This window comes from Microcoleus sp. bin48.metabat.b7b8b9.023 (assembly GCF_013299185.1).
Taxonomy (GTDB): Bacteria; Cyanobacteriota; Cyanobacteriia; order Cyanobacteriales; family Microcoleaceae; genus Microcoleus.
Map to the genome: position 1 here is coordinate 1 of NZ_JAAFKG010000054.1, position 52,275 is coordinate 52,275.

Annotated in this window: 47 protein-coding genes and 2 pseudogenes; 23 read left to right on the plus strand and 26 right to left on the minus strand. The window is 45.2% G+C overall.

Annotated features, from left to right (window positions below):
• Window positions 1-151: 151 nt before the first annotated feature.
• The 3 genes from QZW82_RS24930 to QZW82_RS24940 all read right to left on the minus strand — a co-directional run bounded on the left by QZW82_RS24930 (window position 152) and on the right by QZW82_RS24940 (window position 2,047).
• Window positions 152-628 (minus strand): ATP-binding protein, encoded by a 477-nt coding sequence (locus QZW82_RS24930; RefSeq protein ID WP_293154512.1) that lies wholly within the window; start codon window positions 626-628, stop codon window positions 152-154.
• Between the two features lie 11 nt (window positions 629-639).
• A complete protein-coding gene (locus QZW82_RS24935) occupies window positions 640-1,113 on the minus strand; it encodes a TspO/MBR family protein (RefSeq protein WP_293154390.1) in 474 nt (157 codons plus the stop codon).
• Between the two features lie 352 nt (window positions 1,114-1,465).
• Window positions 1,466-2,047: a hypothetical protein gene (locus QZW82_RS24940; protein WP_293154393.1), complete on the minus strand. Its 582-nt coding sequence runs from the start codon at window positions 2,045-2,047 to the stop codon at window positions 1,466-1,468.
• A gap of 353 nt (window positions 2,048-2,400) precedes the next feature.
• Here QZW82_RS24940 and QZW82_RS24945 point away from each other — a divergent pair, with 353 nt between their 5' ends.
• Complete coding sequence (locus QZW82_RS24945) at window positions 2,401-2,715, plus strand: zinc ribbon domain-containing protein (protein WP_293154396.1); 315 nt, start codon at window positions 2,401-2,403, stop codon at window positions 2,713-2,715.
• Between the two features lie 350 nt (window positions 2,716-3,065).
• Here the strand turns inward: QZW82_RS24945 and QZW82_RS24950 are convergent, their stop codons facing one another.
• Complete coding sequence (locus QZW82_RS24950; RefSeq protein WP_293154400.1) at window positions 3,066-3,995, minus strand: DUF1232 domain-containing protein; 930 nt, start codon at window positions 3,993-3,995, stop codon at window positions 3,066-3,068.
• A gap of 36 nt (window positions 3,996-4,031) precedes the next feature.
• Between QZW82_RS24950 and QZW82_RS24955 the strand changes: the two genes are divergently transcribed.
• Window positions 4,032-4,859: an SDR family oxidoreductase gene (locus tag QZW82_RS24955; RefSeq protein WP_293154403.1), complete on the plus strand. Its 828-nt coding sequence runs from the start codon at window positions 4,032-4,034 to the stop codon at window positions 4,857-4,859.
• 112 nt (window positions 4,860-4,971) lie between these two features.
• Here QZW82_RS24955 and QZW82_RS24960 read toward each other — a convergent pair whose 3' ends face one another.
• The 7 genes from QZW82_RS24960 to QZW82_RS24990 form a co-directional block, all read right to left on the minus strand.
• Window positions 4,972-5,394: a hypothetical protein gene (locus QZW82_RS24960; protein ID WP_293154406.1), complete on the minus strand. Its 423-nt coding sequence runs from the start codon at window positions 5,392-5,394 to the stop codon at window positions 4,972-4,974.
• A 131-nt stretch (window positions 5,395-5,525) separates the two neighbouring features.
• Complete coding sequence (locus QZW82_RS24965; protein WP_293154409.1) at window positions 5,526-6,158, minus strand: Uma2 family endonuclease; 633 nt, start codon at window positions 6,156-6,158, stop codon at window positions 5,526-5,528.
• 116 nt (window positions 6,159-6,274) lie between these two features.
• Complete coding sequence (locus QZW82_RS24970) at window positions 6,275-6,703, minus strand: Imm1 family immunity protein (RefSeq protein WP_293154411.1); 429 nt, start codon at window positions 6,701-6,703, stop codon at window positions 6,275-6,277.
• Between the two features lie 98 nt (window positions 6,704-6,801).
• On the minus strand, window positions 6,802-7,746 hold the full coding sequence (locus QZW82_RS24975) for a hypothetical protein (protein WP_293154414.1): 945 nt from the start codon (window positions 7,744-7,746) through the stop codon (window positions 6,802-6,804).
• 215 nt (window positions 7,747-7,961) lie between these two features.
• On the minus strand, window positions 7,962-9,224 hold the full coding sequence (locus tag QZW82_RS24980) for a SufS family cysteine desulfurase (protein WP_293154417.1): 1,263 nt from the start codon (window positions 9,222-9,224) through the stop codon (window positions 7,962-7,964).
• A gap of 472 nt (window positions 9,225-9,696) precedes the next feature.
• Window positions 9,697-11,250, minus strand: coding sequence for a lysine--tRNA ligase (gene lysS, locus QZW82_RS24985; protein ID WP_293154420.1), 1,554 nt, complete (start codon window positions 11,248-11,250; stop codon window positions 9,697-9,699).
• A gap of 374 nt (window positions 11,251-11,624) precedes the next feature.
• Complete coding sequence (locus QZW82_RS24990) at window positions 11,625-11,825, minus strand: hypothetical protein (RefSeq protein ID WP_293154423.1); 201 nt, start codon at window positions 11,823-11,825, stop codon at window positions 11,625-11,627.
• A 27-nt stretch (window positions 11,826-11,852) separates the two neighbouring features.
• Here QZW82_RS24990 and tkt point away from each other — a divergent pair, with 27 nt between their 5' ends.
• The 6 genes from tkt (at window position 11,853) to QZW82_RS25020 (ending at window position 22,587) form a co-directional block, all read left to right on the plus strand.
• On the plus strand, window positions 11,853-13,868 hold the full coding sequence (tkt, locus tag QZW82_RS24995) for a transketolase (protein ID WP_293154426.1): 2,016 nt from the start codon (window positions 11,853-11,855) through the stop codon (window positions 13,866-13,868).
• Window positions 13,869-14,435: 567 nt separating this feature from the next.
• Complete coding sequence (locus QZW82_RS25000) at window positions 14,436-15,140, plus strand: transposase DNA-binding-containing protein (RefSeq protein ID WP_293154514.1); 705 nt, start codon at window positions 14,436-14,438, stop codon at window positions 15,138-15,140.
• A gap of 726 nt (window positions 15,141-15,866) precedes the next feature.
• A complete protein-coding gene (locus tag QZW82_RS25005) occupies window positions 15,867-19,322 on the plus strand; it encodes a PAS domain S-box protein (RefSeq protein WP_293154429.1) in 3,456 nt (1,151 codons plus the stop codon).
• Between the two features lie 1,100 nt (window positions 19,323-20,422).
• Entirely contained in the window at window positions 20,423-20,809 is a 387-nt protein-coding gene (locus QZW82_RS25010) for a response regulator (RefSeq protein ID WP_293154432.1), read from the plus strand.
• 946 nt (window positions 20,810-21,755) lie between these two features.
• On the plus strand, window positions 21,756-22,157 hold the full coding sequence (locus QZW82_RS25015) for a DUF1830 domain-containing protein (RefSeq protein ID WP_293154435.1): 402 nt from the start codon (window positions 21,756-21,758) through the stop codon (window positions 22,155-22,157).
• Window positions 22,158-22,233: 76 nt separating this feature from the next.
• Window positions 22,234-22,587, plus strand: a complete 354-nt coding sequence (locus tag QZW82_RS25020) for a hypothetical protein (RefSeq protein WP_293154438.1) — start codon at window positions 22,234-22,236, stop codon at window positions 22,585-22,587.
• 86 nt (window positions 22,588-22,673) lie between these two features.
• Here QZW82_RS25020 and QZW82_RS25025 read toward each other — a convergent pair whose 3' ends face one another.
• On the minus strand, window positions 22,674-23,027 hold the full coding sequence (locus tag QZW82_RS25025; protein ID WP_293154441.1) for a DUF6464 family protein: 354 nt from the start codon (window positions 23,025-23,027) through the stop codon (window positions 22,674-22,676).
• A 201-nt stretch (window positions 23,028-23,228) separates the two neighbouring features.
• Window positions 23,229-23,960 (minus strand): sucrose-phosphate phosphatase, encoded by a 732-nt coding sequence (locus QZW82_RS25030; RefSeq protein WP_293154444.1) that lies wholly within the window; start codon window positions 23,958-23,960, stop codon window positions 23,229-23,231.
• A gap of 380 nt (window positions 23,961-24,340) precedes the next feature.
• Here QZW82_RS25030 and QZW82_RS25035 point away from each other — a divergent pair, with 380 nt between their 5' ends.
• On the plus strand, window positions 24,341-24,688 hold the full coding sequence (locus QZW82_RS25035) for a hypothetical protein (RefSeq protein WP_293154447.1): 348 nt from the start codon (window positions 24,341-24,343) through the stop codon (window positions 24,686-24,688).
• A gap of 463 nt (window positions 24,689-25,151) precedes the next feature.
• Here QZW82_RS25035 and QZW82_RS25040 read toward each other — a convergent pair whose 3' ends face one another.
• Window positions 25,152-28,496, minus strand: a complete 3,345-nt coding sequence (locus QZW82_RS25040) for a PAS domain S-box protein (protein WP_293154450.1) — start codon at window positions 28,494-28,496, stop codon at window positions 25,152-25,154.
• 612 nt (window positions 28,497-29,108) lie between these two features.
• The gene (locus QZW82_RS25045; protein ID WP_293154453.1) at window positions 29,109-29,768 is read right to left on the minus strand and encodes an HAD family hydrolase; all 660 of its coding nucleotides are present in this window, start codon (window positions 29,766-29,768) and stop codon (window positions 29,109-29,111) included.
• A 333-nt stretch (window positions 29,769-30,101) separates the two neighbouring features.
• On the opposite strand from QZW82_RS25045, the gene QZW82_RS25050 reads away from it, so the two are divergent.
• From QZW82_RS25050 to QZW82_RS25075, 6 genes are all read left to right on the plus strand, one after another.
• On the plus strand, window positions 30,102-30,854 hold the full coding sequence (locus QZW82_RS25050; protein ID WP_293154456.1) for a Uma2 family endonuclease: 753 nt from the start codon (window positions 30,102-30,104) through the stop codon (window positions 30,852-30,854).
• Window positions 30,855-31,354: 500 nt separating this feature from the next.
• The gene (locus QZW82_RS25055; RefSeq protein WP_293154459.1) at window positions 31,355-33,163 is read left to right on the plus strand and encodes an aspartate kinase; all 1,809 of its coding nucleotides are present in this window, start codon (window positions 31,355-31,357) and stop codon (window positions 33,161-33,163) included.
• A 162-nt stretch (window positions 33,164-33,325) separates the two neighbouring features.
• A complete protein-coding gene (locus QZW82_RS25060; RefSeq protein ID WP_293154461.1) occupies window positions 33,326-33,745 on the plus strand; it encodes a hypothetical protein in 420 nt (139 codons plus the stop codon).
• Window positions 33,742-34,005, plus strand: a complete 264-nt coding sequence (locus QZW82_RS25065) for a hypothetical protein (RefSeq protein ID WP_293154463.1) — start codon at window positions 33,742-33,744, stop codon at window positions 34,003-34,005. Before QZW82_RS25060 ends, QZW82_RS25065 begins: the two co-directional genes overlap by 4 nt.
• Window positions 34,006-34,028: 23 nt before the next feature.
• Window positions 34,029-34,154, plus strand: a complete 126-nt coding sequence (locus QZW82_RS25070) for a hypothetical protein (protein WP_293154466.1) — start codon at window positions 34,029-34,031, stop codon at window positions 34,152-34,154.
• On the plus strand, window positions 34,151-34,561 hold the full coding sequence (locus QZW82_RS25075) for a hypothetical protein (RefSeq protein WP_293154468.1): 411 nt from the start codon (window positions 34,151-34,153) through the stop codon (window positions 34,559-34,561). Before QZW82_RS25070 ends, QZW82_RS25075 begins: the two co-directional genes overlap by 4 nt.
• On the opposite strand, the gene dcm is transcribed toward QZW82_RS25075, so the two are convergent.
• Together dcm and QZW82_RS25085 are read right to left on the minus strand one after the other, a co-directional pair.
• Window positions 34,548-35,633 carry a DNA (cytosine-5-)-methyltransferase gene (gene dcm / locus QZW82_RS25080; RefSeq protein WP_293154471.1) on the minus strand — a complete coding sequence of 362 codons (1,086 nt, stop codon included), beginning with the start codon at window positions 35,631-35,633 and terminating at the stop codon, window positions 34,548-34,550. The two genes, QZW82_RS25075 and dcm, sit on opposite strands and share 14 nt — an antisense overlap.
• A 101-nt stretch (window positions 35,634-35,734) precedes the next feature.
• Window positions 35,735-35,872 (minus strand): hypothetical protein, encoded by a 138-nt coding sequence (locus QZW82_RS25085; protein ID WP_293154474.1) that lies wholly within the window; start codon window positions 35,870-35,872, stop codon window positions 35,735-35,737.
• Between the two features lie 138 nt (window positions 35,873-36,010).
• On the opposite strand from QZW82_RS25085, the gene QZW82_RS25090 reads away from it, so the two are divergent.
• On the plus strand, window positions 36,011-36,394 hold the full coding sequence (locus QZW82_RS25090) for a DUF4346 domain-containing protein (RefSeq protein WP_293154477.1): 384 nt from the start codon (window positions 36,011-36,013) through the stop codon (window positions 36,392-36,394).
• A gap of 30 nt (window positions 36,395-36,424) precedes the next feature.
• Here the strand turns inward: QZW82_RS25090 and QZW82_RS25095 are convergent, their stop codons facing one another.
• Window positions 36,425-37,144, minus strand: coding sequence for a TPM domain-containing protein (locus QZW82_RS25095; protein WP_293154480.1), 720 nt, complete (start codon window positions 37,142-37,144; stop codon window positions 36,425-36,427).
• A gap of 519 nt (window positions 37,145-37,663) precedes the next feature.
• Here QZW82_RS25095 and QZW82_RS25100 point away from each other — a divergent pair.
• Entirely contained in the window at window positions 37,664-37,894 is a 231-nt protein-coding gene (locus tag QZW82_RS25100) for a hypothetical protein (RefSeq protein ID WP_293154483.1), read from the plus strand.
• 253 nt (window positions 37,895-38,147) lie between these two features.
• Here QZW82_RS25100 and QZW82_RS25105 read toward each other — a convergent pair.
• The 3 genes and pseudogenes from QZW82_RS25105 to QZW82_RS25115 all read right to left on the minus strand — a co-directional run.
• Window positions 38,148-38,408 (minus strand): annotated as a pseudogene (locus tag QZW82_RS25105) (NAD(P)H-dependent oxidoreductase); the annotation flags it as partial.
• An 81-nt stretch (window positions 38,409-38,489) separates the two neighbouring features.
• Window positions 38,490-39,566 (minus strand): RNA-guided endonuclease TnpB family protein, encoded by a 1,077-nt coding sequence (locus tag QZW82_RS25110; RefSeq protein WP_293154486.1) that lies wholly within the window; start codon window positions 39,564-39,566, stop codon window positions 38,490-38,492.
• A gap of 155 nt (window positions 39,567-39,721) precedes the next feature.
• Window positions 39,722-40,009: pseudogene (locus QZW82_RS25115) on the minus strand (NAD(P)H-dependent oxidoreductase); the annotation flags it as partial.
• A gap of 467 nt (window positions 40,010-40,476) precedes the next feature.
• Here QZW82_RS25115 and ftsH point away from each other — a divergent pair.
• Window positions 40,477-42,420 (plus strand): ATP-dependent zinc metalloprotease FtsH, encoded by a 1,944-nt coding sequence (ftsH, locus tag QZW82_RS25120; RefSeq protein ID WP_293154489.1) that lies wholly within the window; start codon window positions 40,477-40,479, stop codon window positions 42,418-42,420.
• A 565-nt stretch (window positions 42,421-42,985) separates the two neighbouring features.
• Here the strand turns inward: ftsH and QZW82_RS25125 are convergent.
• The gene (locus tag QZW82_RS25125) at window positions 42,986-43,594 is read right to left on the minus strand and encodes a M23 family metallopeptidase (RefSeq protein ID WP_293154516.1); all 609 of its coding nucleotides are present in this window, start codon (window positions 43,592-43,594) and stop codon (window positions 42,986-42,988) included.
• Window positions 43,595-43,893: 299 nt separating this feature from the next.
• Between QZW82_RS25125 and QZW82_RS25130 the strand changes: the two genes are divergently transcribed.
• Both QZW82_RS25130 and QZW82_RS25135 read left to right on the plus strand, forming a co-directional pair.
• Window positions 43,894-44,277 (plus strand): hypothetical protein, encoded by a 384-nt coding sequence (locus tag QZW82_RS25130; protein ID WP_293154492.1) that lies wholly within the window; start codon window positions 43,894-43,896, stop codon window positions 44,275-44,277.
• Window positions 44,278-44,446: 169 nt separating this feature from the next.
• Window positions 44,447-44,812, plus strand: a complete 366-nt coding sequence (locus QZW82_RS25135) for a DUF4087 domain-containing protein (protein ID WP_293154495.1) — start codon at window positions 44,447-44,449, stop codon at window positions 44,810-44,812.
• A 113-nt stretch (window positions 44,813-44,925) separates the two neighbouring features.
• On the opposite strand, the gene QZW82_RS25140 is transcribed toward QZW82_RS25135, so the two are convergent.
• Entirely contained in the window at window positions 44,926-45,756 is an 831-nt protein-coding gene (locus QZW82_RS25140) for a phytanoyl-CoA dioxygenase family protein (RefSeq protein ID WP_293154498.1), read from the minus strand.
• A gap of 226 nt (window positions 45,757-45,982) precedes the next feature.
• On the opposite strand from QZW82_RS25140, the gene QZW82_RS25145 reads away from it, so the two are divergent.
• Window positions 45,983-47,428, plus strand: a complete 1,446-nt coding sequence (locus QZW82_RS25145) for an ATP-dependent DNA helicase RecQ (protein ID WP_293154519.1) — start codon at window positions 45,983-45,985, stop codon at window positions 47,426-47,428.
• A gap of 210 nt (window positions 47,429-47,638) precedes the next feature.
• Entirely contained in the window at window positions 47,639-48,604 is a 966-nt protein-coding gene (locus tag QZW82_RS25150) for an RluA family pseudouridine synthase (RefSeq protein WP_293154501.1), read from the plus strand.
• A gap of 365 nt (window positions 48,605-48,969) precedes the next feature.
• Here QZW82_RS25150 and QZW82_RS25155 read toward each other — a convergent pair whose 3' ends face one another.
• Together QZW82_RS25155 and QZW82_RS25160 are read right to left on the minus strand one after the other, a co-directional pair.
• A complete protein-coding gene (locus QZW82_RS25155; protein WP_293154504.1) occupies window positions 48,970-49,725 on the minus strand; it encodes a phycobilisome rod-core linker polypeptide in 756 nt (251 codons plus the stop codon).
• Window positions 49,726-50,045: 320 nt separating this feature from the next.
• The gene (locus QZW82_RS25160) at window positions 50,046-50,642 is read right to left on the minus strand and encodes a phycobiliprotein lyase (protein ID WP_293154507.1); all 597 of its coding nucleotides are present in this window, start codon (window positions 50,640-50,642) and stop codon (window positions 50,046-50,048) included.
• Window positions 50,643-50,876: 234 nt separating this feature from the next.
• Between QZW82_RS25160 and QZW82_RS25165 the strand changes: the two genes are divergently transcribed.
• Window positions 50,877-51,047, plus strand: coding sequence for an NblA/ycf18 family protein (locus QZW82_RS25165; protein ID WP_293154509.1), 171 nt, complete (start codon window positions 50,877-50,879; stop codon window positions 51,045-51,047).
• A 256-nt stretch (window positions 51,048-51,303) separates the two neighbouring features.
• On the opposite strand, the gene pstB is transcribed toward QZW82_RS25165, so the two are convergent.
• The gene (pstB, locus tag QZW82_RS25170; protein ID WP_293154522.1) at window positions 51,304-52,098 is read right to left on the minus strand and encodes a phosphate ABC transporter ATP-binding protein PstB; all 795 of its coding nucleotides are present in this window, start codon (window positions 52,096-52,098) and stop codon (window positions 51,304-51,306) included.
• Between the last annotated feature and the right edge of the window lie 177 nt (window positions 52,099-52,275).

The following is a 52,275-nucleotide window of genomic DNA, read 5'->3' on the forward strand; positions in this document are numbered from 1 at the left end:
GATTTAAGATTGAAATATGACTGTAAAACAACCAATACAAAAAAAATATTGAAGGCGGTTGAAACCGCTACCGACTTCCTCCTCATGTCTAAAAGCCAGAGGCTTCCGTCTCGTTTCTCGGTGAAAGTATTCTAGCTCCCGCATTTTTTTTTCAAATATCTGATTGTCCATCAATCACTTCCTCTGCGGGCCAGGTTTTTACTTCAAATGCCAAGTTGTCTGCCATGCGGACGAAAAATAGGCGATCGAACCCTTCGTCGTAACTGGGCAATACCATTTTTTTGATAGTAGCATAAATTGCTATGTCTGGAACTTGAGATTTGCCCGATCGCTCTTGATTTCGAGCTAAACAGTCGCTGACTGTTGATTCAAAGTAGTAACCGATGATTTGGGCATTATAGATACGAGCGATATCAATCAGCGGTATGCGATCGAGAACGGCGGGATTGGTGTTGTCAACCGCTACTGAATGCCCTGCTTCCAGTGCATTTTCAATTAACTGAATTTGTCGGCGCGATTTATTTCTATTATTTCGCATTAAATCTTTGCTGACTAAAACGTGCGTTGCAGCTAAATAGTCGCGAAAAAAAGTGCTTTTGCCCGATGCTTGCAATCCAATTAAAATCACTAATTCCAAAGCTAAACATCCGCTGGATTGAGGTGCATCATCGCCCAAGTCGTGTAAGTGCCGATCGGACTCCAGAGTATATAAGGCAGCAATAACCAGGTTGCTGATTCAGAAACTGGCAACACGCTTAAAGCTAGCAGCACACTTAAAATTGCGCCAGTTCCGCCGATTATCGTGCCGACTTTTAGACTCCTAACTTTGCACATAACCGAGGTGTAAGACATAGTTACTATTTCTAAAAGCAGGTACAAACCCATTCTCAACCAAGTCTCCAGAGTTCCCGGTGCTTTTTCCCAAACAATCACTGCTGACCAAGCTCCACAAATAAAAATTACTGTCCAAATTATGGGAATTGCTGCTTCAATTTTTAGCCATCTCGGACGCTGCAATCGGTTGAACCACTGGATGTCACTGGGGGTGATTCTGTTAATCGCCAAAGCTACTATCAAGACGACTGCTCCAATTACCATCCACGATCTAATCATTTCTCTACCTTAAGTTAGATTAACTGTTTCGATTAAAGCTATATTTTAGTTAAGTCCGGGTCAAACCACATCTCTCTTCAGTCTTAAATTGATAATTGCAAGGTAAATTAGGCTGTTCAACAGTTGACAGTTGACAGTTGGAGAGCGACCTCTACCTATAAGTCCTAGGAATGAAACAGTGAATAATTTTGTTTTATTTCCCCCTCTAAGGAAGAGGCTTTAAACCCATTCTTCTTGGTTAAAAACAGCAAGTTTATGGCCTTCACAATCCCGGAAACACAACCTAATTATGTAGGGTGCGCGGCGCGCACCTTACCGCGAAAAGTAGCGCTTAGCTTTGCAAATCAATCAGTTAGCCGAGCCGGTGATGGTGTTCTAATTCTAAACTAGAGTCATCATCTTTTTTGGGAACCAGAAGCGTATTTTCGCTGCTCGGTTGCAACACAGCTTTAATCACTTGGAGAAAACGGTTGGGTTTTTTAGTTTGACCGTTGAGAGTGCGACGGTCTTTAACTTTTTGAGAAAGGTGTCGCATTACAGATAAATCGAGTTCATCGATGAAATGATCTGCTATACGTTCTCCCATTAAATCAATAGCTTCCGAATACTGATCGGTGAGCATTTCTATGGCATCGTATGCTTCGTCAGCAACTTGACTTGCTACTGTTTTATTTTGGTCGCCTGATGTCTGAGAATGGCTGCGGCGCCGGTCTAAAAGACTTTGATACTCAGCAACACTCATTCCCAAATTGTAGAGGTGATGATGAGCGTGATCCATCAAATCTACTTCACTGGGATAGAAGAAGCCGCGAGTGCTGTTGATGCCGTGCAGTTTTGCCCAACGCCGCAGAATAATCTCATCTTGCAGTTGGTATCGCTCCAACATTTGAGCTGTACTTAGCTCTACTTCTGGCGTAACCTTGAAATCGCTCATCGGTAAATCCTCGCTGGTGATATAGATAAATAAACTTGAAACTTGGAATCAGTAGTTTGGACGCAGTCTGAAAATTACGATAAATCCTTTGACGGCATTCAGAGAAGTCTTGGGGGCATTTGCTAGCCGTCGATCGAGTCAGAGGATTTCAGGGTAGCGTACTATTGGGCTTGGTCTCGATCGCATTTGGGAGCAACTGCACAGGGTTAATAATATAACTGATTGCTGTTTCCACAACCATTAAAAATAGTAAACTTTGCTTTTTTGGCTTGAATTGTGAGTGATTTTGAGTTATAATACTCACAGTAACCGTGCAATTAGTAATTTTAGTAGTTGCAAGCGAGATTCTTAATATGCCTGTATACGATTATTTTTGTCCCACAAACAACCAGCAGTTAGAAGTGTCGCACAGCATGAACCTGGAAGTTTCGACTTGGGCCCAGCTATGCGAGTTAGCCAAGTGCGAACCTGGGGAGACTCCTGGAGATGCTCCGGTACGCCGAATGCTGAGCGCTCCGAGGTTGATGAAGCCGACATCCGACACCGATTATAAAAATTCGGGTTTCAGCAAGTATGTAAAGCGGGATGAAGGGGTTTATGAAAATGTCACGGCTAAAGATGGTGAAAGCCGTATTGTCAATCGAGAAGGTAAGCCACTGAAAGACTGAGAATTTACAATCATTAAGTTCGTAGTAAGGACTTCAGTCCTTCTTAAAAGTTCGTAGTAAGGACTTCAGTCCTTCTTAAAAGTTCGTAGTAAGGACTTCAGTCCTTCTTAAAAGTTCGTAGTAAGGACTTCAGTCCTTCTTAAAAGTTCGTAGTAAGGACTTCAGTCCTTCTTAAAAGTTCGTAGTAAGGACTTCAGTCCTTCTTAAAAGTTCGTAGTAAGGACTTCAGTCCTTCTTAAAAGTTCGTAGTAAGGACTTCAGTCCTTCTTAAAAGTTCGTAGTAAGGACTTCAGTCCTTCTTGATTTTTAAATTGAGCAGGACTAAAGTCCTTACTACAAACCAGATAAGATTATTTACCAAACCAATCACTCATTTTCTGCTGCGCTTGTGCTTTAGTCTCAGCATTAATGTACACTGAAACAGTAGCAATCGCAGTCAGCAACACCCCCAAATCGTCTGTAAATCCGACACCGACTAATATATCTGGAATCGCATCAACTGGAGATATAAAATAGGTCAAAGCTCCCACAACAACGGTTTTAGCCCAAGCAGGTACGTTGGGATTTTGAGCAGTGTAATAAAGAGTCAAAGCTTTTTCAACTACTTCTCGGCCAGCACTTAAAGCAAACTTTTTAAGTTTTGCCCAAAAACTTTCATCGGAATAACCTGGTTGCGGATTGGTGAGGTTTATTGTGGTTCTTTTAGGGTCGATTAAATCGAGAGGAATGCCCTTATTTTTGAGCTGGGAAATAGCAGTATTAAATGATGCTGATGCTTGATTGTTGGTGGGCGCAGCCTCCTGTATTTGTTTCATGTCTGCGATGAATTCTTGCATGGCTTGAATTTGCAAATCGGAAACTGCGAGCATTTTTTTCGCGGATTGAATCGCCTCGCTTTCTGTGGGATGCAGGGTATTATTTACCAAAGCAATGCCGATCAAAAAATACATGACTCCCAAGCGCAGGGGTTCTTTTGACTGACTGAGTATTGGCAAACAGTCGCCCAGAGATGGTGGAGTTGCCGTGTAGGATTGGATTTGAGCCTTGGCTGAATCCGAAAACTTGTCTAAATTTATGGTTTTAAACAACAAATTTAGTTCGTCAATATCAACGGAACCGTCGGCGGCTGCGATCGCAAATAAAGAACCGTAAAAAGCTAAAAGTTCGGTTTCAGAAGATGTAGCAAAAATATCTTGTTGGGACATGATGCAACTGGGATCGATCGCGAGTATCTCGATCGTACCACAAACCTGACCTCGAATCTTCGCAAAAACCGGCAATAATCTTAGAAGCTAGGACAAAATGGAGAATTTTTGATGAAAGTTGCGATCGTCGGCTGCGGTTATGTGGGTACTGCGACAGCGCGACATTTACGCGGTAAATCTGATTGTACTGTGACGGCGACAACTACGACGGCGAGCCGAGTTAGTGAATTGGAGGGTGTCGCCCAGCGGGTAGTTGTGCTTAAGGGAAATGATGCAGGTGCGATCGCGAGTTTGCTGCAAGACCAAGATGCTGTTATGCTGTGCGTCGGTGCTCGAAATGCTGATGCTTACCGGGAAAGTTACTTAGAGACAGCGACAACTTTGGTATCAGTTTTGCAGCAGACACCGACAGTCAAGCAGGTAATTTATACGGGTACTTATTCAGTCTACGGCGACTGTCAAGGTAAAGTGGTAGATGAAGAATCGCCCGTCGCGCCCGCCAATCCCAACGGTGAAATTCTCGCCGAAACTGAACGAGTTTTATTAGCAGCATCAAATCCAAACCTGCAAGTTTGCATTCTCCGTTTGGGTGGCATTTACGGGCCCGGGCGAGAATTAGTTAAAATCTTTGGACGTTGGGCTGGGACAACTCGTCCGGGCGCCGGGGAAGATGCGACAAATTGGGTGCATCGAGATGATATTGTTGGGGGATTGACCTTTGCATTAGACAATAGATTGCAGGGGATATATAATTTAGTCGGGGATGTGTCGCTATCTAGTAGCGAATTAGTCGATCGCATTTTTGAAACTCACAATCTACCGAAAGCTACTTGGGATAAATCTGTGAGCAGCGTGCGCCCTTATAATGCGAGGGTATCGAATCAAAAAATTAAGGCGGCTGGTTATCAATTCATCCATCCTGAAATTACAGAGTTTTAAATATAGTAGTTTTCAGAAAGATGAGGTACGTTGTTGGGCTTCAGCCCTAAGAGTTTCAGTGGTTATGTAACCTGTCAGTCATACCTCATCTTTTTGAGAGAGGCTATACAAATCATTTTGTATTTGCTGTCATCGTTTTTGCCACAGATATAAGCTGATCCTGAGTTAAATCATCCCCTGGATTGGCAACTGGGCCCCAGTTTGTATAGCGAGTGGATCTGCCTGCACGTATTGCCACAAAAGCTCGAATAGATTCCAAGTTACCGCGAGTCATTTCAAAATAAGTGTAGGTAGCTCCCCAGCACAGAAATTGATTGGTAATTCCTCCGATTCTTCCCTTGCCTAAATCCATAATTTTTACCAAAGAAACAGAGATATTTCTTTGACAAGCTTTGTCATAATAAGAATAAGCTATCGGAGCCTTCTCATTGTATTTATAGTTAGTTGCAAATATTGTTAGCTCAGAGGGAGTCATAGCGAAACAAGGATTTGCTGCGAACAGAAAAACAATTGTAGTAGTTAGTAATTTTTTCATGATTTGATACCAGAACCGGGTTTCTGACCCCCTTTCTCTTTTAGTCGGCGTAGGCCGACTTTGTTTGTGTAGACGCGGTTTCAACCGCCTCCTTCATCAAGGGGATACTCGGATTTAGTATGAAACCTTTTCTATACTTTCTCCTTAACCCAAGTCCTAAAAGATTTCAGCAAAGCCATTTCCCCCATCGTTTGAGTGCGAGTGAAAAAAACAGCCATTTCCGCTGCTGATACAAAGGGAAAAGCAATACTAAAGTCGCGCTCAATATATTTGGTTTCAACCAACTGATAAAATTTCAAAACTCGCCCGTTATACAGCCAGAGTTCCGGGACTCCAAGTGCTGAGTAAAGTGCCAACTTATCAACTGAACTGCTGGTAATATCTATTTCAATTGCTAAGTCGGGCGGTGGGGCAGTTTCTAAATCCAGTTCTTGCCTACCTCTAACTGCTGGTTCATTTGGGATATAATAACAGTTATCTGGTTCTATGCCTTTTTTGGCATTTTTGAGTTTGAGAGTAGTTGAGCCAGCACTTTTAATTTCAATGTCGAGTTCTTCTGCTAAAGCAATGATGAAATTACCGAAATTGCTCTTGTAGTTCTCATGTTCAAATAATGGCGCCATAATTTCCAGTCTCCCTTCATCGTAAGCTATGCGATAACCTCGCTTATCGCCTATTTCTTTGAGCAGCGTTTCAAAGGTTGACCAGCTAATATTTTCTAGCAGGGTTCTCTGTTCGGCTAAACTTGAAGTGGTAGCAATCATCTCAAAATCTCCTTGAGCTGAGAAAACTCTAGTTTTATTGTAGCACGGGCAAAGCTAATATCAAAAATGGCGTTCTTTTTTGAACCGCAGGTGCAGGCGGATAAACGCGGGTTGTGTTAAATCTTATTTGATGACACCGCTAATTCTTTCTCTTCTTCCCAAGACAGCGATTTTTGAAGTTCTCCTGATGCTGTAAATGTTTGGGCTGCCAACAGTGCAGTCTCTAAATTCACACACATTTTGGCGGAATAATTGCCTTCTTGTCCGCCGACAACTAGCTTTTCTATTGCATCTGGTTTTGATGGCTCTACTAAATTATAGAAGCTAACGTTATCAAAAGTTATGTTAACAATATATTTACCGAATTCACCACCACCAATGCTCATATAAGACTCGTCATCTGCACCCAAGGTAACTAAAGTTTTAGTTTTCCCATTCAACTCGCGAATGGCTTGTTCTATTTGACTCCAAGTAGGACTTTCTATTAAGTCACCTTCATCCTGGTTGCCAACCCAATTTTCTGCTGATAGGTTTAATACAAACATTATTGCCTCCTTCTATTTGGCGGTGCGCTCGCTATTTTTTATTACCGCAGATAAAGGCGGATGAAACACGGATAAACGCGGATAAAAAAAGGCTATCGCTAGATTAAATAGTGATCCCGATAGCGTTCCTGTGCCATTTGTCGTGCTTCAAATTCATTCCATTGCTGGATAGGTTGTAAAGTTTCTACAGTTGTCAATTCCTCGGGAATTGGTGTCCCTATTATTTGATGGATTACTTCGGCTATTACCCGACAACAGCTTTGTGGCCAACAGACTACTTGCTCCTCAGCAAATCTAATGACTATCCATCCTTTTTCTAAAAAAAGTTGATGGCGCTGATTTTCTTGGACAAGGACTTCGTAATTTTTAGGCTCACCAGTTTCATCGTGATAAGGTTTATCAATTGTTATATCAATACGTAAATTTGTTAATTTATCAAAATAAGAAATTTCTATGCAGTAAGGTTGATAGGAGTGGGATTTTGGGATAATTAAATTGTTATAAACTTTATCTTTAAATAATTGCTGTAAGTTCTTATAAAATTTACTTTCAAGCCACTGACACTTTGTACTAACAATTCTACCTTCAGGAGGGACGGTTTTTATGATAATGTCTTTAATTATCTGATACCGATAGTGTTTTATTTTTTCCGGTTTTTGGGATTCTGCTATCTGCCGTTTATGCTGAATTTCACGCTTTTGCCATTCTGCTAACAGACGTTGATAATCCCGCATTTCTTGCTCGTAGTTATTAAGCGTTCGTAAGTAATACATTTGTTGTTGCCAAAAGTTCAAGGCAGTCACCAAAATTTCACCTACAGAAATATAGAAAGTGATGATAATATTTCTACTGGCAATAAGACAAATAGTTGTAAAAGGAATAATTAATGGAAGGGCTTTATAAAAAAACAAAAGTACATCAATTGGTTGGGGCTTATAAGTGGGAGGGAAAGGTTTTGGTTCACTAAATTTCCATGTGAATGGAACTGCATCAAGAGCTTGAATAACAGGGTCGGGTAAGAGGATAATAGGATATTGATTCATGTTTTTTAGTGGTTATTAAGCTGTTCTACATCTAAATTGTATTTTTTGTGCGGGCTTTCTGGCCCACCCCACAAGGAATTTATCAAATTTTGACTGTGCAGTTTAAATGCAGAACAGCTTATTAAACTATAATACTCAACTATTTTCACGATAGATTCCGATCGGCAAAGGCAAACGATGTTCTAACAAGGTGGGCAAATGCCCACCCCACCAAATTACCCCATCATCTCACCAAAAAAGTCGATCGTCTCTTTCAGCGCTTTGACAAACACATCAATCTCCTCAGAGGTATTGTAAAAATACACGCTCGCCCGCGCCGTAGATGAAACGTTCAAATAGCGGTGCAAAGCTTGCGTGCAGTGATGTCCGGAACGAATCGCGACCCCCTCCTGATCCAACATCGTAGACAAGTCTTGAGGGTGAATTTCTCCGGCGGTAAATGATGCTAGCGCTGCCCTACCTTCACCGTTGCTGTCTGGTTGCGGCCCGTAGATTTTGATCTCGGGAATTTGCCGCAACTGTTGGAAGAGATAACCTGTCAAGTCGGCTTCGCAAGCGTGAATCTGCTCCATGCCTATGTTATTAAGATAGTCGATCGCAGCACCAAGGGCGATCGCCTCACCGATTGCCGGAGTACCAGCTTCAAACTTGTGCGGCAAATCAGCATAGGTGGAATATTCGAGAAACACATCAGCAATCATCTCGCCGCCGCCGAAAAACGGAGGCATTTCTCTGAGCAAGTCCAGTTTACCGTACAGAAAACCGATACCAGTCGGAGCGCACATTTTGTGACCGGAAGCAACCAGCCAATCGCAATCGATTGCTTGCACGTCTACTATCATGTGCGGTACGCTTTGGCAAGCATCAATTAAAACTTTGGCGCCGAAACTGTGGGCGATTTTGCAGATTTCTTTAACTGGATTGATGCAGCCTAAAGTATTGGAAACGTGAACCACAGACACCAACTTAGTTTTGTGGGAAACCAGCGTTTTAAACTGTTCCAAATCAAACTCGTAAGTTTCGGTTAATTCAACAAACTTCAACACCGCACCGGTTTTTTGAGCAATCATTTGCCAGGGAACAAGATTGCTGTGGTGTTCCATCACCGACAGAATAATTTCATCTCCCGCTTGCAGATTGCTTAAACCCCAAGAATAAGCAACTAAGTTAATTGCTTCCGTGGCGTTGCGAGTGTAAACAATTTCTTGCCGCGATGCTGCATTGATAAATGCTGCAACTTTATCTCTCGCACCTTCGTAAGCATCAGTCGCTTTGGCGCTGAGAGTGTGGGCGCCGCGGTGGACGTTGGCATTGTATTGTTCGTAGTAATCGCGCCAAGCGTTGAGTACAGCTAGGGGTTTTTGGGAAGTCGCTGCGTTGTCTAAATAAATTAGCGGTTTACCGTTGACTTTTTGGGTCAAAATTGGAAAGTCGGCGCGAACTTTTGAGGCTAGAGTTTTTTCTTGAATAAGTGTCATATTTTCTGAGTTAACAATGAGAAGTTATTTGTTTGCAAGATTAGGGCGCAATTCCATTTTAAACGATTAAATAGGTATGTTGTTGGGCTTTAGCCCTCTTTATAGATACGTCCAAAGAGGGCTAAAGCCCAACAACGTACCTTGATTAATTATAGCATTTGCGGCCCAGACGCGAACCGACCTTTGAGCGATGCTTTTGGTAGTTTCCATTTTTTCCAGACAATAAAACCAACCTAGGGGTTGTCAGGTTAATTGATTGGACGCGGCTTTGATGAGGAAAGCAGTGCATTTAGCTTTTGGGATTTTGAAAATCCCAAAAGCCTTTCGAGTCTAATTATAGCTTTTCTCTAAAAGATGAGGTATGACTGACAGCTTATATAACCACTAAGAGGGCTGAAGCCCAACAACGTACCTTACCTATTTGAGAAGGGCTATAACCTTGATTAATCGAGACACTACCTACAGGATTTTACTAATCTTTCACCGGCCGCATTGTCGGGAACATTACGGCATCTCGGATGCTTTGAGTGTTAGTTAAAAGCATGACCAATCTGTCTACGCCGATGCCCATTCCCGCGCAATTCGGCATTCCCAAAGATAGCGCTTGGATGAAGTCTTCATCCATGGGATGCGCTTCGTCGTCGCCTGCATTTTTCTGCGCTAGCTGTTCTTCAAAGCGCTTTCTTTGCTCCTTCGGATCGTTTAATTCCGAGAAGCCATTCGAGTATTCTGTGCCATTAATAAACAGCTCAAAACGTTCGACAAATCCCGGTTTGCTGCGGTGTCCTTTGGCTAAGGGACTGACTTCGACGGGATAGTCGATGATGAATGTCGGTTGAATTAGTTTGGGAACAACTAATTTGTCAAAAACTGCGTACAAGACGTAGCCTAAACTTTGTTGTTCTAACTTGGACAGATGTAATTCTAGCTTGCTGGCATTTGCGATCGCACTTTCGAGATCCAAACTGTCAAAATCCAGCCCAAACTCGTCTCTGACAGCTTCCACCATCGTTTTCACTTGCCAGTGTTTGCCGCTAAAACCGGGATATTTGTCGCTGTAGTCGAATTTGCGCTCTAAACTGATGCTTTCTCCCTGATTTTCAATTTCCAAGACATCCCCGAAAACAGCCGCCGCCGCAAAACACATCACATCTTCGACAACTGTTAAAATGTCGAACACATCTGCATAAGCTTGGTAAACTTCTAAGGAGGTAAACTCGGGATTGTGAGTGCTATCAATACCCTCATTTCTAAAGGCTTTCCCGAGTTCAAATACTCGCTCAAAACCGCCGCAAATAGCTCTTTTTAAGAACAGTTCCGGTGCCACTCGCAAATATAAATCCACTTCCAAAGCATTGTGGTGCGTCATGAACGGCTTAGCAGCAGCACCGCCGTAAATAGCTTGCAGTGTCGGTGTTTCTATTTCGTAAAAATTGGCTTTCCAGAGATAGGAACGGATGCTTTGAACGATGCGGCTGCGCTGCATGAAACGGTTGAGCGCATCTTGGTTGCTAGCCAAATCCATTTCGCGGTGGCGGCGGCAAACTTCGGGGTCGTTAATGCCGTAATAAGAGTCGGGAAATTGAATGGTAGCTTTTGATAACAGCGTGAATTCCCGCACTAAAATAGAAAGTTCTCCCCGGGGCGTGCGGCAGGCGATGCCTTGGACACCGACAAAATCGCCGATATCAAGCAATTTTTTAATTTGTTCAAAGCTCAAACCGACTTCACCGGTGACGATTGCTTTCTCGATTTTGAGTTGAATTTTGTCTGTGGCGTCTTTTAAATCGATGAAACCAATTTTGCCGCTGTCTCGCTTGGAAATAATCCGGCCTGCTAATCGCAGGGAAATTTCTTCGGGATCGCTTTCTCCATTGGCGAGTTCTTTTCCCGGCTGACTAAATATTTCGCGAACTTGTTGGGCTGTGTGCGATCGCGCGTAGGATTGGCTAGGATACGGTTCTATGCCTTGCGATCGCAGTTCGTCTACTTTTTGACTGCGGACTTCGGCTTCACTCAGAGTCATTACTTATTGCCTGGTTAAAATTACCAATATCTTACATCTTGCACTATTCTCGTGCTGGTGCTCCGGGCGGGCTCGCCTGCCAACCCCACCAGAAAATTCACTTCTTAAGGGACAAGCATCTTGCCTGTTCCTGACCAAGCTGCAAAATGTGAGAAACACTAGACTTTATCATAACCGCGCAACAGGGATGAATTTTTCAAACAACTTAAGATACACTTGCGATCGTCAGGCGTGCCTTAACTGTTGACTAACATCTGCGATCGCAACCGCCACATCCGGCGCAGACTTAAATAATGTCACAAATAAAAACTCAACTCCTTACAGATAAACGGTTTGATTCCCACACATAACTGCCAACTGCCAACTGTCAACTGTCAACTGTCAACTGTCAACTGCCAACTGCCAACTGTCAACTGCCAAAGCGGGCGAAACCTTAAAAAATTAAGTTGTCTGTCGATCGCAAGTGGTGAGATGATATGTAGTGCAGCCTCACGGCAGTTCCACAGAAACTGAACAGCAGGGACGCGGGCGATCGAACTCGACTCATCGCACCTCTGCCACAAGCGACCACACACACTCTCTTACATATAAAAACCAGAATTATGGCTGTTGCAACTCAATCACTCGAAGAACTCTGCATCAACTCTATCCGCTTTCTCGCCATCGATGCGGTAGAAAAAGCAAAATCAGGACACCCCGGACTGCCGATGGGCGCTGCTCCTATGGCCTTCGTGCTGTGGGATCGGTTTATGCGGTTCAACCCCAAAAACCCCAAGTGGTTCAATCGCGATCGCTTCGTCCTCTCGGCCGGCCACGGCTGTATGCTACAGTACGCCCTCATGCACTTGACCGGCTACGATAGCGTCAGCCTCGACGACATCAAGCAATTCCGTCAGTGGGAATCCAAAACCCCCGGACACCCAGAAAACTTTGTCACCGAAGGCGTAGAAGTTACTACAGGCCCTCTGGGACAAGGCATTGCTAACGCCGTCGGTTTGGCAATGGCAGAAGCTCACCTCGCTGCTAAGTTTAACAAGCCCGGTAACACCATTGTTGACCACTACACCTACGTCATCATGGGTGATGGCTGCCACATGGAAGGCATTTCCGGCGAAGCTTGTTCCTTGGCTGGACACCTCGGACTCGGCAAATTAATTGCCTTGTACGATGACAATCACATTTCCATTGAAGGCGACACCGCCTTGGCTTTTACTGAAGATGTCGGCAAGCGTTTTGAAGCTTACAACTGGCACGTTATTACAGTAGACAATACTGCTCTAGACAATGATACTAATTTAGAAGCAGTTCACAAAGCTATTGAAGAAGCCAAAAAAGTCACGGACAAACCGTCCATGATTAAAGTTCGCACAATCATTGGTTACGGTTCTCCCAACAAGCGCAATTCTTACAGTTCTCACGGTGCTGCTTTGGGTACCGATGAAGTGAAAGCAACTCGCGATTTCTTGAAATGGGAATACGCACCATTTGAAATTCCTGCTGATGCTTTGTCACACTTCCGCAAAGCAGTAGAACGTGGAGCTTCTGCTGAGCAAGAATGGAATGAAGCTTTTGCAGCTTATAAAGCAGCATATCCTGCTGAAGCAGCGGAATATGAGCGCACCGTTGCTGGCCAACTTCCCGAAGGTTGGGATAAAGTTCTCCCGACTTACAAGCCGGAAGATAAGGCAGATTCCAGCCGGAATCATTCTGGAAAATGTTTGAATGCTTTGGCTGCTGTCCTACCTGAATTGATCGGTGGTTCCGCTGACTTGGCATCTTCTAACATGACTTTGCTCAAGGGTGAAAAAGATTTCCAAAAAGGTCAATACGAAGGACGGAACCTGCGCTTTGGTGTGCGGGAACACGCCATGGGCGCGATCGCCAATGGTATGCTCCTCCACGGTGGTTTGATTCCTTACTGCGCCACATTCTTGGTATTTGCCGACTATATGCGCGGCGCAATTCGCCTCTCCGCACTCTCGGAAGCCGGAGTCATCTATGTCATGACTCACGACTCCGTAGCCTTGGGCGAAGACGGCCCCACTCACCAACCAGTCGAAACCATCGCTTCCCTGCGCGCCATCCCCAATTTATTGGTGATGCGCCCTGCGGATGGAAACGAAACATCCGGTGCTTACAAAGTGGCAGTTGAAAGCCCCAAACGCCCCACTTTGATGGCTTTGTCTCGTCAAAACTTGCCCAATTTGGCCGGAAGCTCCATCGAAGGAACAGCCAAAGGCGCTTACATTTTGTCCGACGACGGTGGCACTCCCGACATCATTTTGATCGGCACCGGTGGCGAAACATACCTCTGCGTTGATGCCGCTGAAAAATTGCGCGCCGCAGGTAATAAAGTCCGCGTCGTTTCGATGCCTTGCTGGGAATTGTTCGACTTGCAAGATGCCACTTACCGCGAATCTGTACTACCAAAAGCTGTTACCAAACGGTTAGCAGTTGAAGCAGCTTCTAGCTTCGGCTGGGGACGTTATTTGGGTTCCGAAGGCGACAGCATCAGCATCGATACTTTCGGCGCTTCTGCACCAGGCCCCGTTGCTCTAGAAAAGTTTGGCTACACCGTTGATAATGTCGTAGCTAAGGCTAAGGCGCTGTTAGGCTAAGCTGTTAGGCTAAGCTGTTAGGCTAAGCTGTTAGGCTAAGCTGTTGGGCTAAGCTGTTAGGCTAAGCTGTTAGGCTAAGCTGTTAGGCTAATAAATAGCAGCAGCATAATTTTGGGTGGGGCGGGCTTCTGGCTCGCCCCTTTTTTTATTAGGTAAAGAAAGTTCGGCAACGAGCAATGTACGGGATGTAACGGATTGATAGAATAAGGCTTGAGTTATCGTCGCGAGAGAAGAAAGAAGAAGGAGAAGATAAAACTTCAACCCGCTCCCGGCGCGTGAGTGTTTGTTTGGCGTGCGAATTCCATTCACCCAGTCTTCTGTATATTTCAGAAATTTGAGATAAGTTATAAGTGATTGGGTTAAATTTCCATTCCCCATTACCCATTAGTGTCAACTTAACGTTAAATATACTGCCGATCTACTATTTGACCATTAGGCCTAGATCCCCCCTAACCCCCCCTTAAGAAGCTATGCTTTATAAACATCTTTCTTAACAATAAAGTTGACAAAAATCAACATCTGTGCTGTTAAACGAACGGGCGATCGCCCAGGAATGAGGTTAAAATGATCAATCAATGGGTAAGACAAGAATTAGAAAAAACTGAATTGGGAGACGCAAGAAGGACAAATAGATTCATGAAAATTGTTTCTAATTTGAGCAATAAGCCAGAATCTAGCGTCCCAGAAGCTAGTGGAACGTGGGCAGAAACTAAGACTACTTACGATTTCTGGGATTCACCATATATCAAACCAGCTCAGCTTAGGAAAGGACACATAGATGCGACGCTTTCAAGAATTAAAAATTATCAAATTATCTTAGCAATACAGGATACAACGGAATTAAATTATACTACGCATGAAGCAGTCAAAGGAGTCGGATATCTTGATAATAAATATGCTCATGGATTGAAAGTACATTCAAAGGAGGCAGCAACAACAGAGGGGCTACCATTAGGCATTATCGACCAAATTGTAGCGTGGCGTTTACTTTATATTACTTATCTAGCTCGTAGCGAGACTAATGTCAGTTGTGAAATTATGTTATTACCTCCGGAATGGCAGGCTCTTTATGCCAAAAATCATCACAAAAGTTATCCTCATTCTTACCCGCCAACTTTAGGAGAAGCGGTTGGTTGGATTGCTAAATTGGGAGGTTTTTTGGGAAGAAAACATGATGGTTTTCCGGGAGTTAAGACCTTGTGGCGTGGATTGAGAAGATTGGATGATATTATGATGGGTTGGCTGCTATTTAATCAACTTAAAACAACTTGAATTGGTATTTTGCCAGGGTGAAAATAGCTGTGATGACAAATTGTGTTGATGACGTAAGTGATAATTTTGGCAAACCGCCACCAATGGCAGAAAAACCTTAGATTGCTATTTGTCCAAAATGCGATCTCGGGGTTTTTCCCGAGAGCACTTGAGCGAACTTATTGAAAGAGGGAGACATCAATGAACATTCTTTGCACCAGAATTCGTATTCGATCAGAATTTATCTCCCCAATAGCTCTTACACCAGTAGTTACTTTTGTCAACTTTCTTGTTAAGAAAGATGTTTATAAAGCATAGGACTGTCAGGGGGATAAGAGTCTTCTCTTTCGTCAACCCCTCTACTCCCCCATCCTCGGGGGATGCGAGGGGGTTCAGGCCTCAACGGTAAACGATAGATACAAAAGTTTTTAGGCGATTGTTGACACCTAATTATGCAGCGGGCGTCCGAAACGCCGTTCAACAGTTGACAGTTGACAGTTGACAGTTGACAGAAGGAGAGCGACCTCTACGCTTCAGTCAGAGGATTGGAGTAATGAATAGTCTGATTTTAATTTCTCCCTCAAAGGCGGGCGGGCTTTCAACCAATTCTTTCTGGTAAGCTTTCGCCAAAACTTGGAATTAATTATTAAATTCTAGGATTCGGACGCGGTGGCGTCGAGGGATGTTTGCCCGGTCATTTCAGAACACAGGCTAATTTAGATAAATGTTCACAATCAAAAGAAAGTAATGGTATTAACGTCAGAGACAGGCGATCGCGATGACAGCGACTGCGAATTAATTTACGCTCCGGCTTCGATTCAACCTCACGGCATCCTGTTGGTGGTGGAATCTACTGTTTTGAAGATTTTGCAAGTTAGCAATAATACTTTTAAGGCGATCGGCATTTACCCGCAAGAACTTTTGGGCAAGTTTTTACATGGATTTGTCGAGACTGAGGAAATTAAGGCGATTCAAAAAGCTTTATGTGAAAACAGCAATCAAACTAACGATATCAGCTTATCATTCAAAATTCAAAACCGCAAGTCTTTTTTTCATGGGACGCTGTATCAATTAAGTTCGGTATTAATTTTTGAACTAGAGCAGGTTGTTTCCCCAAAAGCGAGCAATTATTTCAATTCTTATCATTTAGTCCAAAAGCCGATCGACAAAATCCACAACACGCCAAACCTGCAATTGCTGTGTCAGACAGTGGTAGAAGAGGTGCGGAGGATGATTGGGTTCGATCGGGCGATCGTCTATCAATTTGATGCCACAGGTGCGGGAAAAGTCGTCGCCGAAGATAAAGCAGAAAATTTGGCTTCTTTATTGGGAATGCACTATCCGGCTGCCGATATTCCCCCGCAGGCTAGAAAGCAGTTCACCATGAATTTAATTCGGTTTATTCCCGATCTTCACTATCAGGCTGTAGAACTAATTCCTGAGTGCAATCCGCTGACGGGGCGCCCCCTGGATCTGGCATTTTCTTTGTTGAGAACAGTTTCGCCTTGCCACGTTCAATATCTCAAGAATATGAACATTGGCGCTAGCATGACCGTGACATTAATCAAAGATCGAAAACTCTGGGGATTGATCGCCTGTCACCACCGAACACCAAAGTATATCAACTACGAAACCAGAACGGCTTGCGAACTGGTAGCAAAGTTTGTGAATCTAGAACTCAGCTACAAACAAGATAGCGAAGACTGGGACTATGCAATTAATTTAAAAGAAATTTGCCATAAATTTCTCAGGGAAATTTCTCAAGAAAACTCCTTTGTAGAAGGTTTACTTAAATCCCCAGATGAATTGCTGGCCTTAGTGGGCGCTACCGGTGGGGTTGTGTGTGCCAAGGAAAATTTGATCGCAATCGGAAAAACCCCGAAACTGGGAGAAATCGAAAACTTAATTGATTGGATAAAAACCAAAATAAATAAAAATGATGTTTTTTATACAGATTGTCTATCAAAACTGTATCCGCCTGCCGAAAAATTGAAAGAAGTCGCTGGCGGTTTGCTGGTGCTTGCCATGTCTGAGATTGAAAATTATTACATTTTGTGGTTCCGTCCCGAAGCAATTCAAACTGTCAACTGGGCAGGCAAACCAGATTGGCCAATTGAATTTAAACCAGATGGCACCCCATTGATGTCTCCTCGCACTTCCTTTGAGTTGTGGCAAGAAACTGTGAGGTCAAAATCTTTGCCTTGGCAGCCTTGCGAAATCGAAATTGCCCGAGAACTGCGAGTTGCTATTGCTAGCATTGAGTTGCGGAAAATCAACCAGCAGCTCAACTTAGCTTTGTCGGCTACCAAAATCGGATTTTGGGACTGGGACATACAGAAAAATCGCATGGTTTGGTCGAGGGAACATGAAGAGTTGTTTGGATTGGCGCCTGGAACTTTTGGCGGAACAGATCAAAGTTTTGCAGCTTGCATTCACCCGGAAGATTTAAAAGCTTTGGAGAATGCTAGGAATCAGGCCCTCGCGGAGCGATCGGATTTTTGTCACGAACACCGCGTGATTTGGCCCGACGGCAGCATTCACTGGATGGAGGGGAAAGGTAAGTTTTTTTATAGCGAAACGGGCGAAGCTGTGCGGATGGTGGGCACAGTTACAGAAATTAGCGATCGCAAAGCTAAAGAATTACAGTTGCGTTTGTTGGAATCAGTCATCACCACGACTAACGACGCGGTGTTAATTACCGAAGCTGAACCGATTGACGAACCGGGCCCGCGAATTCTGTATGTCAACCCAGCTTTCACGCGGATGACTGGCTATACGCTAGAAGAAGTTGTGGGCAAAACGCCGCGCATCTTGCAAGGAGCAAAAACAAATAGGGCAAGTCTCGATCGCATTCGGAGAGCTTTGAAAACCTGGCAGCCGGTGCGGGTTGACTTGATCAATTACCGCAAGGACGGGACGCAATTTTGGGTAGAATTGAGCATTGTGCCGATCGCAGATGAAACTGGTTGGTTTACCCATTGGGTGGCAGTGCAGCGCGACATTAGCGATCGCAAACAAGCTGAAGCCGCCCTCCAACAGCTCAACGAACTCTTAGAAATGCGAGTTTTGCAGCGCACCAGAGAACTAGAAATTTCTCAAACAGAACTGCGGGAAAGCGAAGCTTTATTTCGTTCTCTGAGCGAGAGTTCTCCTGTCGGCATCTTCAAAATAGATGCTGAGGGGAAATGTACCTATACAAATCCGCGCTGTCAAGCAATTGCTGGCTTCACAGCCGCAGAAGCTTTAGGAGACGGCTGGATGCGGTTTGTTCACCCCGAAGATATCAAACTAATTCAGTCTAAGTGGTCGGAATTGCGATCGCCAGATGAAGAATTTTCCTGCGAATTCCGCCACATCCAGCCAGACGGAACCATCCGGTTTGGTCGGGTAAAAACAGCTCCGATTTTTGCCGACCGATGTCAACTAATAGGTCACGTCGGCACAGTCACAGATATCACAGAAAGTCTGGCAATTGAAAAAATGAAAAATGAGTTTATTTCCATTGTCAGCCACGAACTGCGAACGCCGCTGACCTCAATTCGCGGTTCTTTAGGTTTGCTGGCGGCTGGGGTGCTCAAAGATCGACCGGAAACTGCCAAACAGATGTTAGAAATTGCGTCAAGCGATACCGAACGGTTAGTGCGTTTGGTCAACGATATTCTCGATTTAGAGCGACTCGATTCGAGCCAAGTTACCATTGTTAAGCAGTGGTGCGATGCACAGGTTTTGATGCGGAAGTCTGCGGAAGCTGTGATGTCTGTGGCTGCTGAAAATAAGATTGATTTGTCGATTTTGCCTTCGTCGGCACAAATTTGGGCTGACCCGGACAGGATTGTGCAACTGCTGGTAAATTTGTTGAGCAATGCGATTAAATTTTCGGCTCCGGGGTGTACAGTAACTGTCAGGGTTGAAGATTTGGGCGATTCCCTACGGGATAGCTACGCTTCACGGGTTTTATTTGAAGTCAAAGATCGAGGGAGGGGGATTCCTGCTGATAAATTAGAAACTATCTTTGGACGGTTTCAACAGGTCGATGGTTCTGACTCCCGCCAAAAAGGAGGTACGGGTTTGGGTTTGGCTATCTGTCGCAGCATCGTGCAGCAGCACGGCGGCAGAATTTGGGCCGAAAGTGTTGTCTCTGAAGGTACGAGTTTCTATTTCACAGTGCCTGCACCGTTGGAAGGCGAAGGGGGGAAAGGTTAGATTGCTGTCATAAGAAAAAGCGATTGCTAAGAGGGTGTTTGACAAGTCCTTGCGTTGGTATCAAAACACCCGATCCCCCTAGCCCCCTCCCGGGGGAACCAGAATCCGGCTCAAAGTCCCCCTTCTTAAGGGGGATGCGAGGGGGATCGGGTGTTAATTGTGACAACCTTTGACTTTTCAAACATCCTCTAAGGTTCCTCGCAACGCGAAATCGGTTTTGACATTGCTTGGTTCTTGGTAATGTACAGCCAGTGTATGAGCTTGGGAGGGTTAATTGGTGTCAATTTAAAGTTTTATTTATCAAGGATATTATGTTTGAAGATTAGGTCTCGATCGCCCGCAGTTCAACCGCCCTACTCCCGCAACGATTCGGCTAGGCGTTACTCACATTTTTTGTAACAATTTTGAAAGCCTTGTTATCTAAGGGTTTCAAGCTGATTTAATTCCACAAACCTTGAAAATAAGACGCTTGTCTTTCTTGAAAAAAACTTGAGTTGATTGAGAAATGGTCGATCGAGGAATGGGGTTTGATAGCTTAGCGAGCGATCGCTCTCGCCTTTGTTAAGAAAGATGTGAGTAACGCATAGCTTAAAAAGAGGGGACAAGATTGTTCTCTTTCGTTCCCCTTCTTAAGGGGGATGCCATAGGGTTCTTGCTTCGCTGATAAACGAGATATACAAAGGGTTTTATCCAGGTTGTTGACACAAATGGGGAGAGGTATATTTCAATACACTTGGGATCGGAGAGCCGGGAAGTCAAAACTATGAAAAATAGATACGCTCGATTGATTTCATAAAAGATCGCGTTCACGTATAGCGTTCGTATCTTCGGACAACTCCTAACCCAAGTCTATTGAGATATATTTAGATTTTTAAATTTTTGGTTTAAGTAGGTGCATCTCGTGTCGGTAAGGTAACTACTCAATAACCGCTGGTAATTTTAGAGAATCTAAATGATATCCAACGATTTCACTCTCGTTTGGGCGTGACTTTCTGCTAATTTACCAGCGGTTCCGCAGGCTTTTTCAGCGGTTATTGAGCAGTTACTGCGTAAGTCCTGTTTCGGTTGACCACAATTTATTTAAAATAAGGGTTTTAATTATGTCAGCAAAGCAGATTCTGGTAATCGATGACGAACAAAACCTCTGTAGCGTGATTCAGGCTTGTCTAGAACATTTAGGTGGCTGGAGAGTGCTGATTTCGCCCGAGGCCAGCAAAGGATTGGTTTTAGCTGAAACTCAAGTCCCTGATGCTATTCTACTCGATGTAATGATGCCCGATATGGACGGAGTTACTTTGTTTGGTTTGCTGCAAAAAAATGCGACTACTCGAGAGATTCCGGTGATTTTTCTGACGGCTAAGGTGCAGGCAATGGATTTGAACGAGTTTGCTGATTTGGGGGTAGCAGGGGTGATTGCCAAGCCTTTCGATCCTTTGAGTTTGGCGCAGCAAGTTGCCGGAATTCTGGGTTGGGAAACGTTGCTTTAAGCTGGGGAAAAATGCAAGACAAGACTCGGCGGTTTCAACGGCACGCCAAACAAACGAAGTGTCCTCGGCCGACAAATTAATTAAGACTCTTGCTAAAATATCGCAATTATCTTGGTGAACCGGCTTTCTGCGTCCAGGAAAGTCCGAGTTTTCCGGGTGTTTTCAGAATTTCCTCATTTTTTTGATTTAGCTTTGAGATCGATCGGTGATTGGTTACTTCCAACCCTGATTCCCTAGAAGTTTCAGAGATAACCTCAGGGACTCGGGGTCTTTTGTTGCCCGTAAAGTCGATCGGCTTTCTGCGTATTTATACTTATATTAGTGTTATATAAATTACAGATTGTTGCTCGATCGACCAAATTTTTCAGCCATACTCCCTAATACAGCGAAGTTGGTAGGAAAAAACCCGGTTTCTGCCTAAGTGTTATAATCGATGCTTTGAGCAAAATATATTGATTTAAAACAATGACGATCTTCATAATTTCCTCATATTTTTTAGATAATGTTTATGCCAGGTTCTTCAAGTGAAGGTCGCACTCTCAGCAGCATCCGGCTGCCAAAAAACGAACCTGTTGTCAGGAGAGTTTGGTGAGTGACGGTACTTTTGATTGAGGAGTGCGACAACACAACCAACCTGAATCAATCAGGGGTTAGGCACTGCATACTAACCAAACTGGGTTTTTCAACCGGAAAAAACTGGTTTCGGTGCAAGTATTCTAAGTGTTGGCAGGAAAAATCAATCAAAAATAAATTAATAACTGAGGATGTGATTCGTGCTGTCGAATAACGTCGAGAAAATAATAAGGTCATTTTGTCAACAGCCAAACTCGCAATTGCGACGAATAGGCAAAGCGAAGTCTGATTCAACAGTTGACAGTTGACAGTTGACAGTTGACAGTTGACAGTTTAAAAGCGACCTCTACCTAGAAGTCAGAGGATTGGAGTAATGAATAGTCTGATTTTAATTTCTCCCTCAAAGGGAGAGGCTTTCAACCAATTCTTTCTGGTAAGTTTTTTAAAGAGTGTGGAGATTTCTCAAATGTCATATCAGCTATCTTCTCAAGGTAACAACCAAATCTTGTGCTATTACGCCAATACTACTAACCAAATTCAGGTTTTACGGATTGGAAACATTCCTAACTGGTACTTTGAAAGAGTGATGTTTCCGGGGCAGCAAATGATGTTTGAAGCTGCGGCAACAGCAGTATTAGAAATTCATACAGGCGCGGTGGCAAGTGCTATTTTATCGGACAATATTCCCTGCTACGTGCTGCGGGTTATAGAAGAGGTAAGTTCTGAGTTCGATCGGGTTATTCCGGAAGCAAAATATGCGGTATTAGCGCGCTAAAGTTCCGAAGAAATGAGACGAACTGGATCGGGGGCAACAAATATCTAAGTTCAGTAGTATTTGGGAAATTGGGAAAATGCAGAAAAATCTTGTCAATATCACCTTGGGCGTAGTCACAGAGGAAGTAGAAATTATCTTGGGGTCTTATCCCAACCATCCCCACCAACAGGTTTTTTCACACTCGGGCTTGCGGCAGGATTTAATTGCTTACGTGCTGAGCAGAGTTCCTAATAAATATACTGCGATCGACTCCGGCGAGTCTGTGTCGAACCAGACAATTCAGGTTCGCTGTTCTTCAGAACAGTTGCTACAGATAGAAAATTTGATTCATGCTGGCATTTGCGACTTGCTGCATTCCTATCAGAAGGTAGATTATCGCGTTTGGGAAGAAGTTAAATTCGATTCTAGAGTTGCTAGTTGGTTTAGATAGTTTGTGGCAATTGAGGGAGATGCCGAGAGCCTCGGCACTCTCGATCGCCCGATCGAGCTAAAATTGTCTGTACGCAGAGGTTGCATTCAACACTTTTGGTAATCGCGGCAGCCCTCGCAGGGGCCATTGGGGTTGACAGCACAGCGCAGAATTTCCGATCGAGCGTTAAAGTGGCAGCTAGCAACTCCGATAACCCAGATGCCGCTGACAAATGTTCTTTCCATCGGCGGTGTGGCAGACTGTACGTACAAGGCAATTTTTTGCAGTTGGTAGCGCCCGGATTTGAGTTGATAGCGGTGGTGGCGTTCCAAGACAGCGTAGGTTTTTCCCTCTAAATCCAGATAGTTCCCCGGTTGCGGCGTCCAATCTAGCCGAATGCTCCCTAGGGATTGGCGGGGGTGAGAGAGAATCACCTCTACGGGTAAAGTATTTTGTTCCATGTGGCGGTGCGGCAAGCGAGTACAAGCTGATGGTATCGCAATCGCAGGTTCGATCGAGAGGCGGTGGAGATTCTCAACTCAATTTTAAGGGTTTGGGGGACTTGGGTTGCGATCGGTTTGGTTCGATCGTTCGGACTTCAGTCCTCTGATTTTATGAGGACTGAAGTCCTCACTACAAACCTTTAACGGCATTTTATGAAATCAAAATCCCCAAAAATAATTCATTCCTTCCATGATGCCCCCAGCGCAAGCAGAGCCAGCTAAATAATGATTTGTTGTGCCATATTTGCGATGCCATGCTAAGAGTTCTGACATAGCGTTAGCAACGATTATTCCCCGAACATCCTGTTCAAACATACTAATATCATTGCCAGAATCGCCGCAAACTAATGTTGCGTCCGATGGAATTTGGAGGTGCTGTTGTAAATAAGTTAGGGCATTGCCTTTATTGCTAGTTTTTGGTAAGATATCTAGATCGCGATTGCTGCTAAAAATGATTTGAGCTGCTAGTCCCGATGTAGTTAATTTTTGCTGCAATTCCTGGAGAATCGAGCTGTTGTCTGCTTCGGGTTCCAGACAATAACTGATTTTCCAAGGATTTTGTTCTGTTAGGGATTGGGGTTTAAGCTGCTTAAACTGTTGAGCTAAAGAGGCGATCGCAATTTTATCCCAGTTTTGAGAAATATATTCCGCCCAATCTAAATCGAGGGTGGCATTTTGGTAAATCTCGCTGCCTACACCTGCGATCGTATAGTCGGGGGCTAGCAGTTGCTTTTGGGAAATTAACTCGCAGGTTGAAGCATGGGAACGCCCGGTAGCGTAAACTAAACAAATTTGCGATCGCTTTGATTGCAAGTGCTGGTTTAAAAGTTGAGTTGCTTCGTCATCTCCGACTAATGTGTTGTCTAAATCTGTCACTAATAAGAATTTCATTTTGATAATTGTTCAGTTGACTGTTGACTGTTGACTGTTGACTGTTGACTGTTGACAAAGGAAGGAAGAGGATTGGAGTAATCAATAGTCTGATTTTAATTTTTCCCGATCGGGGTTGGGGCTTTCAACCAATTCTTTCTGGTAATTCCTTAATTATCAGAATAAAATTATAGCGGTTCTCACAAAGATGAGGTACGTTGTTGGGCTTGGGCCCTCTTGGTTTAAGTGGTTATATAAGCTGTCAGTTATACCTCATCTTTTTGAGAAAGGCTATAGCGGTTCTCAAAAAAGTGAGATATGCCCAATGCCCTGTTTGGCCAATGCCCTGTTTGCCCAATGCCCAATGCCCTGTTTGGCCAATGCCCAATGCCCAATGCCCTATGCCCTATGCCCTATGCCCATTAGTACCTCATCTTTTAGCTGCGGGAGTCTGTAGCGAGAAAACGCGGGTAGGGGTTGAGGTGGAAGTGTCGCAGCTATCGGGGAGAAGGGCTGGCGGATTGATGGAATTGTCGATCGAGCTTTATGACAAGATACAGCAAAGGGCGATCGCAGCAACAGCCCCAAAAGTAAGGGGGGCAATTCGTGAATTGCCCCCAAATGAGTTAGAAATTGCAAACTTTCCTCAGTCTGAAAAAGCTACTGAAGTCGGTACAGTGCCAACATTAGCAGCCAGACTGACACCTCTGATCTCCTTAGTATACAACAAGACGCGACAGAAGTCATAGGATTTGAGATTTTAGATTTGGGAATGACTGATATGGTGTTCGCTGGATTAACCGCACTACAAACCATTTTTTCTCGTAGTGCGGACTTCATATCGTTTCCGGTTGCATCGGAATGATTTAACCGCGAAGGCGCAAAGGACGCAAAGGAAGAGAAGAGAGAGATTAATACAGGACGATGAAGGGCGGATTTGATATCAGTCCGTAAAATGCTGCGGACTGAAGTCCGCACTACAAACCTTTTTTGTTATGGTAATCGATCGGACATGATATGATTAGTATCTGTAGGCTGCGTCGCAGAAATATCGTATCAAAAAAAGATCGAAAATCGAGCGACGCAAAGCGCGAAAATATTTGATAAAACAATTCTCCATTTCACTTGGTCTAAAGTTTGTGTTTGTTGTAGCAAGATTTTTTTTTTGCTTGGTATTTAGAGCGACAATTGTACAAAGTGGAAGATACGAGCTTATTTGATTGGAAGTTCGATGATAAATTCAGTGCCTTTCCCCGGTTCCGAGAGGCACTGCAATTTACCTTTGTGTTTTTCAACCACAATTTGATGCGAAATTGACAAGCCCAAACCTGTGCCTTTACCTACGGGTTTTGTGGTAAAAAATGGGTCAAATAAACGCATGATATTATCTTGGGGAATTCCCGGGCCGTTGTCTGAGATGCGAATACAAATTCTATTGTTATCAATCATTTCTGTTTTGATGGTGATTGTTGGAAAACTTGAATTGGGGGTATTTGTGGCTGGGCTGCTGCTTTCTTCTAAAGCGTCGATTGCATTTGCCAATATATTCATAAATACCTGATTGAGCTGTCCGGGATGGCATGGTATTTTTGGCAGTTCTCCGTATTGTTTAATTACTTCAATTCCCTGCCAGTGTGCCTTGGCTTTCAGCCTGCTGTTCAACATTAACAAGGTACTTTCTAAACCTTCGTGAAGGTCGGCAGGCTTGAATTTAGCTTCGTCTGCCCGGGAAAAATTGCGGAGAGTTTGAATGATTTCTACAATTCGATCGCATCCTGTGTGCATCGAATTTAGCAACTTTGGCAGGTCTTCTGCTAAAAATTCTAAGTCTATATCTTCAGCTTGTTTCTGAATTTTGGCTGGGGGATTCGGCAATTCTTCTCGATACATCTGCACGATGTCTAGCAAGTCGAGAACGTAGCCGCGGACGTGGCAGAGGTTGCCGGCGACAAAGCCAACTGGGTTGTTAATTTCGTGGGCAATTCCTGCTAGCACTTGTCCGAGGGAAGACATTTTTTCGGTTTGGACTAACTGCATTTGAGTTTGTTGCAATTCGCGCAAAGCTGCTTGCAATTCCTGGGATTTTTGTCGATCGCGATCGGCAGCAGCAGCCCGTTCTTCCTCAACTCCGATCGCCCCAGCGATAATTCCGATCAGCTTGCAGTCGGCTTCTGTGGGTGCGATCGACTCGGTGTAGATTACGCACACCACACCTACGTAATTCTCTCCCAGCCTGACTGCTTGTCCCAGATAGCTTTTGAGTTGGTAGCGGATGACAGCGGGATCGATTTCGCCGTAGATGGTGTTCTGCAAGTCAGGAATGACCACAGCCCGATCGCTGGATTGGTGGCAGACATCGGTGCAGACATGGCCTTCGGCGCGATCGACCTCTGGGTAATCGGGCGGCGCTTGCCAAGTCGCGATCGCGCGCAGCAGCCCGCCACCGACGTGGCTGTAGATGGCGCTGCTGCCGCCCAAAAGCTCGCCGGCTAAGGATGTCAGGCGCTGAATGTTGTCGGCGGCGTCGGTGGTGAATGCCAAAAAGCACTCGTTGATTTTGCTGAGGCGGTACTCTGCTTGTCTGCGCGCCGTCATGTCGCGAGAGTTGATCGCAATTCCGTTCACAGCGGGGTCTGCTAGCAAGTTGATGCCGACTCCTTCGAGAAAACACCAAGAACCGTCAGGGCGCCGGAACCGACCTTTAAGGGCGATCGGATCGCCGGGATTTGCGAGCAGTTTTTCGCCGTCGGAAATCGCCGAGGGCAGGTCATCAGGGTGAATGAAATCGAGGGCAATTTGACCGATGAGTTCCTCTGGTTCGTAGTCCAAGACTGTTTCTACAGAAGGGCTTTCGTAAACAATGCGACCGCAGGCGTCGAGAATGGTTATGATGTCGGAACTGTTGAGAATTAGCGATCGCCACTTAGCTTCATTTTGCAGTAAAGCTGATTCGGCAAGTTTGCGATCGGTAATATCCTCTACCATTTCCAAAATAAACTGTGGCGTTTTGAGACTGCTGTGGATGACAGAGGCGCTGAGGCGTCCCCACCTGATGCTGCCGTCTGGGCGGAGGTAGCGCTTCTCGATTTGGTAAGCTTCGCGCGATCCTGAGGCCAACTCTTGGCGCAAGTGGCGATCGGACTTTGCGTCTTCCGGATGCGCCCAGTCGTCGATGCCGGCGCCGCGCAGTTGGGCTTCCGATCGCCCCAGCATAGCTTGAAATGCCGGATTAGTGGCGATCGCCACGCCTTCGAGGGTAGCCACTGTCATGCCGATCGCAGCGCGTTCAAAAATTGCCCGAAACCGCTGTTCGCTATCCCGCAAAGCTGCCTCTGCTTCTACTTCCTGAGTGATGTCCCGCCCCGCCACTGCCATGCCTTTACGCGAACCGTCGGGGTTAAACAGCGGCACTTTCCGCACTTCAAACCAATTGCTGCCGCCTGTAGGTAAGGAGACAACTTGGCGGGTGCAAGTCAGAGTACCGGCTTCCCAGGTAGTTTCCTCGGTTTCTTGCCAAGTTAGCAGGATTTCTCTGACTCTCGGATCGGCAGTAGCAGCAAGTTCGGCGGTAGTTTTGCCCTGATAGTCGGAGGTTTCCCAGCCCAAAAGTTGGAGGGCGCAGTCGTTAGCAATCAGCCAGCGCCCCTCGCTGTCTGTGAGGTTGACGGCGTCGGGTACGGCATCGATCGCGGTTTTCAGCCAATATTCTCGATCGCGCAGGGCTGCTTCAGCGCGCTTGCGATCGGCGATTTCGGCGACGGTTCCTTCGTAGTAAAGGAGTTCGCCATTTTCGCCCTCAACTTCGCGCACGTTTTCCGAGATCCAGGTAGTGCTGCCGTCCCGGCGGAGTATGCAGGACTCAAACTCTTTCAGGGAGCCTTTTTTGGTAATAGTAGCGACGAATTGGGCGCGGCGGGTGCGATCGACATAAAGGTTTGTTGCCGAACATTTTGCGATCAGTTCTGACGGAGAATCGTAGCCGTAGATGCGGGCGAGTGCCGGGTTGGCGCTGAGGTAGCGCCCGTCTGGGGCGATTTGAAATATGCCTTCGGTGGCGTTTTCAAAGATGCTGCGGTATTTTGCCTCGGCTTGTTTGAGGGCTTCTTCTGCTTGAATGCGATCGGTGATCTCAGCTTGGACGCCGATGAAGTGGGTAACGGTGCCGCTGCTATCGCGCACCGGTGAGATGGTGAGTTCGTTCCAGAAGGGCGTGCCGTCTTTGCGGTAGTTTTTGAGAACTACTTTGCAGTCGTGTTGTTCTCGCAGGGCTGCGCGGATGCGATCGACGGCTGCGCGATCGGTATCGGGGCCTTGCAGGAAACGGCAGTTGTGTCCGATGATTTCGCTGCGATCGTAGCCTGTAATCTTCTCGAAGGCTGGGTTGCAGTAGACGATTGGGTTATCCGGCTGTGTAGCGTCCGCGATCGCGATGCCGTTGCTGGTAGCTGCCAGCGCGCGATCGTACAGCCTCCATACTTCTTCTATTAAATTCGGTGCATTGGGGCCGGTACGATTCGGCGATAGATTGTCAAAAGGAATACTTATATCGATCTGCATAAGTTTTTATAGATTGAGTTTATTATCGATCGCGATCGGCAGCATACCCTGCAATTTTAACAAAAATTTCCTATTTTCTTATATAGCCTTTCTCAAAAAGATGAGGTATGACTGACAGCTTACATAACCGCTTAAATGTATAGGGTTCTCTTCCCAACAACGTCCGCGAATATGAGAGCTAGATCCGCTATATGTCGAAGTTACAAAGTCATTCTCCAAAATTTGTGCATTAAATTATACCAACAATAAATCAGTGTGCCGGGTTTTTCTTGCCTTCTACCTTGTACTTTTTGCATTCAAAAGACTCTTACCCGTTAACTTATAATAGTTGTTGTCGCGCCTTCTCTATCTCTGGTATAGTTTATACCATTTGAGATTTTAGACTTTAGATTGGGACTTGCTGATGAATCTCGCAGTTGGGAGTTTACCTACAGTTGCATTCATTTTTAAAACTAATATTAATTAACAGCGTTTAGTCGGCTTACTGCTGCCGGCAATAAAGTTTTACCTCTAGATCCAAAATAGAGACTCCGGCTCTAGTGAAATATTTTTAATTAAATCTTTTTTAGTTGTTAAACGATCCAAACTATTCTGAAAAAAACCGAGTCAAGATTAATTTTGAACGATCGCAGCCAGTTCCGAAATATCATCGATCGCAAAAGTCGGTGCTAGGGCCAGACACTCAGCGCGAGATCCGTAGCCGTAAGCCGCCCAACAAGAATCTATACCGGCATTTTTAGCAAACAGCAAATCAACCGCTGTATCGCCAACCATTAACATTTGACTGTTATCCAAATCCGGGAACAGCGGTTTAATTATCGAGTGGAAAACACTCGGATTTGGCTTTTGAATAATTTGTCCGTCATCACCTAAAATTAAATCAAAAAAACCGTTAATTCTCAACTTTTCCAGGAACAAATTAACAAAATTAACGTGTTTGTTGCTGAAAACTCCCAGACTCAATTCTGACTTACTTGCTACCTGCAATACTTGCTTTGTCCCGGGAAATAAATCGAGCTGCTTTTCACCTTCCGTCCGATAAAAAGAGCGGTAAGTTTCAACCCATTCCGGAATTGCGCTTTCCTCGATCGCCGGATGGAGGATTTTGAAAGTATTTGGTAAATTAATGCCGATCGTCGCTTGAATTATTTCTGCCTCAGGCGGTATGTTACCAAAACTTTCAAAAGTTTTAGTAATGCAAGATATAATGGCTCTATGAGTAATTGCCAAAGTGCCGTCGAAGTCGAAAATAATTAACTTGTACTGACTCATATTCAAAATTCCCTAGATAGCAACATGAGGCTGAAAACGATGATACAATAGAATTGTCAATCTATAAATAACAATAAACGGGTTGCATCGGGAGTTTGGGAAATATATCGCTCCGGGGCGAAGCATGACCGCAGTGAATATGAGATTATAACTAATAACTTATATGCGGTCATGCTTCTTCAGGCTTCAAAGTTGAGATGCACCCAATAAACCAGTATACTATTACTCAATTAAGTAATGTGTGCTGGCAATTACATTTTTCCCAATTACCGATTACCAATCCTGCCGAATTTAAGTGAATGCCGATAATCTTTCAACATTCAAGAGGTCAATATGAGTGTCACCGAAAAAACCGAACTTCTAGTAACAGATTTTACAGAATTTCCCGACCACACTCAATTACCCGACTCCGACGGTACTTTTGTGAAAAACTTTCAAGAACTTCCTCAAAGCATCCTGCTAACAACATCTGTTCGACCCATTTTAGACCAAATTCATCCCGACGGACAATACTGCATCGGTCAAGATTCAGGTATTTATTGGCGAGTAGCGCAACCCCCAGAACCGCCCGAAAAAGGAGCCGAAGCACCAGATTGGTTTTACGTCCCCGACGTGCCGCCAACTCTCGACGGAAATATGCGGCGTTCCTATGTGATGTGGAAAGAATTAATACCGCCGTTAATTATACTAGAATTTGTTTCTGGAGATGGAAGCGAAGAAAGAGATAAGACTCCCAGAAAGGGGAAGTTCTGGATTTACGAGCGGATTATTAGACCTGCTTTTTACGCGATTTATGAAGTTAAAAAAGCCCAAGTTGAAGTCTATCATTTAGTCGAAGACCGCTTCGAGTTAGCCGCACCAAATAATCGCGGACATTACCCGATCGCACAAATAGGAGTAGAATTAGGCATTTGGCAAGGAGTTTATCAGGGCGTAGAACTGCCTTGGCTGCGCTGGTGGGATGACTTGGGGACTTTGCTGTTGGCGGCGGAGGAACAGGCAGAAAAAGAACGACAAAGGCGCATAGAAGCTGAGTTGCGAATTCAAGCTTTGGAAGCGCGTTTGCGAGAGTTAGAAGGCAGATAATCAGTTGACAGTTGACAGTTGACAGTTGACAGCTATAGCAGTCCTAAATCATTTGCATAATTTTTGTAGGGTTCTTAAAGACCCTGGTTCCCCGGATAGATAAGGGGTAGGCACGGGGGCACTACCCCTACAAATCTTCATCAATCATTTAGGATTGCTATATGGCAATTCTAAATCATTTCCAATCTTCGGGTGTGAAATTAACTCCGGTTTGCAGTCAGGACTTCAGTCCTTAAGAGCAGAGCATCAAGGACTAAAGTCCTTACTACAAACATTTTTTGTTTGCTTGATTTCAAGCACCGATCGCAATTGCTAGAATCAAGAGGGCGGGTTTATTAAATTATTTTTTTTGATTCGTAAATGGCTGTAAAACTAGCCCCTACGCACATATTTTTTGTGGTTCAGCTAATTTCTAGTATGGAAAATTTAAAAATAATCGCTTGTAATCCAGAAGCTGCTTGTATTATTTGATAAGTATTTTGTAGCTTTGTGTAAGTCCTATGGCACTAATTGTTCAAAAATTTGGCGGATCGTCGGTTGGTACAGTCGATCGCATTTTAGAAGTAGCCCGACGAGTTGTCAAAACAGTACAGCTTGGAAACTCCCTCGTCGTCGTACTTTCGGCAATGGGGAAAACGACTGACGGTTTAGTGAAACTCGCTAAGGAAATTTCCCCAAATCCCAACAAACGGGAAATGGATATGTTGCTTTCCACTGGGGAACAAGTATCGATCGCACTTTTGAGTATGGCATTGCAGGAAATGGGACAGCCCGCCATTTCCCTCACCGGCGCCCAAGTCGGCATCGTCACCGAAGCCGCCCACACCCGCGCCCGGATTTTGCGAATCGATCCGGCGCGCATGGAAACCCAGTTAAATAGCGGAAAAGTCGTCGTCGTTGCCGGTTTTCAAGGCATCGCCGACGCCGGAGAATTGGAAATCACCACCTTGGGGCGCGGCGGTTCGGATACCACAGCAGTAGCCCTCGCCGCAGCCTTGCGCGCCGACAAATGCGAAATTTATACCGACGTGCCCGGAATTCTGACTACAGATCCGCGCTTGGTAGCCGACGCGCAATTGATGGATGAGATCACCTGCGACGAAATGCTGGAATTGGCGAGTTTGGGTGCAAAAGTCTTGCATCCGCGCGCCGTCGAGATTGCCAAAAATTACGGCGTCCCCCTGGTAGTGCTTTCTAGCTGGAGTGACGCCCCCGGTACCCGCGTGGTGTCGCCTCCCCCCCAACCGCGTCCTTTGGAGGGCTTAGAGCTCGCAAAAGCAGTCGATGCGGTGGAATTTGACTTGGATCAGGCGGGCGTATCGCTGTTGCGTTTGCCCGATCGCCCGGGAGTAGCAGCGCGGTTGTTCGGTGCGATCGCGCAACAAAGTCTCGATGTAGACTTAATTATCCAATCAATTCACGAAGGAAATACGAACGATATCGCCTTTACAGTCAGGCGAAATTCCCTGAATCAAGCTGTCGCGGTTGCAGATGCAATCGTCCCCGCCTTGGGTAAGAATTCTCGCCCAGAATTGGGGGAACCCGAAGTAAAAGCAGAGGAACGACCCATAGCTAAAGTTAGCATTGCCGGTGCCGGAATGATCGGGAGGCCGAGGGTAGCAGCCGAGATGTTTAAGACTTTAGCGGATGCGGGAATTAACATTCAGATGATTTCCACTTCCGAAGTGAAGGTTAGTTGTACGATCGATGCTGCGGAGTGCGATCGGGCAGTTGCCGAACTCTGCAAAGCATTTGATGTCGCCAACTCGCCGATCGGGCTGCATTCCTCATCGAACAAACCGCCCGCAGTGCGCGCCGTAGCGTTAGATCTCAATCAAGCGCGTCTGGCAATTCGCCAATTGCCCGATCGGCCCGGAGTAGCAGCAAAACTGTTCGGACTGTTAGCAGAAGAAAACATCAGCGTAGATACAATCATTCAATCGCAACGCTGCCACAATATCGACGGCATCCTAACACGCGACATAGCATTTACCGTAGCACAAATAGATGCCGCCGCAGCTAAAGAAGTCCTAGAAAAATCAGCAGTTGAATTCGGCTGGGGCGAAGTAGCAGTCGATACAGAAATCGCTAAAGTTAGCGTAGTAGGTTCCGCCATGGTACTGCATCCGGGAGTAGCGGCGAAGATGTTTGAAGCGCTTTCCGAGCACAACATCAACATTCAAATGATTGCCACTTCTGAGATTAAGATTAGCTGCGTTGTGGATGAAGCCCAAGGTGTCACAGCTTTGAAAGCAATTCACGCCGCGTTTGAACTTGCCGGCACAGAAAAAATCCAAATTCCCGCCTAATAAAGGTTCGTAGTAAGGACTTTAGTCCTTTCTTACAGGTTTGTAGTAAGGACTTCAGTCCTACTTTTTTATGAACTAGCGACAAAAGTTCTTACTGCAAATGCCCAAGCATTAAACTGTGTTAGGATCGAATTGGCGATCGACTAAAAGGAATTTAATCTTATGACAGTAGCTAACGAACAGATTACTGATAGCACTAGCAACTACAGCCGCTCAGGATTGAGTATCACCCTCAAACGTCTTGGAGAACTTTATGAAGGCGAAGATGATGAGGATGAATACGGCATTTTAAAACCCAGCGATTTTGCTTTCAAAACAGCACTTAATTTAGTTGTAGAAGCACATTCTGTTATGGGAAGCAGTTTCCCAAAAGCCTCAGCTTGTACCGATCATCAAGGTGGTGTTAGCCTGACTTGGACAAGTGTACATCCGGCTTGTAAAGTTCGCTTGTTTTGTCCGTTTATTGACGATGACGAGCAACCTATTCGCATTTATCATCGCAAAAATGATGAACACGGTTCAGAGAAGGTAATTTCAGCAACAACATTAGTCGATCGGCTACAGTGGTTTAATCAAGCATGAACGAACAAAGTTTTAGCGATCGGTCAGACTTTGAACCACTACCTAATAGCGCTATTGTCTACCGGGCATTACTTCGCAAACCGTGGATAAATGAGGATACTGGACTGGTTCAATCTGAAGCTTACTACTTACGTAAAAATAAAAATGAACAAGGTATTTCTGTAAACATTGCTAGTGCTTGTTCTCCCGAACAATGTGCTGCAAGATTCAAAAAATGCTATGGAGTTGCTCGCCTTGAGGTGGGGGTATTCGCGAGTTAGGTTTAGATGTAATTCCTGACTCTATGTCTCACGCTGAGATTGCAGGTCTACCTTACGAAGAAGATGACCCTAAGATGGCTGATTTGCTGGCTGACTTGTTAGCACAGCAATCTCAAATTGTATGGAAACCAAGGGATTTAGATTTATGACTGTAGCGAACGAACAGATTACTAATAGCACTAGCAATAGCGGTTTATCAAATTTTCGCATCACTATCGAACGTCTGATCGAACTTTTAGATTTAGAAGAAGAGGATGAGTATGGAATTTTAAGGCCGACCGAGTATGCTTTCAGGACAGCGATGAAATTGGTTGTTGAGGCTTATGATAGCATGGGTGATAATTTCCCTAAAGCATCCATTGCTACAGATGACCGAGGTAGTATTAGACTTGCTTGGACAAGCTTAGAACTAGACCGTACAATCTGCTTATTCTGCCCGCATAATGGTAGTGAGAGAGCTTATATTTATTATCATAAGAGTGAGGAATATGGATCGGAAGATATTACTTCAGCAGCAACCTTAACCCACTGGCTAGAGTGGTTTAACAAGGTATGACCGATAAATCTTCTCGGAGTGAATCAGAGTTGGTAGCTAGAGTCCCTACTTCTTGAATAATTCGCGACTCGGGATGTTTTTGTGTTTCCTTAATTTCATCATACAATAAGTTTTGACTTAATATTTCTTTCGCGATCGCCTCCACCACCGGTACACAAACAGAATTCCCAATTTGCTTGTAACTTTCCCCCGCACTCGGATAACTCTTAAAATCTTCAGGAAAACCCATCAGACGGTAGCATTCCTTCAGCGTCAACTTTCGCACCAAATCTCGATCGCGAAAATAGACAAAAAACCTGCCCGATGTTTCTTGCGAAGGAATTGTCGGATGCACGCCATCCACCGAATAAATGCGATTCGGCTGTCTGTGAACCCTCGATAAATGTTCTGTATTCGGCCTCACGCCAGTTTTCCAAGTACCTTTATTTCTGTAACCTACAAATACAAGTCCCGAATCTTGCTTTCTCGGAGACTCAATTAAAGTATACTCAGATTTATCCAATATTTCAAAATCTCCTGTCTCGTCTAGAAATTCCCTGAGTCTTGGCGGAAACTTGGTTTTGAGATGAGAAAAATTAAACTTTTTACCCTGAGTTGCAATAATAAATATTCGTTCGCGGTGTTGGGGAATTCCAAAATCTTTAGCATTCAAAATTTTATAATTTACGCTGTATCCCAAATCTTCAAGGCTGGCAATAATTACTTTTAAAGTATTTCCCTTGTCGTGATGGATTAAGTGCTTGACATTTTCCAGCACAACTACTTGAGGTTGCTTAATTTTGATGATTTTACAAATCTCGAAAAACAGCGTACCTCTAGTATCTTCAAACCCCAGCTTCTTGCCGCAGATGCTAAAAGGTTGGCAGGGAAACCCCGCAACTAAAACATCAAAGTCTCCCAACTCCGCGGGATTGATGTTACTAATGTCTGCAAACGGAACTTCGCCGAAATTATCTGCGTACACTTCCCGGCATTTGCTGTTAATTTCGCAGGAAAAAACGCATTTAAACCCCACTTTTTCAAAACCTTGCCTGAAACCTCCTATTCCCGAAAATAAGTCTATAAATTTCATCTATAATTTAACGTAAAACATTACTAAATCTAATAATAACAGATTTTGTTCCTCTCTCTTCTTCCACTCTGCGCTCTCTGCGCTCTCTGTGGTTCAAAAAACTAATCTAAACAAAAACCGACATCCCACAGGGAATTGCCGTGTATGCAGATATCGGGTAGAATGCCGATCGCCCAAAAAACTCCCAAACTTGTCCCGCAGCCGACTAAACTAGAAATAGCAAAACAAAATACAGCCATTATCTACTTCCTTTCACCAACAGCAGGGGTTTGAAGGCCCAGCATGAAGGTAGATTGTGATAAGAACGGAGTTTAAATCTCCGTTATTGTCACTTCGCTGTCAACTGTCAACTGTCAACTGTCAACTGTTTAACAACCATGAGTCAAACCTTGGAAAACCTCACCGCAATTGATGACAAGCTATCCAAACGTCACATCGACCTCGATCCGGGCGGCTACTTCATCATCTATGTCGATCGCACCACCAGCTCAATTTGCGCCAAACACTTCACCAACATCATCGACGATCGCGGTCTGGCTGTCGATCCCGAAACCGGCAAACCGATCCCCGCCCGCGGCAAAGTAGAACGCGCTCAGTGCACGCTTTTTAGCGGCAGAACCGCAAAAGAACTTTGCGTGAAAATCCTAGAAGAAACCCGCCCCAGCCCGGTGACAATGTTCGATCACGCGGCTTATCTGGGACGGGAATTTGTGCGGGCAGAAATTGCTTTGTTGAACGATCGAGAATACGTTCAAGATTAGTCGAAGCATCAACTGTCACAGGTCAACTGTTTAAGAAAAACCTTGATACCAGAAATAAGTCACCATCGGAATCACTGTCGCCAACACCAACAGCACAACCACAACAACTGTGGCATTACCTTGGTCTGTTTCTTCAGCTTTCTTAAACGTGCCTTCAACTTGAATGTTATCCACAACTTTAGGCGCGCCCGGATCTGGTTCGCCGGACATCACAGTCGCAATCCGGGAACTAGCTTCGGAAAATGCCTCGTTGTATTTATTACCTTCTCGCAGCGGCACTTGCACAGTTTCCCCAGCTACACTCTGGGCAATTTCATCGCTTAGCAGTGACTTTACCCCTTCGCCGGTGCGAATTGCCGCGCTGTTGGTAACAGTGTCGAGAACGAGTAAAATTTGATTGTTCTGGTCTTCTTTTGCGGGAAACCACTGTTCAAATAGTTGATCTGCGAAAGTGGCCGTCGTTTCGCCGTAGTCTAGGCGGTGGATAGTGACAAACCTGACTTGTTTTCCTGTTTTCTGTTCCAGGGTGTCGAGCACGCTGCTGACGTTGCTTTCGGTGCTCCGGCTGAGTACGTCGCCTTTGTCCCACACCCAAGTTCGATCGCCCGCCGACAACGCTGGTAGTTCGTAAACGCCCGTCGCCAATGCCGGCAATACCGCTATCTGGAATGCGATCGAGACGATCGCGATCGTCACAGCCGCTTGTTGGAGATAATTTCTCCAGTTAAATAATTGCTCTAGTCTAGTCATCAGAAAAATGGGTTTGAAACCCCGTCCTTTCAGGACGGCTTTACATTTGTTGTTACTACCGCCTTGGAGTCGCAAGAGTTCGGTGTGATGAAAGTGTTGCACTTTCAACGGGACAATTACCGTTTCAAATTTTGCGACCCTGTACGCATAGTGTTTGCTACCGAAAAGTTGCGGTAAGCCCTATTTCTAGGTGTATATTTCCCTTCGCCACTGACTGCCAAAGTGGTTAAAAACTAGGGAGGCATTCTTAACGTTTTGCGGGATACCACTCCCAGACAGTTCAGTTTGTCTTAAAGACGTAGGCTAGACACTGGTTTAGTCCTGAATTTGTGAAGGTGGTGAGCCTTCCTCTTTCAAGCCCCATGCCTTTGGGCTGGGGTCAATGACGAGGTTAACCGTAACACTGACTTTTTTCCAAAAATACTATAGAACCCCCTGTAAAATTCATTTTACACGGTGCAATATTTATAATTAGGTCGTCAGTCCAACTCCCCGCCGGATTATTTTACGATTTTAAGTATGGAACCAGCAGACACTTATAAAGGTTGGATTCTTCAATCCCAGAAAGTATTCTACGTCGAAGTTTGGGATAGCCGCGGCAACCGCCACGTCGCCGTCCAAAATGCCAAAACTGAAGAGGAAGCTTTGGAATTGGCTAAAAAGTGGATTGATAACTATGAGTCTAAACCCGGAAGAATGCCGATCGACGTACCGCATCCTTTCGGGGATGCAATCGATATGCCATTTTAAGATAGCTTGTAGGGTGCGTCAGAGTCAGCCTCTTCAAATCGAGCAATTATTGGAACTGACACACCATAAGGCTATCCCAGTTGCATCCTCGACTACATTTGCGATCGGTCTAATTACCAGAAAAAATTGGTTGAAAGCCGGAGCCCCGATCGCCCTTGAGAAATTAAAATCAGACGATTCATTACCCCAATCCTCGGACTTATAGGTCAAGTGCTTTCAACTGTCAACTGTCAACTGTCAACTGTCAACTGAATTACGAAATTCCTCGCAATTTTTTAGTATTTTCTACTAAACTCATAGCAAATTCATCGAACCTTTGAGACAGTTTTTCATCCAACAATTTACCATCGGGACTAAAAGCTTTCCAAGCTTGTCCGATCGCAATTTGTTCGGGAATTACCCAAGCGTGTACCCATCTCATAATGGTTCGCAAATCGTTAAGGGCGTTGTTGTTCGCTTGTCCTCCCAACACGCTGATTGCACCTGCAACTTTCCCGTCCAAATGCTCGAAACTGCTATACAAAAACTAGACAAGTCTAGACATTTGCTTCTTACTTCATCGGGAGCATGGGAGCGGTTATCCCTCGGTAAGCTTTCACGGTTTAGCCAACCGTGATAAATTTATCGCTGCATTTAAGTCCCTGTCCATCGAATGACCGCAACTTCCACAGTTGTAAGTTCTTTCTTTCAGTGGCATATCTTGGATGTGTCCACAATTTGAACAGGTTTTGCTTGATGGAAACCAGCGATTAGCAACGATTATCTCACAACCAAACTTTTTAGCTTTGTATTCTAACTGACGTTTAAATTCATGGAATCCACAATCAGCTATTACCTGTGCTAGTTTGTGATTCTTTAGCATTCCACTGACATTCAAATCTTCTACTACTATTGTTGCGTGGTTTTTGCATAAGTAAGTAGTGATTTTATGCAGAGTATCTTTCCTGAGGTTTGCTATCTTTGCATGGTGTTTTGCTAACTGAACTTTAGCTTTATATCTATTTCCAGAACCTTTGACTTTTCTCGCAAGAACTCTTGATAATCTCTTGAGTTTTGTGAGATGCGCTTTATAGTGCTTTGGGTTTGGAAATACTACGCCAGTTGAAAGGGTAGCCAATTCTTTAATTCCCAAGTCCACTCCTACAACCTCATGACTTTTGACCGTTGGTTCATGACTTTGTTCGTAAGCGAACGCGATAAACCAACTGTCGGCAGTACGTGAAATGGTGATTGATTTACAAGTTGTGTGAGGTAGTCCTTCGTGAGTTTTTACCCAGCCGATTGTCGGCAACTTGATGGATGTACCGCCCACAGGAATCGGCTTGCCACCAGCGTCAATAGTAAAAGAGTCGTGATGGCCTTTTTTTTTGAAATTGGGGTATCCACCCTTTTTAGAGAAGAAACGAGCAAAAGCATCACCTAAATTGTCAAAAGCATATTGAGTTATCTTCTGGCAAATTCCGGTCTCTTTTATCCATGTAAACTCAGGTTTCACATGATTGTTGAAGATTTTTTTGAGCAGGTATTTATTGGGCTTTAATCCATCTTTATAGAGAGCGCTCCAAGTAGCCAGTCCCCAATTATAAGTAAACCTTGCTATTCCAGCGTGCTTACTCATGACCGTTTCTTGACTCTTATTTAGCTTTAGCTTTGTTTTGATGGATAAAAGCATTGCTCGACCTCCGACAGTTGATATTTCGCCCCTAAGCATTGTCTTTACTGACAATCTAAGCTTTTTGCGAATTCCTGTGGTTTGAACAGGATGGTATATCGTAGATTTGTCTACAAGTGTACCACTTTGTCTATTTAATCGCTACCTAGGTACTAGCTCATCAAATCTAGGGCATTCTTGAGAACACCGCTAACGCTACCGTGATACTCCGGCGTTGCCAAAATTAAACCGTCGGCTTGGCGTACCGCATTCCGCAGCTTTTCCACATCGGGCTTGTCGTGATAATCATTCTCGCCGTCGCAGAATGGCAAATCGAGCGATCGCAAATCCAATATTTCAACTTCTGCACCCAGGGCCTGCATCCGTCCTGCTGCTACCGTCAGCGCTAACTGGCTGTAGGAGCCAGCCCGCAAACTTCCACCAATGCCGACAATCTTTACCATAGGAGTTGAAAAACAATAACTGCTTGACCAAAGCGTACTCATTACGACTATGATTAGTCTAACAAGTGCGATCGGCAAATGTCAATCGATTTGAGATTTTGGATTGGCGATTTGAGATTTATGGTCGAAAAACCAGGTTTTTTGAGTCGCAGTGCGTAGAGTGAAGCAGGGTGGTTTTATTGTCGGGATAAAAAATTAAAAACTCAGGATAAAGGTACGTAGTTGGGCTTGAGCCTCCTTTAAACCTATAGATAAAGGAGGCTAAAGCCCAACTACGTACCTCTCTGATTTGGTCAAAAACCCGGTTTCTGAATCGCAGTGGGTTCAAAATCCTGCATCTTGCAGGTACCTCTTGAGATGTCAAGGACAGATAAACCCATTGAACACCCGGCATCTTGTTAAAATAAACGAACGTAGCAAACTAAAAGCAATCAATCTTGGCAGTCTTCAACCTTGGGCACAGCAATATGAAAAATTCTTGGAAACACGCATGGCTGGGACATCTAGCTGTAAACAAAGACAAATCGAGCCAGCAGAATCCTAAAAAATCAATTCCAGGACGAAATCTGTGGCGCATTCTGGGTAGTTTGGTGATTTCTCAAGGAATATTGCTCTCTACCCCGGTTTTTGCCGACAGCGCGCCAAACAACACGATGAGTTACAGCCAACTGATCGACAACATAGAAAAAGGACAAGTCAGTAAAGTCGAAATAGACGAAATTCAAAGAACCGCCAAAGTTAAGCTAAAAGATCAAAAAAACGAGCAGGCGCAAATTGTTACTCTCTTCGACTACAACAACCGAGAACTCTACTCACAAATCCGCGCCAAAAAGATCGACTTTGAAGTCAAACAAACAGCCGACAACGCCGCCGCAGTAAGTTTAGTCGTAAACTTGCTGGTAATTTTCGCAGTGTTGGCAGTGTTGATGGCTATCCTGCGTCGATCGACCCAATCGCAAGGAAATGCCATGAACTTCGGCAAATCCCGAGCCCGTTTCCAAATGGAAGCCAAAACCGGCGTGATGTTCGACGACGTAGCAGGAATCGAAGAAGCTAAAGAAGAATTGCAAGAAGTAGTCACCTTCCTCAAAAAACCCGAACGCTTCAACGCCATCGGCGCCAAAATTCCCAGAGGAGTTCTGTTAATCGGGCCTCCGGGAACAGGTAAAACAATGTTGGCAAAAGCGATCGCAGGTGAAGCAGCCGTCCCATTCTTCAGCATCTCGGGTTCCGAATTTGTGGAAATGTTTGTCGGAGTCGGCGCCTCCCGCGTCCGGGACTTGTTCCGCAAAGCTAAAGAAAATGCGCCCTGCATCGTCTTCATCGATGAAATAGACGCCGTAGGAAGGCAGCGCGGCGCCGGTATTGGCGGCGGAAATGACGAACGCGAACAAACTCTCAACCAGTTGCTGACAGAGATGGACGGCTTTGAGGGTAACAGCGGCGTGATTGTGATTGCAGCTACTAACCGCCCCGACGTGCTCGATACTGCCTTGCTGCGGCCCGGTAGGTTCGATCGGCAAGTAACGGTAGATTTGCCCAGCTACAAAGGGCGTTTGGGGATTTTGGAAGTGCACGCGCGCAACAAAAAACTCGACGAAGAAGTTGCCCTAGATACGATCGCCCGTCGCACTCCAGGCTTTTCCGGCGCTGACTTGGCAAACTTGCTCAACGAAGCAGCAATTCTCACCGCGAGGCGACGCAAAGACACGATCGGTACTTTGGAAGTTAATGACGCGATCGACCGAATTACGATCGGGCTGACTCTGAATCCGCTGCTCGACAGTAAGAAAAAGTGGCTTGTAGCATACCACGAAATCGGACACGCCCTCGTATCAACTATGCTCAAAAATACCGACACCCTAGAAAAAGTAACAATCATTCCTCGTTCCGGTGGCATCGCAGGCTTTGCCAACTACGTGCTCGACGAAGAAATGCTTGACAGCGAAGGTTTGAGGAGTCGGGCGTGGCTGTTAAGCCGGATTACTGTCGCTTTGGGCGGACGGGCTGCGGAGGCAGAAGTTTACGGTGATGCGGAAGTAACTCTGGGCGCCAGCAGCGATATCACAGAAGTCAGCAAACTAGCGAGACAGATGGTAACGCTTTACGGAATGTCGGATTTGGGGCCTGTGGCTTTGGAAAGTCCGAACAATGAGGTGTTTTTGGGCCGAGACTGGAATTCGCGATCGGATTATTCTGAAGCAATGGCGATGAAGATCGATCGGCAAGTCCGAGAAATCGCGATTCACTGCTACGAAGAAGCCCGCCAAATTATCCGCGAAAACCGCGCTTTGGTAGACAAGCTGGTGGAAGCGCTGTTGGATGAAGAAACCATCGATGGTGAGGAATTTCGCCGAATTGTCGATCGATACACCGAGTTGACAACAAAAAAAGAGTTGGCACCAACGTGAATTAGTCAATTGTCAGTTGTAGGGGCAGTGGATGGTGCGGGCCTGCCCTCTTAAGTTGACAGTTTTCAATAGTCATTAGTCATATCATGTCCGGTCGATTAACCGCGAAATAAGTAAGGTTTGTAGTGCGGACTTCAGTCCGCTTTCTGCTGCGGACTGAAGTCCGCACTACAAACCTTTTTTGTGATGGTCATCGACTGGACATGATATCATTAGTCATTAGTCAGGTTTGGTCAGACATGGTCTACTACTTCTTCTCTTTGATTGGTGACTAATGACTAATAGATGTGAATTGCCTTTAATGTTTGATTGGATAGGTTAACCGCAGATCAAAGGCAAATAAACACAGATAAACGCAGGTGCGTTTCAAAATTGTTTGCGAATCAATGGAATTCGATTCTAATGACTAATGATATCGTGTCAGGTCGATCGACCACTATAAAATTGGTTCGTAGTGCGGACTTAAGTCCGCAACAAGCGAGCGGACTTAAGTCCGCACTACAAACGGTTTTTTATGGTAATCAAGCAGACATGATATGACCAATGACCAATGACCAATGACTAATTAAGACTGATTGGAATACATTTCGCGAAGTACCAAAGCCGGATCTACCCAGCGGCCGCCGTACTTCAATCCCCAATGCAGGTGAGGCCCACTCGTGCGCCCTGTCATCCCCACTCTGGCAATTCTCGCACCGGCCGGCACAGTTTGACCCTGCCAAATTTGCAGGCCGCCTTCGCGATCGATATAATAACGCCCGCCGTTAGCGGTTTGCACCCTACCTTTGAGGTGACAGTAGATGTGATCCCAATTTCCCGATCGCACTACCATACCAGTACCGCACCTGCCATCTTCCCAAACTTCCACAACTTGACCCCCCCACCAATTGCGGATGTAGCTGCCTTCCGGGGCCGCCATGTCCAAACCGTAATGAAAATCCCCGCCGCGGGGGCCGAAGGGGGAAGTATAGGCTTCAAAACTTTCCACTGGGAAAGAGGCTTCCTGCCATAAATTACCCGTAGCGACGTTGCTTGGTGAGGTTTGCTGGGCCCGGACTAACTCCTGCCGCCATCCCATACCAAGTAAACCAATGCCGATGGAAGCTGCTACCAGCAGCAGCGATTTGGGACGAAAAAAGCGTTTTACTGTTAGCCCGTTTGTAGAGTCTTGCACGATTTCTTGAACTCCTGAAAGTTGAATATATTTGCGAATGTGCGTTGTCTGATGTGCCAATTCGCTGCAAGATTGCCTCGCGTGCTCTACGCACTAGCGAATCAGTTGACCAACGTGTATCTTACTGCATACAGAACAGGTGTCAAGGCTCCGGGTTAAATGCTGCGGAGAAGGGAAAATTATCTGCCAGCCAAATTTGTGCTGCGCTTGAATTCGATCGAGCTTTTGTTGGACAGTATAGTAGTTCCAGGATTTTGGATCTAGTCTGAAATCTCAAATTTATAACACAACATCAAGCAATGCTTACCGAAATTTTTCCTTTTAGTTTTGCCATAGACGCAACTGCGATCGCCGGTGCGTCATTATGGTCTTTAGCCCTGTATTGGGGTCTGTCACCCATCACAGAATGGGTAATCCTGCAACTCAACCGCTGGATGAATTTTGCCGAAAGATCCCTCTACACCTCGGAAGCGGAGTTTGAGAGAACCCGCCAAGCCAGAGAAGCTCAAAATGCCTTTTATGCTTCCCTGTTGAGCATTCTGCCCTTTTTGATTGTGGGCGGATTGTGCAATTGGGGCGTCGAATTGTCGCTGGGTACCAGTTGGGCAGTATCTATGGGGACGATCGCCTGTATTGGCGGTGGCGTGTACGAGCTCGGGCGCCGAGACGGCGAGGAGTCTTAGGCGATTTGAGATTTTGGATTGCGCGCGGGTGTTTAGAAACCGGGTTTTTGCGACAATATTTCGTTGTCACCCGCCGATTAGCTAAAAAAACCCGGTTTCTTTTGTCGAAGCGCGTAAGTCCTGTGCGATCGTTGCTATGATTGTTACTTAAAAATTAGGATGTAAAGCTATGAAACTAAAGTGGTTAATACCTGCAATTATCTCATCTTTTTCAATCGCGATTGCTCCTGCCAAAGCCGCTGAAACCAGGTGCGGGTGGTTGCAAAATCCTACACCTGCAAATTGGTTCCTCAAAGATAAAGATGATAATTGGATTATCTCAGCACAAGGGGGATATCAAGCTAGAGGAATGGATAATCTTCCTCCTTTTAAGGACGATCAATATATCAAAACTAATGTCAATTACGGATACGGTTGTGCTTGTTTGATTGTGGTAACCAATAAGAATCTAAGGAGAATTATTACAATAGAAGGTGGCGAACAATTACCGCTTTCGACTTGTCGCAAAGATCCAAATTTGCCAAAAATTCGTTGATAAGCTGTTCCGCATCTAAATTGTATTTTTTGGGCGGGCTTTCTGGCCCACCTCACAAGACTTTTCTTAAACTTGATTATACAATTTAAATCCACTTCAGCTTACCGATCGCACTAACCGTAATTTGACTCAGGATGTTTTCCTAAAAGTCGTAGTTGCCGTTCGGTTGCAGTCGCAATAATTTCGGGATTGAATTGCCACGGCCAAGGTGAAAATTTCTGGGCGATGTTGCGGTGGGAATAATGCACTTGCAGCATATAGCGACTGCGATCGAGTGTGGTATTTCTGCCGCCGGAGTGCCAAATTTCACTGCGAAAAAATAGCACATCTCCAGCTTTGCACACAACTGGTTCTGGCGAGTGTCCGTTCCAAGTTTCTTCACCGCGATCGGGCTTTCTACCAGATTTGTGACTGCCAGGAATAATATAGGTAGGACAGAGGTCTTCTGTGATATCGCTGAGATAGAAATGGGCTGTACAAATCCAGACAGGTAGTTGAAAAGTGCGATCCTCTCCGAGGGCTCCGCTAACGGCAAACACGCTTTCGGGTAGTGGGACAAACACCTGATCGACGTGCACGCGCCAACCATCGTAACCGGGCCCACTTTTCCACGCAGTCATGCCAATAATGTGGCAATCGCTGCCCATCAATGCTTCTGCCAATTCAATGATACCAGGTCGATCGATATATGAAAGCCACAGGCGATCGCGATTGAACACGCATTTAAAATGTTTGTTCAACTCACTCCAACTGCTACCATCGAGTCCGAAGGGTTGCAGGCGATCGAGTGCTTCCCGTGCTACCGTTATTTCCGACTCGCCTAGCACACCAGGAATCAGCGCAAAACCATCTTCATGTAGTGCTGCTACCGCGCCCGCTGTATCCGAAATGTCGCAAGTCTTTTGCTGATAGCTAAAAACTTCGCTTAAGGTGCTTGCGTTCATGATTCAAAGTTGAGTAAAGTTATTAACTGTTATTAAATTAACACTAATTCTGACAGTTTCATGACGTGGAGTGGCGAGAAACCAGGTTTCTACGAAAATTTAGCGCCGAGGAACGATAAATCTAGAAAGAAACCGGGTTTCTGAGGTTAGCGTGCGACTGTACTTGTCATTGCAAACTAAAGTCCCGTCTGGTATGATTAATTTTTTAATTTGGCAACTAAACCAAATGAAATACGAACCAGAACCAACATTATTAAATCAAGCCCGCGCCGCCTTCAAAGAAATCTGGGGATACGACGACTTTCGGCCGCCCCAAGGAGAAATCGTCAGCAGTTTGTTAGCCGGGAAAGATACAATGATAATTATGCCGACAGGTGGTGGCAAATCAATCTGCTTTCAACTGCCAGCTTTATTACAAACAGGCTTAACTTTGGTGATTTCGCCGTTAGTCGCACTGATGGAAAATCAAGTGCAAGAATTGCGCGATCGCAATTTACCCGCTGGCCTCCTCCACAGTCAATTACCAGCACAGCAACGGCAACAAACTATGCAATCGCTGCAACAAAACAAGTTGAGATTGCTGTACCTGTCTCCCGAAACATTACTTAGCAAACCTGTTTGGGCAATTATCAGTCAGCCGCACATCCCAATCAACGGTTTAATATTAGATGAAGCTCACTGTTTAGTCCAGTGGGGCGATACTTTTCGACCCGCTTACCGCCGTTTGGGAACAGTACGGCCGGCTTTGTTAAAATCGAAGCCGGAAGGTAGTAAAATCGCGATCGCAGCTTTCACCGCCACCGCCAACCCCCAAGCGCAGCAAACAATCAACAAAGTCTTGCAACTGCACAAGCCAGAAGCGTTTTTACTCAGTCCGTACCGTTCTAACCTGCACTTGCAAGTGCAAACTGTCTGGACACCCAGAGGGCGGAGACAACAGTTATTAAATTTTATCAAAGCTCGACCAAAAGAAGCAGGTTTAGTCTACGTCCGCACGAGAAAAGATAGCGAGAATTTGGCGGATTTTTTGGCAGGTGCGGGTTATAAAACCGCAGCCTATCATGCAGGTTTGAGTCCTGAATCACGCCGAAAAATAGAAACAGCTTGGCTGAATAATGACCTTAAATTTGTGACTTGTAGCTGTGCCTTCGGGATGGGAATTAATAAGGCGGATGTGCGCTGGGTTGTTCATTTTCAAGCACCTTTGCTATTATCGGAATACATTCAGGAAATAGGTAGAGGCGGACGGGACGGTAAATCATCGATCGCCCTGACGTTGATTAGCGAACCCACAGGCTTGCTTTATCCCGAAGACAAACAGAGAAAAGAGTTTTTTCAGGATAAATTGCGATCGCAATATCGAGAAGCGCAGCAGCTAGCTAAAAACCTCCCAGTGAAAGGTAATATAGATGCAGTTTCGCGGGAATTTCCCGAAAGTGCGATCGCCCTTTCCATCTTGCACAGCAGCGGACAGTTAAAATGGGAAAATCCTTTCAATTATGTTATTAATAAATCTGCACAGAAAGCCGCAGAATCAAATTTTACCGCCGCTGAGGAAATGGCAAAATATTTGAAACACCGACAGTGCAGGTGGCAATTTTTGTTGCAAGCTTTTGGGTTTGCAAATGAAGCTAAATCTATGCGGTGTGGGCACTGCGATAATTGTCGATAGAATTGACAATTAGACTAAAAGATGTTAGGATGAAAGATGAGACGGCGGTTGAAACCGCGGCTATACAAACGATGTCAGCCGGACGCCGACTAAGAGAGGATAACGTAATTTTAATTGCCTTTGTCTTCAACCCGCGGAGGCGGGTTTTGTTCGTATAGACGCGGTTTTAACCGCCCTGTCTTAATAAAGACAAAAAATCGTCAACAATAAATGATAGAAACAGAGACTACGGCACAGATATATACAGTTGAAAATACAGAGGAATTCAATCAAACTAATGTCACTCAGCGATTAGATATTTGGCTGTCAAACCAGATTCCAGATTTATCCCGATCGCGAATCCAAACTCTCATATCACAAGGCAACGTCAAAGTCAACGACGAAACCTGCACCTCGAAAAAAATATCAGTCAAAACGGGCGATCGCATCCACATCACATTACCCGAAGCCCAGCCCACAAAACTACAAGCCGAAGCAATTCCCCTCGACATCCTCTACGAAGACGACAGCCTAATAATCATCAACAAACCAGCCGGATTAGTCGTCCACCCAGCAGCCGGCCATCAAGACGGCACCTTAGTCAACGCCCTGTTAGCCCACTGTCCCCTCGCAGAAATCGGCGGAGTTCAACGCCCCGGAATCGTCCACAGATTAGACAAAGATACAACAGGTGCGATCGCGATCGCCAAAACCGACATTGCCCACCAAAACCTGCAAGCCCAACTCAAAACCAAAACCGCCCGCCGCGAATATTTAGGCGTAGTTTACGGAGTTCCTAACGCCGAAACAGGTACAATAGATTTGCCGATCGGTCGGCATCCTACAGACCGTAAAAAAATGGCAGTAGTACCAGAAGAAAAAGGCGGCCGCCCCTCCGTTACTCACTGGACAATCAAAGAAAGAATCGGCAACTATTGCTTAATCCACTATCAATTAGAAACCGGCCGCACCCATCAAATTCGCGTCCATACCGCCGAAATCAAACATCCGATTGTCGGCGACCCCATGTACAGTTCCAACCGTTCGATCGGCGTTAATTTAACCGGACAAGCCCTCCACGCATGGCGCCTGCAATTGCAGCATCCGTTAACTGGAGAGTTGATTGAGGCGATCGCGCCTTTACCCGATCAATTCAACACCCTGCTAAAAATATTGCGCCTGCGAGCTCATATTTGATATTATGTTCTGTCAATTACCCGCAACAAAGGTTCGTAGTGAGGACTTTAGTCCTCAGAAAGAAGGACTAAAGTCCTCACTACGAACCAATCGGCCTTGATTCGGAAACTATTTTAAAATTATCGGCGTTGATCGGCGTTAATCTGCCTGACATATGCGGTTTTTGTATCAAGTAAAGATTTATGCAATGAGTCTATTGCTCGGTGCCGAACTTCTTCCCTAAAAAATTATGAGTCCTGAGTTTTGGATTCCGAGTTTAATAAAAAACTCAAACCTCAAAACTCAAGACTCAAAACTCTCTCAGCTTAAAAACTGATAGATTCAGTCGATCGCCCGACACAAACAATAGTACCAAGCAGTATCAATTAGCGGCGAGGAACCATCGTGGCAATATTGATATTAGCCAGAGGTACGCGCTGCGGCGGAGTAGCAGGCATGGACATATTCCGAGCCATATTCAAATAGTTTGCCGGATCGCCAGCTTTCGGCTGTAGTTCTTGAGGCACAAAACGGCGCACCGTTGACTGCCAAATGACTTGTGGGAAACCAAGCTGCGAGCGGTGGTACGCACCGTAGCGGGGTGTCTTCAAGTTGAAAGGAGTTTCCCCTCCAACACGCTGAGGCAAAATTCGGCGTTTTTGGTAAGGAATTGTATCGTAGCCGAAGTTGTCCAGGTACTCATCGCTATTGACCAACTCGTCAATAAACCCTTGAGGCCCCTTGGTTGCAACCACGATCGACCAAGCAATCTTTTCGCGATCGCTGTACACATCCCGGCCCAAAACGCGCTGCACGCACATTTCCACAAACCGGTAGTTGCTGTTAGTTTGGTAATTCCGTTCCAAGAAAGGAGCAGAAGTCGCCAAACCGCGAATGAAATCCCGCACAGTAATTTGGCCGAACTTGAGTTGCGACTCCAAAGACGTTTGGCGGTTGCTCTTCAGGATTTGGTGTTCGCTGTATATCTGGCGATATCCAGCCCAAATCAAGTTTTCCATGTCCCCGGACGAGAGCACATTTTCAGTTGTGAAAACTCTGGGCTGCTCGTCGCCCCCTACTTCATAACCAGCAACGCGCTGGTTTTGGCTTTTGGGGGCGTAGCTTAATAAAGGAAGCGCCACGTTAAAATCTCCGTTATCTCAAATTTCAGAAATAGTTGACACCGCGAGCTGCCAGCATAACGGATACAACTAACCAACATACAGATTAGGGGATTCTCGCAATCTAAATCTGATTTTCCTGAATTTTTGCAACAATCTGTAACATTTGTTGACCTTGAAGGAAGGAAGAAGGAAGAAGGAAGAGGGAAGAAGGAAGAAAGAGGGATCGTTCCCCGAAAGTGGATCTATTGGCCCATAAGCGAGGCTCTGCCTCCTCAAACAGGAGGCAGAGCCTCCGTCAGAGCATTCCCAGGCAGAGCCGGGAAGCAGGAAGTCGAAAACTACCAGCCCAGAGCCGAGTAAAACTCGCTAGCAACTGGCTCCTTCTCGGCGGCGGTCGCCACTGCATCCGAGTCTGGTTCCACTCGAACTTCCGTACAAAAAGTCGATGTGCTGAAACCGCCAAAGCGCTTTACCGCACTTGTCCGCATCCGCACGTTCGGAGTCGCAAACCAAAAACGCTCGATCGAACTCATCGTCTCATATTCGGTAATCAGCAGCAGCGCATCCTCATCATCCATCTCAAAACGGCCAGCCACCGGCGTAATTTCCGCATAGCCCCGTTCCCGCAACATCAAACCCTGCCGCGGATTTTCAGGATCGGGGACGATCGCGAATACCGTAGACCCTTTATGATTCTCATCATCCTTATCCCACGCCATAGTGCCGTGCCAAGTCACAAACGCTCCCCCAGCAGCGCGGCTCGGATCGACCTCGTGCATCTGGCAAATCTGGGCCACCCGATCGTCATCCGCACCGAGGGCTGTTACCTGAATATTTGAATCCCCAATCTCCGCTTGGCGAAAAGCCAGATGGTGAGTGCTGCGCTGCGATCGCCACTCCCCTGCACTGCTCACAAAAAACTCCATTGCATCCATACAAAATAGCTCCTTTGGCTTAGGCTTCCCGGTTTTTATCCCTGTTTTATGATAAAGCTCCCCCCACTTAGATGTACTTTTGCGGCACAAATTAGTTTCAAAATGTGTACTTTGGACATATTGTCAAGCAGATGTTATGATAGTTTACAATAGAGGGAACACAACAAAGTCTGCGAAACGTCATTCCGATCTATCTCGCATGGATCTCACGTAACAAACTGGAGGAGCGATTTTATGGATATGCCTACAACCAGCCTCAGCATGGAACAGCAGTTTAAATTGCAAGTGCTGCGCGAACAAGTCAAAACATTGAGTCAAGACCAAGCTCAGGAATACTTGCTAGAAGTGATGCGGCAAAACATGGTCAAAGAAAACCTGTTAAAGTATTGGATGAAGAAAATGTGAACTCTTTTAAAACTTCTTCTCAAAAAAATCAGCGACTTGTATCTGCAAAAAGTACGATCGAGCTTTTAAACATAAAAACCAAGAATCCCGGCTCCTCCAAGAAACCGGGATTCTTCAGTTATATTATGTCCGAATTGGTTCGTAGTAAGGACTTTAGTCCTGTGAGGGATGAGGACTAAAGTCCTCACTACGAACCAATTTGATTGTAGTCGTTGGTGTAGCGTGATTGTTTCAACCTGTTGGAGACTCCGGCAAATCAACCAAAACGGCCGCTGACATAATCCATAGTAGACTCTTCCTTCGGATTTTGGAAAATCACCTCAGTTTTGTCACACTCCACAAGATAGCCAAACCGCTTTCCATCGTCAGAGAGTTTAGCATTGAAAAAAGCAGTCAAGTCAGAAACCCGGGTAGCCTGCTGCATATTGTGAGTAACGATGACGATCGTATACTTTTCCTTTAGTTCCCGCATCAACTCCTCAACCTTAATCGTAGAAATCGGGTCCAGAGAAGCGCAAGGTTCATCCATTAACACTACATCAGGATTAATGGCGATCGCCCGAGCAATACACAAACGCTGCTGCTGGCCACCCGAAAGCGAAAAACCGCTTTGCTTCAACTTATCCTTCACCTCATCCCAAAGATACGCTTGTTTCAGCGACTTTTCCACCAACTCATCCATATCTCCCTTATAGTTATTCACCCTCGCACCGTAAGCAATATTGTCATAAATCGACTTCGGGAAAGGATTCGGCTTTTGAAACACCATCCCAATCTTGCGGCGCACCTCCACAGCATCAATATCAGGATCGTAAAGATTTTGACCCTGGTAATCAATTCTGCCCTCTAAACGAAAACCGTTAACTAAATCGTTCAGGCGGTTAAAACATCGCAGAATTGTACTTTTACCGCAGCCAGACGGCCCAATTAAAGCAGTAATCTGATTTTTAGGAATCTCCATCGAAACATTTTTTACAGCTTGAAAAGCGCCGTAAAAAATATTAATATTTTCTACTCGTAAAACCGTTTCACTCTTTTTTGCTACGTTCATCATACAGTTAATACTCCAATCGAATTTTACAAAATAAGCCAAAGATTAAATTGACATCTCCCCATGCCTAAAGGCGAGGGGATTCACAAGACCACAATTTAAGTCTTATAGGTGCTGACAAATCACCTCTACCAACTCCACTTAGATCCAATCCAAGCATTGTTGCTACTTTACGAC

Excerpts from the sequence above, each read along its gene's own strand:
- QZW82_RS25050 (WP_293154456.1), top strand. The coding sequence starts at position 30,102 with ATGAGTGTCACCGAAAAAACCGAACTTCTAGTAACAGATTTTACAGAA.
- QZW82_RS25085 (WP_293154474.1), bottom strand. The coding sequence starts at position 35,872 with ATGGCTGTATTTTGTTTTGCTATTTCTAGTTTAGTCGGCTGCGGGACA.
- QZW82_RS25110 (WP_293154486.1), bottom strand. The coding sequence starts at position 39,566 with ATGCTTTTATCCATCAAAACAAAGCTAAAGCTAAATAAGAGTCAAGAA.
- QZW82_RS24960 (WP_293154406.1), bottom strand. The coding sequence starts at position 5,394 with ATGAAAAAATTACTAACTACTACAATTGTTTTTCTGTTCGCAGCAAAT.
- lysS (WP_293154420.1), bottom strand. The coding sequence starts at position 11,250 with ATGACTCTGAGTGAAGCCGAAGTCCGCAGTCAAAAAGTAGACGAACTG.
- QZW82_RS25015 (WP_293154435.1), top strand. The coding sequence starts at position 21,756 with ATGAATAGTCTGATTTTAATTTCTCCCTCAAAGGGAGAGGCTTTCAAC.
- QZW82_RS25040 (WP_293154450.1), bottom strand. The coding sequence starts at position 28,496 with ATGCAGATCGATATAAGTATTCCTTTTGACAATCTATCGCCGAATCGT.
- QZW82_RS25055 (WP_293154459.1), top strand. The coding sequence starts at position 31,355 with ATGGCACTAATTGTTCAAAAATTTGGCGGATCGTCGGTTGGTACAGTC.
- QZW82_RS24935 (WP_293154390.1), bottom strand. The coding sequence starts at position 1,113 with ATGATTAGATCGTGGATGGTAATTGGAGCAGTCGTCTTGATAGTAGCT.
- QZW82_RS25030 (WP_293154444.1), bottom strand. The coding sequence starts at position 23,960 with ATGAAATTCTTATTAGTGACAGATTTAGACAACACATTAGTCGGAGAT.
- QZW82_RS24980 (WP_293154417.1), bottom strand. The coding sequence starts at position 9,224 with ATGACACTTATTCAAGAAAAAACTCTAGCCTCAAAAGTTCGCGCCGAC.
- QZW82_RS25165 (WP_293154509.1), top strand. The coding sequence starts at position 50,877 with ATGGATATGCCTACAACCAGCCTCAGCATGGAACAGCAGTTTAAATTG.
- ftsH (WP_293154489.1), top strand. The coding sequence starts at position 40,477 with ATGAAAAATTCTTGGAAACACGCATGGCTGGGACATCTAGCTGTAAAC.
- QZW82_RS25090 (WP_293154477.1), top strand. The coding sequence starts at position 36,011 with ATGAGTCAAACCTTGGAAAACCTCACCGCAATTGATGACAAGCTATCC.
- QZW82_RS24970 (WP_293154411.1), bottom strand. The coding sequence starts at position 6,703 with ATGTTTGTATTAAACCTATCAGCAGAAAATTGGGTTGGCAACCAGGAT.
- QZW82_RS25140 (WP_293154498.1), bottom strand. The coding sequence starts at position 45,756 with ATGAACGCAAGCACCTTAAGCGAAGTTTTTAGCTATCAGCAAAAGACT.
- QZW82_RS25075 (WP_293154468.1), top strand. The coding sequence starts at position 34,151 with ATGACTGTAGCGAACGAACAGATTACTAATAGCACTAGCAATAGCGGT.
- QZW82_RS24955 (WP_293154403.1), top strand. The coding sequence starts at position 4,032 with ATGAAAGTTGCGATCGTCGGCTGCGGTTATGTGGGTACTGCGACAGCG.
- QZW82_RS25035 (WP_293154447.1), top strand. The coding sequence starts at position 24,341 with ATGCCCTATGCCCTATGCCCATTAGTACCTCATCTTTTAGCTGCGGGA.
- QZW82_RS24940 (WP_293154393.1), bottom strand. The coding sequence starts at position 2,047 with ATGAGCGATTTCAAGGTTACGCCAGAAGTAGAGCTAAGTACAGCTCAA.
- QZW82_RS25060 (WP_293154461.1), top strand. The coding sequence starts at position 33,326 with ATGACAGTAGCTAACGAACAGATTACTGATAGCACTAGCAACTACAGC.
- QZW82_RS25020 (WP_293154438.1), top strand. The coding sequence starts at position 22,234 with ATGCAGAAAAATCTTGTCAATATCACCTTGGGCGTAGTCACAGAGGAA.
- QZW82_RS25160 (WP_293154507.1), bottom strand. The coding sequence starts at position 50,642 with ATGGATGCAATGGAGTTTTTTGTGAGCAGTGCAGGGGAGTGGCGATCG.
- QZW82_RS24945 (WP_293154396.1), top strand. The coding sequence starts at position 2,401 with ATGCCTGTATACGATTATTTTTGTCCCACAAACAACCAGCAGTTAGAA.
- QZW82_RS25145 (WP_293154519.1), top strand. The coding sequence starts at position 45,983 with ATGAAATACGAACCAGAACCAACATTATTAAATCAAGCCCGCGCCGCC.
- QZW82_RS25065 (WP_293154463.1), top strand. The coding sequence starts at position 33,742 with ATGAACGAACAAAGTTTTAGCGATCGGTCAGACTTTGAACCACTACCT.
- pstB (WP_293154522.1), bottom strand. The coding sequence starts at position 52,098 with ATGAACGTAGCAAAAAAGAGTGAAACGGTTTTACGAGTAGAAAATATT.
- tkt (WP_293154426.1), top strand. The coding sequence starts at position 11,853 with ATGGCTGTTGCAACTCAATCACTCGAAGAACTCTGCATCAACTCTATC.
- QZW82_RS25005 (WP_293154429.1), top strand. The coding sequence starts at position 15,867 with ATGGTATTAACGTCAGAGACAGGCGATCGCGATGACAGCGACTGCGAA.
- QZW82_RS25045 (WP_293154453.1), bottom strand. The coding sequence starts at position 29,768 with ATGAGTCAGTACAAGTTAATTATTTTCGACTTCGACGGCACTTTGGCA.
- QZW82_RS25070 (WP_293154466.1), top strand. The coding sequence starts at position 34,029 with ATGTCTCACGCTGAGATTGCAGGTCTACCTTACGAAGAAGATGACCCT.
- QZW82_RS25100 (WP_293154483.1), top strand. The coding sequence starts at position 37,664 with ATGGAACCAGCAGACACTTATAAAGGTTGGATTCTTCAATCCCAGAAA.
- dcm (WP_293154471.1), bottom strand. The coding sequence starts at position 35,633 with ATGAAATTTATAGACTTATTTTCGGGAATAGGAGGTTTCAGGCAAGGT.
- QZW82_RS25150 (WP_293154501.1), top strand. The coding sequence starts at position 47,639 with ATGATAGAAACAGAGACTACGGCACAGATATATACAGTTGAAAATACA.
- QZW82_RS24975 (WP_293154414.1), bottom strand. The coding sequence starts at position 7,746 with ATGAATCAATATCCTATTATCCTCTTACCCGACCCTGTTATTCAAGCT.
- QZW82_RS24965 (WP_293154409.1), bottom strand. The coding sequence starts at position 6,158 with ATGATTGCTACCACTTCAAGTTTAGCCGAACAGAGAACCCTGCTAGAA.
- QZW82_RS25025 (WP_293154441.1), bottom strand. The coding sequence starts at position 23,027 with ATGGAACAAAATACTTTACCCGTAGAGGTGATTCTCTCTCACCCCCGC.
- QZW82_RS25010 (WP_293154432.1), top strand. The coding sequence starts at position 20,423 with ATGTCAGCAAAGCAGATTCTGGTAATCGATGACGAACAAAACCTCTGT.
- QZW82_RS25130 (WP_293154492.1), top strand. The coding sequence starts at position 43,894 with ATGCTTACCGAAATTTTTCCTTTTAGTTTTGCCATAGACGCAACTGCG.
- QZW82_RS25095 (WP_293154480.1), bottom strand. The coding sequence starts at position 37,144 with ATGACTAGACTAGAGCAATTATTTAACTGGAGAAATTATCTCCAACAA.
- QZW82_RS25135 (WP_293154495.1), top strand. The coding sequence starts at position 44,447 with ATGAAACTAAAGTGGTTAATACCTGCAATTATCTCATCTTTTTCAATC.